55 protein-coding genes (2 of these 55 running past the window's edge) are annotated in these 56378 nt (G+C 71.2%); 16 read left to right on the plus strand and 39 right to left on the minus strand.

Annotation, left to right across the window (positions count from 1 at the left end):
- Both HFP48_RS19180 and HFP48_RS19185 read left to right on the plus strand, forming a co-directional pair.
- Positions 1-311, plus strand: partial view of a RidA family protein gene (locus HFP48_RS19180; protein WP_029545001.1) — the 3' portion only. The gene continues 97 nt to the left of window position 1, outside the view; the window shows 311 of its 408 coding nt (coding positions 98-408); the start codon falls outside the window, past its left edge; the stop codon is at positions 309-311.
- A 123-nt stretch (positions 312-434) separates the two neighbouring features.
- On the plus strand, positions 435-920 hold the full coding sequence (locus HFP48_RS19185; RefSeq protein WP_029545003.1) for a hypothetical protein: 486 nt from the start codon (positions 435-437) through the stop codon (positions 918-920).
- Between the two features lie 137 nt (positions 921-1057).
- On the opposite strand, the gene HFP48_RS19190 is transcribed toward HFP48_RS19185, so the two are convergent.
- The 3 genes from HFP48_RS19190 to HFP48_RS19200 are packed head-to-tail and all read right to left on the minus strand — an operon-like array spanning position 1058 to position 4357.
- Positions 1058-1726 (minus strand): response regulator transcription factor, encoded by a 669-nt coding sequence (locus tag HFP48_RS19190; RefSeq protein WP_006932871.1) that lies wholly within the window; start codon positions 1724-1726, stop codon positions 1058-1060.
- On the minus strand, positions 1723-3162 hold the full coding sequence (locus HFP48_RS19195; RefSeq protein WP_006932869.1) for a sensor histidine kinase: 1440 nt from the start codon (positions 3160-3162) through the stop codon (positions 1723-1725). The genes HFP48_RS19190 and HFP48_RS19195 overlap by 4 nt, the downstream gene beginning before the upstream one ends.
- Positions 3163-3181: 19 nt before the next feature.
- A complete protein-coding gene (locus HFP48_RS19200; protein WP_006932868.1) occupies positions 3182-4357 on the minus strand; it encodes an iron-containing alcohol dehydrogenase in 1176 nt (391 codons plus the stop codon).
- Positions 4358-4681: 324 nt separating this feature from the next.
- On the opposite strand from HFP48_RS19200, the gene HFP48_RS19205 reads away from it, so the two are divergent.
- A complete protein-coding gene (locus HFP48_RS19205) occupies positions 4682-5026 on the plus strand; it encodes a hypothetical protein (RefSeq protein ID WP_246872440.1) in 345 nt (114 codons plus the stop codon).
- A gap of 12 nt (positions 5027-5038) precedes the next feature.
- On the opposite strand, the gene HFP48_RS19210 is transcribed toward HFP48_RS19205, so the two are convergent.
- The 4 genes from HFP48_RS19210 to mdo form a co-directional block, all read right to left on the minus strand.
- Positions 5039-5632 carry a carboxymuconolactone decarboxylase family protein gene (locus tag HFP48_RS19210; protein WP_006932864.1) on the minus strand — a complete coding sequence of 198 codons (594 nt, stop codon included), beginning with the start codon at positions 5630-5632 and terminating at the stop codon, positions 5039-5041.
- A gap of 189 nt (positions 5633-5821) precedes the next feature.
- Positions 5822-7354 (minus strand): VWA domain-containing protein, encoded by a 1533-nt coding sequence (locus tag HFP48_RS19215; protein WP_029545007.1) that lies wholly within the window; start codon positions 7352-7354, stop codon positions 5822-5824.
- A 4-nt stretch (positions 7355-7358) separates the two neighbouring features.
- Positions 7359-8429 carry a MoxR family ATPase gene (locus tag HFP48_RS19220; RefSeq protein ID WP_006932860.1) on the minus strand — a complete coding sequence of 357 codons (1071 nt, stop codon included), beginning with the start codon at positions 8427-8429 and terminating at the stop codon, positions 7359-7361.
- A gap of 91 nt (positions 8430-8520) precedes the next feature.
- Entirely contained in the window at positions 8521-9792 is a 1272-nt protein-coding gene (gene mdo, locus HFP48_RS19225; protein WP_006932857.1) for an NDMA-dependent methanol dehydrogenase, read from the minus strand.
- 317 nt (positions 9793-10109) lie between these two features.
- Between mdo and HFP48_RS19230 the strand changes: the two genes are divergently transcribed.
- Positions 10110-11165 carry a ferredoxin--NADP reductase gene (locus tag HFP48_RS19230; RefSeq protein WP_006932856.1) on the plus strand — a complete coding sequence of 352 codons (1056 nt, stop codon included), beginning with the start codon at positions 10110-10112 and terminating at the stop codon, positions 11163-11165.
- A gap of 73 nt (positions 11166-11238) precedes the next feature.
- Here the strand turns inward: HFP48_RS19230 and HFP48_RS19235 are convergent, their stop codons facing one another.
- Positions 11239-12486, minus strand: a complete 1248-nt coding sequence (locus tag HFP48_RS19235) for an MFS transporter (protein WP_168579882.1) — start codon at positions 12484-12486, stop codon at positions 11239-11241.
- A 229-nt stretch (positions 12487-12715) separates the two neighbouring features.
- Between HFP48_RS19235 and HFP48_RS19240 the strand changes: the two genes are divergently transcribed.
- Together HFP48_RS19240 and HFP48_RS19245 are read left to right on the plus strand one after the other, a co-directional pair.
- Complete coding sequence (locus HFP48_RS19240) at positions 12716-13081, plus strand: SPW repeat protein (RefSeq protein WP_065922314.1); 366 nt, start codon at positions 12716-12718, stop codon at positions 13079-13081.
- 139 nt (positions 13082-13220) lie between these two features.
- Positions 13221-13832 (plus strand): TetR/AcrR family transcriptional regulator, encoded by a 612-nt coding sequence (locus HFP48_RS19245; RefSeq protein ID WP_065922313.1) that lies wholly within the window; start codon positions 13221-13223, stop codon positions 13830-13832.
- A gap of 13 nt (positions 13833-13845) precedes the next feature.
- On the opposite strand, the gene HFP48_RS19250 is transcribed toward HFP48_RS19245, so the two are convergent.
- On the minus strand, positions 13846-14661 hold the full coding sequence (locus tag HFP48_RS19250; protein WP_168579883.1) for an aspartate/glutamate racemase family protein: 816 nt from the start codon (positions 14659-14661) through the stop codon (positions 13846-13848).
- 31 nt (positions 14662-14692) lie between these two features.
- The gene (locus tag HFP48_RS19255) at positions 14693-15892 is read right to left on the minus strand and encodes an FAD-dependent oxidoreductase (RefSeq protein WP_210432766.1); all 1200 of its coding nucleotides are present in this window, start codon (positions 15890-15892) and stop codon (positions 14693-14695) included.
- A 176-nt stretch (positions 15893-16068) separates the two neighbouring features.
- Here HFP48_RS19255 and HFP48_RS19260 point away from each other — a divergent pair, with 176 nt between their 5' ends.
- The 5 genes from HFP48_RS19260 to HFP48_RS19280 are packed head-to-tail and all read left to right on the plus strand — an operon-like array spanning position 16069 to position 18637.
- Positions 16069-16530: an Asp23/Gls24 family envelope stress response protein gene (locus HFP48_RS19260; protein ID WP_006936221.1), complete on the plus strand. Its 462-nt coding sequence runs from the start codon at positions 16069-16071 to the stop codon at positions 16528-16530.
- Positions 16527-16844, plus strand: coding sequence for a hypothetical protein (locus HFP48_RS19265; RefSeq protein WP_029545019.1), 318 nt, complete (start codon positions 16527-16529; stop codon positions 16842-16844). The genes HFP48_RS19260 and HFP48_RS19265 overlap by 4 nt, the downstream gene beginning before the upstream one ends.
- Entirely contained in the window at positions 16841-17035 is a 195-nt protein-coding gene (locus HFP48_RS19270) for a hypothetical protein (protein WP_003937668.1), read from the plus strand. Before HFP48_RS19265 ends, HFP48_RS19270 begins: the two co-directional genes overlap by 4 nt.
- Positions 17028-18065, plus strand: coding sequence for a DUF6286 domain-containing Asp23/Gls24 family envelope stress response protein (locus tag HFP48_RS19275; RefSeq protein ID WP_168579885.1), 1038 nt, complete (start codon positions 17028-17030; stop codon positions 18063-18065). The genes HFP48_RS19270 and HFP48_RS19275 overlap by 8 nt, the downstream gene beginning before the upstream one ends.
- Positions 18062-18637, plus strand: coding sequence for a hypothetical protein (locus HFP48_RS19280; RefSeq protein WP_050035582.1), 576 nt, complete (start codon positions 18062-18064; stop codon positions 18635-18637). The genes HFP48_RS19275 and HFP48_RS19280 overlap by 4 nt, the downstream gene beginning before the upstream one ends.
- A gap of 132 nt (positions 18638-18769) precedes the next feature.
- Here HFP48_RS19280 and tuf read toward each other — a convergent pair whose 3' ends face one another.
- The 16 genes from tuf to HFP48_RS19360 all read right to left on the minus strand — a co-directional run bounded on the left by tuf (position 18770) and on the right by HFP48_RS19360 (position 36351).
- Positions 18770-19960, minus strand: coding sequence for an elongation factor Tu (gene tuf, locus HFP48_RS19285; protein WP_006936215.1), 1191 nt, complete (start codon positions 19958-19960; stop codon positions 18770-18772).
- A 92-nt stretch (positions 19961-20052) separates the two neighbouring features.
- Entirely contained in the window at positions 20053-22155 is a 2103-nt protein-coding gene (gene fusA / locus HFP48_RS19290) for an elongation factor G (RefSeq protein WP_043800567.1), read from the minus strand.
- A 147-nt stretch (positions 22156-22302) separates the two neighbouring features.
- On the minus strand, positions 22303-22773 hold the full coding sequence (rpsG, locus tag HFP48_RS19295; protein ID WP_003937663.1) for a 30S ribosomal protein S7: 471 nt from the start codon (positions 22771-22773) through the stop codon (positions 22303-22305).
- On the minus strand, positions 22773-23147 hold the full coding sequence (gene rpsL / locus HFP48_RS19300) for a 30S ribosomal protein S12 (RefSeq protein WP_003937662.1): 375 nt from the start codon (positions 23145-23147) through the stop codon (positions 22773-22775). The genes rpsG and rpsL overlap by 1 nt, the downstream gene beginning before the upstream one ends.
- A gap of 312 nt (positions 23148-23459) precedes the next feature.
- A complete protein-coding gene (locus HFP48_RS19305; protein ID WP_044475941.1) occupies positions 23460-23984 on the minus strand; it encodes a DUF3558 domain-containing protein in 525 nt (174 codons plus the stop codon).
- Positions 23985-24007: 23 nt separating this feature from the next.
- The gene (locus HFP48_RS19310) at positions 24008-24547 is read right to left on the minus strand and encodes a DUF3558 domain-containing protein (RefSeq protein ID WP_006936212.1); all 540 of its coding nucleotides are present in this window, start codon (positions 24545-24547) and stop codon (positions 24008-24010) included.
- A gap of 9 nt (positions 24548-24556) precedes the next feature.
- On the minus strand, positions 24557-25186 hold the full coding sequence (locus HFP48_RS19315; RefSeq protein ID WP_006936211.1) for a TetR/AcrR family transcriptional regulator: 630 nt from the start codon (positions 25184-25186) through the stop codon (positions 24557-24559).
- Positions 25183-25839, minus strand: coding sequence for a TetR/AcrR family transcriptional regulator (locus HFP48_RS19320; RefSeq protein WP_050035584.1), 657 nt, complete (start codon positions 25837-25839; stop codon positions 25183-25185). The genes HFP48_RS19315 and HFP48_RS19320 overlap by 4 nt, the downstream gene beginning before the upstream one ends.
- Before the next feature lie 10 nt (positions 25840-25849).
- The gene (locus HFP48_RS19325; RefSeq protein WP_168579886.1) at positions 25850-26899 is read right to left on the minus strand and encodes an LLM class F420-dependent oxidoreductase; all 1050 of its coding nucleotides are present in this window, start codon (positions 26897-26899) and stop codon (positions 25850-25852) included.
- Positions 26900-26959: 60 nt separating this feature from the next.
- Positions 26960-27739, minus strand: coding sequence for an enoyl-CoA hydratase family protein (locus HFP48_RS19330; RefSeq protein ID WP_029545024.1), 780 nt, complete (start codon positions 27737-27739; stop codon positions 26960-26962).
- Positions 27740-27750: 11 nt separating this feature from the next.
- A complete protein-coding gene (locus tag HFP48_RS19335; protein WP_006936207.1) occupies positions 27751-28911 on the minus strand; it encodes an acyl-CoA dehydrogenase family protein in 1161 nt (386 codons plus the stop codon).
- A 2-nt stretch (positions 28912-28913) separates the two neighbouring features.
- Entirely contained in the window at positions 28914-31046 is a 2133-nt protein-coding gene (locus HFP48_RS19340; protein ID WP_168579887.1) for a biotin carboxylase N-terminal domain-containing protein, read from the minus strand.
- Between the two features lie 7 nt (positions 31047-31053).
- Positions 31054-32652 (minus strand): carboxyl transferase domain-containing protein, encoded by a 1599-nt coding sequence (locus HFP48_RS19345; RefSeq protein ID WP_168579888.1) that lies wholly within the window; start codon positions 32650-32652, stop codon positions 31054-31056.
- On the minus strand, positions 32649-33806 hold the full coding sequence (locus HFP48_RS19350) for an acyl-CoA dehydrogenase family protein (protein WP_043800577.1): 1158 nt from the start codon (positions 33804-33806) through the stop codon (positions 32649-32651). Before HFP48_RS19350 ends, HFP48_RS19345 begins: the two co-directional genes overlap by 4 nt.
- Positions 33803-35563, minus strand: coding sequence for an acyclic terpene utilization AtuA family protein (locus HFP48_RS19355; RefSeq protein WP_168579889.1), 1761 nt, complete (start codon positions 35561-35563; stop codon positions 33803-33805). The genes HFP48_RS19350 and HFP48_RS19355 overlap by 4 nt, the downstream gene beginning before the upstream one ends.
- Positions 35560-36351, minus strand: coding sequence for a TIGR03084 family metal-binding protein (locus HFP48_RS19360; RefSeq protein WP_168579890.1), 792 nt, complete (start codon positions 36349-36351; stop codon positions 35560-35562). Before HFP48_RS19360 ends, HFP48_RS19355 begins: the two co-directional genes overlap by 4 nt.
- A gap of 145 nt (positions 36352-36496) precedes the next feature.
- On the opposite strand from HFP48_RS19360, the gene HFP48_RS19365 reads away from it, so the two are divergent.
- The gene (locus HFP48_RS19365; RefSeq protein ID WP_050035590.1) at positions 36497-37378 is read left to right on the plus strand and encodes an EamA family transporter; all 882 of its coding nucleotides are present in this window, start codon (positions 36497-36499) and stop codon (positions 37376-37378) included.
- Here HFP48_RS19365 and HFP48_RS19370 read toward each other — a convergent pair.
- Together HFP48_RS19370 and HFP48_RS19375 are read right to left on the minus strand one after the other, a co-directional pair.
- The gene (locus HFP48_RS19370) at positions 37375-38997 is read right to left on the minus strand and encodes an MFS transporter (protein ID WP_161995947.1); all 1623 of its coding nucleotides are present in this window, start codon (positions 38995-38997) and stop codon (positions 37375-37377) included. The genes HFP48_RS19365 and HFP48_RS19370 overlap by 4 nt on opposite strands.
- Positions 38998-39156: 159 nt before the next feature.
- The gene (locus tag HFP48_RS19375) at positions 39157-40074 is read right to left on the minus strand and encodes a LysR family transcriptional regulator (protein ID WP_006931266.1); all 918 of its coding nucleotides are present in this window, start codon (positions 40072-40074) and stop codon (positions 39157-39159) included.
- Between the two features lie 68 nt (positions 40075-40142).
- Here HFP48_RS19375 and HFP48_RS19380 point away from each other — a divergent pair, with 68 nt between their 5' ends.
- Positions 40143-40580 carry a PaaI family thioesterase gene (locus tag HFP48_RS19380; protein WP_043800645.1) on the plus strand — a complete coding sequence of 146 codons (438 nt, stop codon included), beginning with the start codon at positions 40143-40145 and terminating at the stop codon, positions 40578-40580.
- Positions 40581-40638: 58 nt separating this feature from the next.
- On the plus strand, positions 40639-41445 hold the full coding sequence (locus HFP48_RS19385; RefSeq protein WP_102799315.1) for a class I SAM-dependent methyltransferase: 807 nt from the start codon (positions 40639-40641) through the stop codon (positions 41443-41445).
- Positions 41446-41493: 48 nt separating this feature from the next.
- Here HFP48_RS19385 and HFP48_RS19390 read toward each other — a convergent pair whose 3' ends face one another.
- From HFP48_RS19390 to HFP48_RS19425, 8 genes are all read right to left on the minus strand, one after another.
- Positions 41494-41814, minus strand: coding sequence for a DUF202 domain-containing protein (locus HFP48_RS19390; RefSeq protein ID WP_006931270.1), 321 nt, complete (start codon positions 41812-41814; stop codon positions 41494-41496).
- A 25-nt stretch (positions 41815-41839) separates the two neighbouring features.
- On the minus strand, positions 41840-42208 hold the full coding sequence (locus tag HFP48_RS19395) for a DUF202 domain-containing protein (RefSeq protein WP_006931271.1): 369 nt from the start codon (positions 42206-42208) through the stop codon (positions 41840-41842).
- A 60-nt stretch (positions 42209-42268) separates the two neighbouring features.
- Positions 42269-42709 carry a Rieske (2Fe-2S) protein gene (locus HFP48_RS19400; RefSeq protein WP_050035592.1) on the minus strand — a complete coding sequence of 147 codons (441 nt, stop codon included), beginning with the start codon at positions 42707-42709 and terminating at the stop codon, positions 42269-42271.
- 59 nt (positions 42710-42768) lie between these two features.
- Complete coding sequence (locus HFP48_RS19405; RefSeq protein WP_006931273.1) at positions 42769-43332, minus strand: DUF6529 family protein; 564 nt, start codon at positions 43330-43332, stop codon at positions 42769-42771.
- 36 nt (positions 43333-43368) lie between these two features.
- Positions 43369-44010, minus strand: a complete 642-nt coding sequence (locus HFP48_RS19410) for a hypothetical protein (protein ID WP_050035593.1) — start codon at positions 44008-44010, stop codon at positions 43369-43371.
- A gap of 88 nt (positions 44011-44098) precedes the next feature.
- Complete coding sequence (locus tag HFP48_RS19415; protein ID WP_006931276.1) at positions 44099-44587, minus strand: Rieske (2Fe-2S) protein; 489 nt, start codon at positions 44585-44587, stop codon at positions 44099-44101.
- Positions 44588-44689: 102 nt separating this feature from the next.
- Positions 44690-46219 (minus strand): DHA2 family efflux MFS transporter permease subunit, encoded by a 1530-nt coding sequence (locus HFP48_RS19420; RefSeq protein ID WP_168579891.1) that lies wholly within the window; start codon positions 46217-46219, stop codon positions 44690-44692.
- 260 nt (positions 46220-46479) lie between these two features.
- Complete coding sequence (locus tag HFP48_RS19425) at positions 46480-48174, minus strand: FAD-dependent oxidoreductase (RefSeq protein WP_050035595.1); 1695 nt, start codon at positions 48172-48174, stop codon at positions 46480-46482.
- 155 nt (positions 48175-48329) lie between these two features.
- Between HFP48_RS19425 and HFP48_RS19430 the strand changes: the two genes are divergently transcribed.
- Entirely contained in the window at positions 48330-49130 is an 801-nt protein-coding gene (locus HFP48_RS19430; protein WP_006931283.1) for an acyl-ACP thioesterase domain-containing protein, read from the plus strand.
- 23 nt (positions 49131-49153) lie between these two features.
- Positions 49154-49645: a histidine phosphatase family protein gene (locus HFP48_RS19435; protein ID WP_006931286.1), complete on the plus strand. Its 492-nt coding sequence runs from the start codon at positions 49154-49156 to the stop codon at positions 49643-49645.
- Positions 49646-49669: 24 nt separating this feature from the next.
- Here HFP48_RS19435 and HFP48_RS19440 read toward each other — a convergent pair whose 3' ends face one another.
- The 3 genes from HFP48_RS19440 to HFP48_RS19450 all read right to left on the minus strand — a co-directional run.
- A complete protein-coding gene (locus tag HFP48_RS19440; RefSeq protein ID WP_235431083.1) occupies positions 49670-50683 on the minus strand; it encodes an iron-siderophore ABC transporter substrate-binding protein in 1014 nt (337 codons plus the stop codon).
- Positions 50684-50858: 175 nt separating this feature from the next.
- A complete protein-coding gene (locus tag HFP48_RS19445) occupies positions 50859-54830 on the minus strand; it encodes a DNA-directed RNA polymerase subunit beta' (RefSeq protein ID WP_006931290.1) in 3972 nt (1323 codons plus the stop codon).
- Between the two features lie 111 nt (positions 54831-54941).
- Positions 54942-56378 carry the end of a DNA-directed RNA polymerase subunit beta gene (locus HFP48_RS19450; RefSeq protein WP_210432767.1) on the minus strand. The gene runs 2070 nt beyond the window's last position, so only the last 1437 of its 3507 coding nucleotides appear in the window; its start codon lies beyond the right edge, outside the window; the stop codon is at positions 54942-54944.

Here is a 56378-nt window from a genome sequence, read left to right on the forward strand (position 1 = left end):
GGCAGGTCGCCTGGGACGCCGACGGCAACACGATCGGCGCAGGCGACCTCGCCACCCAGGTCGAGCAGAGCTACCTCAACGTCGGAGCCGCCCTGGCCGCGGTCGGTGCCACCTTCGCCGACGTGACGAAGCTGACCGTCTACGTCGTCGACTGGACTCCGGACAAGATGAGTGGGTTCGTCGACGGCGTCGCCCGGGCAGCCGCGAAGCTGGGCGTCACCCCCGTAGCGCCGGGCACGCTGATCGGTGTCGCAGCACTGTCCTCTCCCGAGCACCTGGTCGAGGTCGAAGCCACCGCAGTCCTCGACTGAACCGAGTCACCGCACCCGGCGTGTCTGCCGTCAACCACGACGGAACCCGCGAAAACCAAGCCGATCGGTCGCTTTTGCGGCAGGATCACCCCGGACACCGCACATCCGACAAAAAGGACACAGATGCGACCGATTGCCCGCGCCGCGCTCATAGCGGTGGCGTCCGTCCCCTCGGCCCTGGCAGCCCCCGCCCTCGCGTCGGCGGCCAGCGCCACCGACGTCAGCTTCGCCTTCACCGTCAGCGGCTCGACCGTGACCAACACGATCACCAACAACTCGGGCACTCCCCTGGACTGCATGACCGGGCTCGCCCCGGCTCCCGGCGGGGTACTGCCACCGGTCGCCGAGGTCATCCGGAACGGTCAGGCCCTGGGTACCTCGGGCCAGGTGCAGCCGGGCGTGACCACCCAGACCGTGACCGAGATTCCCGACGGCTCGTACGTCGTGCTCGCCTCGTGCTCGACGGACGACCTGGCAACCATGTGGGTCTCCGACTATCCCGGGATCGCAGAGCACCTGGCACCCCTGCCCGTCACTGCCTACATCGTCCAGGAGGCCTCGCCCGTCGTCACCGTTCCCAACACCCCGCCGATCTTCGGCAGCAGCTGACCACTCGCCCCACTCGCCCCGACCCGCGGCCTGCACCGATCACCGGTGCAGGCCGCGGACTCGTCCGGCCGGGCACCGCACGCTGCGTCCACGCCCGCCCGCGCTGCCCGTGCGCCGGCACGCCCGGAAGGGACCGGTCAGATGAGCCCGCGCTTGCTGGCGGCGTACACGGCCTCGGCGCGACGGCTCACCCCGAGCTTGCGCATGATGTTGCTCACGTGGAACTTCACGGTGGTGCCCGAAATGAAAAGGCGCTCACCGATCTTCGAGTTCGACAGGCCCGCGGCCAGCAGACGCAGCACCTCGAGCTCGCGATCGGTGAGCTGTTCCTGCGGCGTGGTCTGCCCGTTGAGGGACCGCACCACCGCCGCGGCACTGCGCGAGTCGAAGGCGCTCTCGCCGCGCGACACCGCGCGGATGGCGCGCACGAGTTCGGTGGTGTCGACGTCCTTGACGACGTAGCCGCGCGCCCCGGCGTGCACGGCCCGCACGACCAGCTGCTCATCGAGGAACGTGGTGAGCACCAGCAACCCGAGGCCGGGGCGGGCCGCCGACAGCTGCCCGCACAACGCCAGCCCCTCGTAGTCGGAGCCGGCCGAGAGCTTCAGGTCCATCAGCACGATGTCGGGCCGGACCCGGTCCACCAGCGCGACCGCCTCGGCCTCGTGCGACGCCTCGCCCACCACCGCCAGGTCCGGCTCCCGTTCGAGAATCGAGCGCAGCCCCTGGCGCAGGATCGCGTGGTCGTCGACGAGAACGATGCGGACCGTGCGGTTCACCGTCCCGGGAGGGGTTGCCACGTTCATCGCTGTGCTCCTGTCCGCGCCGCGTGTGCCGACGCCGCACTGTTCCCGTTGTTTCCGGTCGCCTCGTCGGCGCCCCGCTCCGCATCGACGGCCGGTTCGGGCACCGGGATGCGCACCGCCACCCGTACCCCGCCGAGGCGGGCGCGGCGCACCTCGAGAGTGCCGCCGAGCTCGTGTGCGCGGGCCTGCATGTTGGCCAGACCGCGATGCCGGCCGTCCCAGTCGTTGTCCGCGGCCAGGCGCAGCATCAGCCGCATCCGGGCCGGGTCCCCGTTGCCGTCGTCGGCGACCGCCAACAGCACCGAGTCGGGCCGGTAGGTCAGCCGCAGCACCACGCGCCGGGCGTTGGCGTGCACCGCGGCGTTGAACAGCGCCTCCCCCGCAATGCGCAGCAGCGAGTGTTCGGCCTCGCCCGGCAGTTCGACCGGCGTGCCGCCCACCCGGACCGTGATGTCGAGTTCGCCCGGCGTGTGCGCGACGCAGAGCTGCTCGAGCATCTCGGGCAGCGACGTGCGATCCGAGTCGGACGGGTGGTTGAGCGCGTAGATCGCCGACCGCAGCTGCTCGACCGCGCGGCGCGTGAGCTCCTTCGCCAGGTCGAGGCGCTCGCCGCGCTCGGTGTCGGGAATGTCGCTGCGGCACACCTCGATCTGCATGCCGGCGGACAGCACGGCCTGGGTGACGCTGTCGTGCAGCTCCCGCGCGATGCGGTGGCGTTCCTCGTCGAGCGCCTGGTGCCGGTGGGCGGCGCCCAGCTGCCGTTGGGTCAGCTCCAACTGCCGGAGCGTGGCCTCGAGTTCGGCGTTACGGGCCTGCAGGTCCGCCGCCGCCCGGTTCGCCTCCTGGTAGGCCTGCTCCGCGCGCTCGAGCAACAACTGGCCCCGCTGATAGAGCGCGGAATTCTGCAGCGCCACCGCGGTCTGGCTGGCGAGGATCGACAGCACGGCGTGATCGGTGCCGTCGAGCGTGCGGTGCTCCGGGGTCCACGCGGCGATCGCGCCGGCCACTCCGCCGCCGAGGACGATGGGCACGAACGCGTGATGGGTGTCGACGGCCGCGTCCCGGCCGATCGACCCCGACCGGATGTCCTCGAGGCAGCGCACGACGTCGTCCGGCAGGGGCGGACCTTCGACGTTGTCGACGAGGAACGGGGTGGCGTCGGGGCCGAGGACCAGGCGGCGCGGCCCCGCGTCGGGCAGGGTGCCGTCGGTGAGGGCGAAGACCACCCATCGGGCGCTCAGGTGGGCGCGTGCCGCCTCCGCCACGGCGCAGATCAGGGTCTCGGGGCCCTCGACGGTGCGCACCAGGGCACGCGAGATCAGCTCGAGCGCATGCACGACCCGCTCGAGGCGTTCGGCAGCCCCGCGGTACTGGGGATAGAACGTGGGCTTGCCGGAGCGCAGGCCGGTCAGCCGGGACAGGTCGGGCGCGGTCACCGGGCACCGCCCGCCCCGGTCACAGCGCCGCCCGGAACAGCGCCACCATCTGCTCGTGGGTGGCCTCGCGCGGGTTGGTGGACATGCACGCGTCGCGCAGCGCGCCGGCGGCCAGGCGTTCGAGGTCGGTCGCCTGCACCCCGAGTTCCCGCAGCCCCCGCGGCACCCCGACCTCCCGGGCGAGCCGTTCGACCCGGTCCGCGACGGCGAGTGCCGCTTCGACGGCCGGGCCGCGGTGCTCCTCGAGTCCGAGAGCGGCGGCGATCGCGACGAACGGCTCGGGATCGGACGCGGCGTTGAACCGGATGACGTGCGGGAGCAGCACCCCGTTGATGACGCCGTGCGGCAGGTCGAGCAGGCCCCCGACCTGGTGGCTCATCGCGTGCGCGGCGCCGAGGATCGCGTTGGTGAAGGCCAGGCCGGCCTCGAGGCTGGCCTGCGCCATGATCGACCGGGCCGCCATCTCCTGCGGGTCCTCGATCGTGCGTACCAGCGTGTCGGTGACGAGCCCGACGGCACGCAGGGCGTGGTGGTCGGTGAGCGGGTTGTGGGCGCGGGAGACGAAGGCCTCCACGCCGTGGGTCAGGGCGTCCAGCCCGGTGGCGGCGTTCAGGTCGTCCGGCATGGTCGTGAGCAGCCGTGGGTCGATCACGGTCAGGTCCGGGACCAGCGAACGACCGATGATGGTGATCTTGGTGCCGCGGACGGTGTCGGTGACGACGCAGAACTGGGAGACATCGGCGCCCGTGCCCGAGGTCGACGGCACCACCACCATCGGCGGGATCGGGGCCGCCGCCCGGTCCACGCCCTCGTAGTCGAGGATGCTGCCGCCGTTGGCGGCGAGCACCGCGATGCCCTTGGCGGCGTCGATCACCGAGCCGCCGCCGAGCGCGACGAGCACGTCGCAACCGTGGGCCCGGTAGGTCTCGTGCCCGGCCGTGACCTCGTGGTCCTTGGGATTGGGGGTGAGGTCACCCCACACGATCGGGGTGAGTCCCTGCTCGACGAGGTGGCCGCGAAGCTCGTCGGCCCAGCCGGCCTCGATCAGGCCCGGGTCGGTGACCAGCAGGGGCCGGACCGCGCCGAGCCGCACCGCCGCGTGCGCCGCCTCGACCAGTGAACCGATCCCGAACACGATTTCCGGGGCGTGGAACTTGGCCAGCGTCGTCGCGGTGTGCTCCGATGCGACGGCCACTACGCACTCCTGACGATCCCGATTGCTGTGATCCAGCTTACGTGGCTTCGAGCCTAGCCCCTCCACGACGGGGCGGCACCGGGCCGAACGGCAGGTGCGGTACCTGCCCGATCGGGTAGGTACGCCCGAGTGCCCGGGAGCCTCCGGGCGCCGGCCGCGGGGTGAATACGAAGTGAATGCCACCACCGCGTACCACGCCGGAACGGGACATATAGGATGCACGTCGCAGGGGTGGACCGGATACGCAGGAAACGGGCTGCGCACCGGCGGAAACAACCCTGGGAGAGCATCATCGACGGCCGATGGATCGTGTGGTGGCACGAGGTGGACGGCGTCACATGGCACGTCCACGACACCGAGAACGCGGCGCTCGACTCGGCGTACCGGGCGCTCCACTCCGATCGGCGGGTCGGGGATCCGGTCATCGAACGCCCCAACCGCACCCTGGTGCTGGGCAGTGAGTTCGCCGCGTACGTCAGGGCGCGGGAGGACGCGGAGGGCCGCCTGGCGATCCGCGGCACCCACCGGGTCGAGATCCGGTACCCGCTCGGCGTGGACCCGTGGATCTCGCAGGGATGGACGTCGGAGCGGCTCGCACGGGCGAACTACGACGAGGCCCTCGAGCACTTCCGCCCCGACCGGGTCCGGCTCACGAAGCGCGACCACTGATCCCCCGCCGGCCTACCTGGCGAACTCCACGATCGGCGCGCGGCGCACGCCGGAGATCGAGGCGTGCACGACGGACATCGGCAGGAACGCAAGGACGATCAGCAACATGACGACCTCGTACGCCACGCTGCTGCGCGGATCCGGATTGCCCTTCAACCGGCCGCGGAGCGCGGTCCATGCGATTCCATGGGCGTTGCCGACCATGATCGCCCGCACCGCCCCGAGTATCCCCTCGGCGGCGGACTTCCCGTAGACATCCACGAGACGGTGCCACGACTCGGGCGTGGGGTTGCCCCGGGTGTCGGCATAGTGCTGGGCGAACAGGACCGCGGCGACCTCGGAGTCGGGAACGTCGTCGAGGACCCCCGACAGGATGTTCCGGATCTCGGCGCTGCTCATTCCGGCCTCGAGGGCCATCTTCGTGTGGGCGTAGGAGCAGGCGCCGCAGCCGTTCACCTCGGTCACCGCCAGCATGATCCGTTCGACGAACTCGGGGCTCAGCTCGGCGCGCTTCCTGGCACCGATCAGGTGCTTCATCGATCGAACGCCCCGGTAGAAGATCCAGTAGGCCTCACGGATCGAATAGTGCTTCTTCGCGAACTGCATCGTCGTCTTCCTCAACTGTGCCCGGGATTCCGATGTGCCGGAGCACTCTCCCGTAAGCCGGCCGGTCCGCCGGCGGTGGCGTGGGCGGACGGCGCACACACACCCCGGGGGGTATTTACCGGTCCATGGTAACCATCGGCCGTTCCCCCGCCGGAGCGGGGCCGGAGGCGGCCGGCACGGGGCGCGCACTCAACGCAGTGCGTGCCCGAGCTCCGCCGCGCGGGAGAGCAACTGGGCGGCGTCCCGGGCGACGACGACGCGATCGCATTCCGGCGCGTACTCGGGCATCGCGCACGTTGCCTGGGCCCAGTAGCGCTGCGGTTCCGGGGTGACCCAGGCGAGCCGGTGAACGCGACGGCGCAGGTCCGCGAGACGGTCGGCGCGGGAGGGCAGGCCGTTGCAGCGGCCGTCGCCGACGACGAGCACGCTGGTGCGCGAGTCGACGATCCCGGCGTGCTCGGTGAGCAGCTCGTCGAGGACCCGGCCGTAGTCGCTGCTCGCCTCGAGGTCGAGGCCGGGGTGCGCCAGGACCGCGGCGAGGGCGCCGTCACCGGTGCTCGCCAGCAGCTCCCGCGTCACGTCGACGGGCCGGTCGACGAAGGCCAAAACCCGGCAGCGGTGGGCCCGGCCGTGCATGGCCTGGGCCAGGCGCAGCGTGAACGCGGTGATCGGGCGCACCGACAGGGACACGTCGGCCAGGATCAGCAGCCGGACCCGGTCCGGACGCGGGGCGCGGACGATCAGGTGGAACGGTACGCCGTCGGTGCGCATCCCGGCGCGGGCCGTGCGGCGCATGTCGAGGCGGCCGCGGCTGAACTCGCGCGGCACCGGCCGGGCCGGTCCGCGCATCCGCCGCAGCACCTCGTGGCACGCCAGCTCGATCTCGGCTCGGGACGCGACGTCACCGGCGGTGTCGGGGGCGTCGGGTTCGCCGTCCGGCAGCGGGCCGCCGAGTCCGGCCTGGGACAGTGCCGCGACGAACGCCTCGACGGCCTCGACGAGCCGGTTCAGCTGCGCCGCGGTGAGCGGTTCGTCGGCCTCGTCGTCGCCGTAGGCACGACGCGGATCGTAGGCGTCGAGCCACGCGAGGATGGATTCCGGATCGTCCCAGGACAGCGAGCCGACCACGGCGGCCCCGGGATTCGCGGCCAGCTCGCCGACGGCGGCGGCGCCGGCCCGATCCACGTCGACGGTGTAGGTGACCCCGCGCCGCCCCGAGTCGGCTCCGGTGTCCACGGACAGGGCGGCGTCCGACGACGTCATGGAGACATCGTCGTCGTCCTTGTGCGGATTGAAACCCTTGTCCGCCTCGGGGGTGTCGAAGTGGTCGCCGACCTCCGCGGCACGATCGTTGTATTCGGCGTAGCGGGCGATCTCCGGATCGTCGTCGAGTTCGAGCGCGGTGGGCAGGGCCTCGGCGAACTGCGCCCGGGGCGTGGACTTCTCGCCCGCGGCCCCGGCCGCATCCGTCGCCGCGAACAGCGCGTCGAAGGCCCGGTCGAAGCCGGGCTGCTCGTGCGGGTACTTCGCGCACACCGCACGCAGGCAGGCCCGCAGGACGTCGCGGTCGCGGGCCCCGACCAGGCCGAGCACGCGGCGCACCTCGATGGTCTCGGCGGGCGAGGCCGACACCCCGTGCCGGCGCAGCAGGCGCCCGAACACGGCGGCGACCACGTCGAGGGGATACGAGGTGCGCATCGTCGCCAGCGGCGTCACGGGCATCGCGTCACCGCCGCGCGCCGATGCCGACGCCGCCGCGGCCGCCGCCACCGCCGCGCCCCCGGAACACCGCGGTGGTCGTGTTGGCCGGCCGGGACGCGACGGTGGCCCGCTCGGGCCGCTCCCCCGCCGGTTCGGCCGGGGCCGGGGCGGCCTCGGCCGGACTCCCGTCGAGACGTGCGCGGACCAGGTCGGCGTCGCCGGTGTACTTGAGGAGCGTCGCGAGCAGGATGTCGCGGATCTGCCGGAGGGAGGTGTGGTCGCCGCCGCCTCGCCGCAGGACGGTCGCGGCGCGCGCGGCGTCGATCACCTCCGAGATGGACGGGCTCTTGCGCAACGGCAGGTCCCGGAGGGTGCGGGCCAGGTCCACCACCTCGGCGGCAGTCACCGTGTCGACCTCGGGGGCCCGGGCGGTGACGATCTCGCGCTCACGTTCGGGGGTGGGATAACCGACGTGGTAGTGCAGGCAGCGGCGCTTGAGGGCGGGCGAGAGTTCGCGGGTGTCGTTGGAGGTCAGGATCACCCACGGCGAGGACCGGGCTGTGAAGGTGCCCACCTCGGGAATGGTGACCTGCCCCTCGGCGAGGACCTCGAGCAACAGCGCCTCCATGGACTCCTCGGTGCGGTCCACCTCGTCGACGAGGAGCACCACCGGTTCCGGGGAGAGGATCGCCTCGAGCAGGGGGCGCACGGCGAGGAACTTCTCGGAGTACAGGCCGAAGTCCTGCGCGGCGAGGAACCGGGACGCCTCGGCGACGTCGGGGTACGCGGCGAGCTGCTCGCCGATGCGGTCGCGCAGCATCTGCACGTGCAGCAGCTGCTTGGCGTAGTCCCACTCGTACAGCGCGCGGCTGTCGTCGAGGCCCTCGTAGCACTGCAACCGCACCAGCCTGCGCCCGCCGGCGGCGGCGAGCGCCTTGGCCAGCTCGGTCTTGCCGACGCCGGCCGGGCCCTCGAGCAGCAGGGGCCGCTGGAGCGCGGTGGCGAGGTGGACGACGACCGCGAACTCGTCGTCGGCGATGTAGTCGTGGCGGCGCAGCGCGTCGGCGAGTTCCGGTCCGCTGGCGAAGCTGGTCATCGGTGCTCCTGTGTCGTCGGCACTCGAGGGAGGTGGGTGTGCCCGGGGCGGGTCGCCCCGCCCCGGGCACGGGATCGGTCGAGCAGGTGGGTCAGTAGGACCGGTTGATGCAGTGGTCGACGACCGGGATCATCGACTCGACCGTCACCTCACGCGGGTTGCCCGGGGTGCACCAGTCGCCCTGGATGTGCTCGGAGATGGCCCGCACGGTCTTCTCGTCGCCCTTGATGACGTCGCCGCGGCCGGCGTACTTGCCGGTGTTCATGCGGTTCTTCTCGTACGAGTCGACGCGCACCTGACCGAAGTTGTCGGGGATCCCGACGTCCTTGGCGAGCCGGATGGCGGCCTCGACCGCGGCGTCCGCGGCCTGGACGGTGGTCATGTTGCGGGTGTCGACGCCCATCGCGGTGGCGATGCGGGCGTAGTGCTCGTAGCGCGAGGGCAGGTTGTACTCCCACACGCGCGGCAGGGCGATGGCGTTGTTGAGGCCGTGGTGGCTGTCGAAGAAGGCGGACACGGCGTGCGAGATGGAGTGCACGATGCCCAGGCCGCCCGAGTTGAAGGCCTGCGCGGCGATGTACTGGGCGTTCATCATGCCCTCGCGCGCCTTGAGGTTGCGCGGCTCGAAGGTGGCCTCGCGCAGGTGCTTGGCGACGAGTTCGATCGAGTACAGGGCGTTGCCGAGCGACGGCGCGAAGTCCAGCCGCGAGACGAACGGCTCGGAGCCGTGGGCGAGGACGTCGAAGCCGCAGTAGGCAGTGAAGTGCTGCGGGCAGGTGTAGTACAGCAGCGGGTCGTCGATCGCGAGGGTGACGATCGTGGCCTCGTCGAAGCCGACCCACTTGTGCGGGTGCTCCATGTCCGAGGTGTCGGTGATGACGTACGCCCAGGAGGTCTCCGAGCCGGTGCCGGCCGTGGTGGAGACGGCGATGTGCGGCGGGTTCTCCTTGTTGGTGGACTTGGCGAAGCCCTCGAACTCGTTGATGTTGCGGCCGTCGTGGGCGATGACCACGCGGGCGCCCTTCGCGGCGTCGTGGCTCGAGCCGCCGCCGACGGAGATGATGGAGTCGCACTTCTCCTGCTGGTAGAGGGCGGCGGCCTCCATGACGTTGTAGTCCTTGGGGTTGGACTCGACCTTGTCGTACAGGACGACCTCGACACCCTGGTACTCGATCTTGCCGATGAGCTCCTCGATGATGCCCGAGCCGCGCAGGCCGGTCGTCATCAGCAGGGTGCGCTTGAAGCCCAGGTTCTTCGCCTCGACACCGATGATGTCGTGGGCGCCGACACCCATCAGCGCCCGGGGGAAGGGGTGGAACTCCTTGATGGGAAAGTCCCAGATCTGGTTGAGTTCGATGGCCATCGCGTTTCTCCTGGTGTGTCGGCCGGAAGTGGTGGTTCGAAGGGGGCGGCCGGTGTGACCGGCGTCTCTTCCCTTCCCCACTCTCGGGCCCGATCACGCTCCCGGAAAGGGGTTCGAGCCCGAACCGTCCGGTCGCGGGACCGAAGCCGTCCGGTCGAGCGTGCGCACCTACCCGATCGGGCAGGTGCGGTTCCCGCTGATCGGGAGCCGACCGGACCCCGGTGCACCCCGTCCCGGTAGCGTCGTCTTGCTGATACCCTGAAACTAGAACGCGTTCTAGATTGCTTCGCCCGCTCCACGGAAGGACCGACCTGGCCATGACGACAGTCGAGGTGCCGCACGGCTCGCGATCCGCGATCCTGACCGTCTCCGCAGTCATCGAGGAGACGCCGGACTCGCGCTCGATCGTCTTCGACGTGCCGGCCGAGTTCCAGGACAAGTTCGCGTACAAGCCCGGACAGTTCCTGACCCTGCGCATCCCGAGCGAGCAGACCGGCTCCGTGGCCCGCTGTTACTCGCTGGCCAGCTCCCCGTACACCGACGACGCCCCCAAGGTCACGGTCAAGCGGACCGTCGACGGTTACGGGTCCAACTGGCTGTGCGACCGGATCTCCGCCGGCGACCGACTCGAGGTACTGCCGCCGTCGGGAGTGTTCACCCCGAAGTCCCTCGACCACGACTTCCTGCTGTTCGGCGCCGGCAGCGGGATCACTCCCGTCATCTCGATCCTCAAGTCGGCACTGACCCAGGGCTCGGGCACGGTCGTGCTGGTCTACGCCAACCGCGACGAGGCGTCGATCATCTTCGCGGACGAGCTGCGGGCGCTGGCGGAGAAGTACCCCACCCGGCTCACCGTCGTGCACTGGCTCGAGTCCGTGCAGGGCCTGCCGTCCGCCGACCAGCTCGCCACCCTGGTGACCCCGTACACGAGCCACGAGGCGTTCATGTGCGGACCCGGTCCGTTCATGGACGCCGTGCACCGGGCGCTGCAGGCCGCAGGCATGCCGCGCTCCCAGGTGCACGCGGAGGTGTTCAACTCCCTCGCGGGAGACCCGTTCGCCGACCACACCCCCGTCGAGGTGAGCGACGAGGAGGCGGCCGACGCCGCGACCGTGGAGGTCGAGCTCGACGGCGAGACCCACACGATCCCGTGGCCGCGCTCCCAGACCCTGGTCGACATCATGCTCGCCAAGGGCATCGACGTGCCCTACTCCTGTCAGGAGGGCGAGTGCGGCTCGTGCGCCTGCACCGTCCTCGAGGGCAAGGTCGAGATGGACAACTGCGAGATCCTCGACCCCGAGGACATCGAGGCCGGCTACGTGCTCGGCTGCCAGGCCCACCCGGTGACGGACACGGTCAAGATCGTCTTCTGAGACGGCGCAGGGGCCCTCCGTCCGGCTCGTCCGGACGGAGGGCCCCTGCGTGTACGCGCCGGCAATCCCCGCCTCAGCGGACGAGAACCGGTGCCTCCGCGAGTTGTGCGAGCGGCTGCCGCGGGCCGCGCAGCGCCACGCCCGCCCCGGCCCCGAGGGCGAGCACGATCACGGCACAGCCGTAGCCCAGCGTCGTCGCGGCCAGCCCGAACGCGCCCGTCGCCAGGCCCGCGAGCACCGCGGGCACGGAGAACGCGAGGTAGCAGACGACGAACGTGGTGGCGAACAGGCGCCCGCGCTCGTGCGGCGCCGCCAGGGCGCCGATGACGTTCATCGCGCCCAGGAACGCCGCCCCCCAGCCGAAGCCCGCGACGGCGGTACCGGCGAAGTACGCCACGGCCCAGCCACCGAGCACGGCGGTCACGACGACGCCGACGCCGGTGGCGAGGATCGCGGTCCCCGCGACGACGACGCGCCGCGGGTCGGAGCCGCGCAGCACCGTCGCGGCAACCGAACCGGAGGCGAAGAGCGTGAAGATCGCCAGCCCCGCGACGAGGCGGTTGCCGATACCGAAGACCGTGCCCACGATCGACGGGCCGAGGGACATGTAGAGGCCGCCGAGCGACCACGCCGACAGCAGACCGGGCAGGATCACCAGGTACGGGCCCCGCACGTCCGCCGGCACCGACGCGCTCGGCAGCAGGCTGCGCAGCGCGGCCCGGCGGGACGCGAAGCCCGGCGCGGGTGCCCGATCGGGAACGAAGACGAGCACGACGGCCAGCGCCAGCGCGATCACGACGACGAGGGCATAGACGAGGACGGTGGGAAGGGGCGCGAACTGCACGAGCAGGCCGGCCCCCGCGGCGCCGAGGGCGAGCCCGAGCGACGGCGCCACGCTGTTGACGAAGGATCCGAGGCGCGGGTTCGGTTGCAGATCGATCACGGCGGCGCTGACGGCGCCGGTCGCCGCGCCGACCGCGAGACCCTGCAGCACGCGGGCCAGCACGAGCCAGCCCACGTCGTCGGCGAGGACGAACAGGCCCATGCTCACCACGAGCAGCAGCAGCGCCCCGATCAGGACCGGCCGGCGGCCGACGTGATCGGAGATCGAGCCGATCGTCAGCAGCGTGGCGAGCAGGGCGAGCGCGTAGACGGCGAAGACGGCGGTCAGCATTCCCGCGGAGAAACCCCACTGCTGCTGGTACAGCGGATAGAGCGGGGAGGGGGCGGACGAGGACGCGGTGAGCAGAAAGCTGGCCGTGCCCACCGCCGCGAAACCGTAACGGCGTGGCAGGGTGCGGCCCGGCGTCGGCTCCGGCATCGGACCTCCTGAGAACTCGTGCGGGAAGGCCGACAGTTCGTTGGCCAAGGCAACGATCTACTGGAACACCCGCGCCGCGGAGATCATTCCCGCCTCTGTCACCGATCCGTAAAAAACCCCTCCCAACTGCACCGGAGCGTTACCGCAGTGCAATCGCCCACACCATTGACCGACCGGTCGATCAGGTCTATACCGAAGTCAGGACACAATCCGCACTAGGAGGCTCGACATGTTCTCCGACAGCCGGCTACAGGACTACGTGGCCGTGATCCTGGGCGTCTTCACCGCCCTCTCCCCGCTGTGGGTCGCCAACGACAACACGACGATGTGGACCCTGATCGTCCTCGGCGTGCTGATCGCGCTGACCGGACTGGCGCAGATCGTCCGGCCCACCATGGCCGCGATCGACTACGCGATGGGCGTCTTCGGCGTGCTGCTGTTCCTCTCCCCCTGGGTCATGGGCTTCACCGAGTACAGCGGTGCATCCTGGACGGCCTGGGTGGTGGGCGTGCTCACCGTGGTCGTCGCGGTGGCGGCACTGCCCGCGATGAACGCCCGGATGCACGGACACGGCGGACTGGCCACGCACCACTGATCACGGTGCGGAAGGCCGCGACAGCGGCCTTCCGCACGAGGAGGGCGGGAGCCGAGGCCCTCGTCCTCCGTCCACACCGTCCTCCGTCCCGCAACCCGGCGCCTTCGCACCCTTGCCGGTGCACCCGGAAGTGAGCGCCATGAGCACCCCGGGCTCGACACCGCCGCGCCGTCGCGCGCGGCGGGACAACGCCGCGCGTGTCCACATCCTCGACGCCGCCGAGACCCTCTTCGCCGCCCACGGCTTCGACGCCACCTCGACGACCGCGATCGCCGTCGCCGCGGACGTGCCCAAGGGACTGATCTTCTACTACTTCCCCACCAAGGAGTCGATCCTCGAGACGCTCGTCGCCGAGCGGCTACCGGCCGAACCGATCCAGGACGTCACCGGCCTCGTCTCCCCCGGCGACCCGGCGGCCAGCCTCGTCAACCTCGACGCCGCCCTCGACCTGCGCACCCACCACTCCTCGCTGCTCCGGGTGATCTGGCGTGAGGCGGAGACGCATCCGGGCCTGCGCACCCCGCTGCGCCGGCTGCGGACGTCCCTGCAGGAGGCCACCATGCGGGTGCTGCAGGCCAGCGTGCCCGGCCCGATACAGCCGGGCACCCTGCGCACCTGCGCGACGACGTGGGTGTCGGCGATGTTCTCCGCCGCCACGGTCGACCGGCTGTTCGGCCTCGACGGGCCTTCCCCCGACGAACTCGGCGGCATCGCGCGGCTCGTCGCCGCGGGCATGACCGGGATGGGCTGAGCAGGGCGGCGGATCAGCGCGTCTCGGCGCGGGGAGCCTCGTCGCCGGGCAGACCGGCGGTCGGGTCGCCGATGCCGTCGACGAGCTGCCGGCCCGCCGGGAAGCTGAGGGCGCCGGGGGGCAGCTCGCCCGGCCTCCCGCTGAGGAACACCTCGACCCGCCCGCTGCCCGCCCACGGCCGGCCGAGGGCGTCGATGCGGCGCAGGGTCTGGGCCGCCACCGCCTCGGCGCTGTCGAACAGGCGCACACCGGGCGGCAGGTGCGCGGCGATGATGTCGGCCACCAGCGGGTAGTGGGTACAGCCGAGGACGACGCCACCCACGTCGGGCGGGGTCCGCTGCGCCGCGGCCGCGATCGCCGCGGCCGCGGCGGTCGTGTCGCCGCGGTCGATGGCATCGGCGAGCCCGTGGCAGGCCACCCCCACCACGTCGCGGTCCCCGGCGAACCGGGCGACCAGATCGGCCTGGTAGCGGCTGGCGGTGGTCGCGGCGGTGGCCCAGATCGCCACCGATTCGCACGCCGCGGCGGCCGGCTTAATCGCCGGCACCGTTCCGATCACCGGGATCTCGTCACCGAGCGTCTCGCGCACGTGCTCGAGCGCGGTCACGGACGCCGTGTTACACGGCAGCACGACCACCTCGGCGCCCCGGGTCACGGCCCGCTCCGCGGTGCTCACGACCCGCTCGATCACCCAGTCCCCGGGCTTCGGTCCCCACGGGGCGCCGTCCGGGTCCATCGAGAGCATCAGATCCAGTTCGGGACGCAATCGGCGCAGCCATGCAGACGTCGGCAGGAGGCCGAGACCCGAGTCGATGAGCGCAACGATCACCACACGAATCTAGCGCTCGCCGTCCCGGCGGCTAGGACGTGGGCGCGAGGATCTCCGTGATCGGCGCGCCCTCGGCGATCTTGCCTCGCATTTTCATCACCGGCCCGGCCAGTCCCGCGCCGACCACACCGGTGAGACGACCGTCGCGCTCGTAGTAGGCGAGGAACTTGCGGCCGTCGTCACGCACCACGTGCACGGTGTCGTCGGCGCGGACCGCACCGAGGGCCTGGATCTTCACGTCGTACTGGTCGCTCCAGAAGTACGGCACCCGCGCAGCGTCGGCGACGGTGGACCCGAGCAGCGCACCGGCGAGCACCTTCGCCTGCTCCCCCGCGTTCGTCCAGTGCTCGAGACGCGCGCACCGACCGTCCGAGACCTCCCAGGCCGCGACGTCCCCGACCGCCCACACGTGCGGGGCCGAGGTGCGGCCCACGCCGTCGCACACCACACCGTTGTCCACCCGCACCCCCGAACCGTCGAGCCAGTCGGTGACCGGCACCGAGCCGATCCCCACCACCACCAGGTCCACGTCGAGGTCGGTGCCGTCGCTCAGGACCGCGCCGGTGACCCGCCCGTCGCCGCGCAGGGCGCGCACCCCCACGCCGGCCCGCACGTCGACACCTTCGTCGGTGTGCAACCGGGCCACCAGCGCGCCGACCCGCTCGCCGAGCACCGACGCCAGCGGCGTCGGCTGCGGCTCGACCAGCACCACGTCCATGCCCCGCGCCCGCAGGCTCGCCGCGACCTCGCAGCCGATGAACCCGGCGCCGACGATCAGCGCCCGCCCGCCCGGGACGACCGCCGCGCGCAGGGCCCGGCTGTCGTCCACGGAGCGCAGCACGTGCACCCCCGCGAGCCCGGCCGTGCCGGGTAGCCGCCTCGGCCGCAACCCGGTCGCGACGATCAACTCGTCGAACCCGAGGACCGCACCGTCGGACAGCGCGACGGTGCGGGCCGCCGCGTCCAGCGCCTGCACCCGCACACCCAGGCGCAGCTCGATGCGCTGGTCGTCGAAGAACTCCTGCGGCCGCAGGGTGGTGTCGTCGGTCCCGCCACGGACGACGTCCTTCGACAGCGGAGGCCGGTCGTAGGGCAGATGCGGCTCGTCGCCGATCAGGACGAGCTCGCCGTCGAATCCACCGTGACGCAGTTCCTCGGCGGCACGCACCCCCGCCAGCCCCGCCCCGACCACGACGATCCGCTGTGTTCCCGTCTCACCCACCCGCTCCATCCTCTCCGCCAGCAGTGACCCACGCCACCGTAATCCGTGCAACTGTTTTACCAAATACAGGGACATCCGGACAGGGCGCCGTTCATGCGAGCCGCGTGCCCCGCACCCAGGGCGGCCTGGAGTTACTACAGTCGGAGGGGACAGACCTTCATCCGGCAGGCCGACGAGGAGCCCCCATGACCAGCGACAGCGGCGCAGGCGTCAGCCGCGTGCAGTTCGGCAACGGAATCGCGCCGGGACCGGTCGACACCCAGGGGCGCACCATCATCGCCGACGCGGTCGTGGCGAAGATCGCCGGAATCGCGACCCGCGAGATCAGCGGCGTCTACGACGTCGGCGCGGGCACCGCACGCGTGGTCGGGGCCCTGCGGGACCGCATTCCCGGCGCGCGGATCAACCACGGGCAGGGCGTCGCGGTGGAGGTCGGGGAGAAACAGGCCGCGATCGACATCGGCATCGTCGCCGAATACGGCGTGGCCCTGCACGAACTCGCCGTCGCGATCCGCCACAACGTGATCGCGGCCGTCGAACGGATGACCGGCCTCGAGGTCACCGAGGTCAACATCACCGTCTTCGACGTCGTGCTGTTCGACGAGACCACCGGTGTCGCCGACGACCTGAAACCCCGCGTCCAATGACCACCCCCGCCGAGCCCGCAGAACTCGCCGCGGCCGCCGCCCGGACCGTGCCCGGCGTCGCCGACCTCCACGGCGGAGCGTTCGGCGAGGTCGCGACCTATCTGCCGGGCCGGCGCGTCACCGGAATCCGCCTCGGCTCCGACACGTGCGCGGTGCACATCGTCGTCGAGTACCCGGCCGACCTGTACGCCGTGGCGGCCGCCGTCCGCGCCCGGCTCGAGCCGCTGCTGGGCGTCCCCGTGGACGTGACCATCGAAGACATACGGATCCCGTCACCCGACGGCGAGCACCCGACCAGTGAGGTGACCCAGTGAACCACACCCCTGTCAGCAACACCGCCGTCGGACTCCTCGCGGGACTGCTGCTGGCCCTCGCGGGCATCCTCGGGGGCTTCAGCGGCCTGCTGTTCGGCATCCTGCTCGGCGCCCTCGGCATGGCGATCGGCGCCCACCGGGACGGGCTTCTCGACCTGGGCGCTCTGCTGCGGAGCCGGGGCCGTGGCTGACCCCACGCCCACCGGCCCGAGGACCGTGCCGGCCCAGGCCGGCGCCGACGCGGTCGCCACCGAGACGGTCGACCCCGTCGGGCACCGCGGCCAACTGGTCATCAAGGACCGCGCCGTCGAACGGATCGCCGCGGCCGCCGCCCTCCAGGTGCCCGGTGTGGTTCGTCAACGCGGTGGCCTGAGCCTGTTCACCGGGCGGGACCTGCCCCGCGCCGACGTCACCACCGGCGGCGGCGCCGTCGCGATCAACCTGTACATCGCCGCGGAATGGCCCTACGACGCCGCCGCCCTGACCCGGCGTGTGCACGACGCGGTGGACCGGCAGCTCCACGAGCTGACCGGCCTGCCGGTGCACGAACTCAACGTGCTCGTCGCGGCCACGTCCGTCGCCGGGCCGGCCGAGCGCAGCGAGCCGGCGGTGCCGGTCGAGTACACCGAGGCCGACATCGTCGCCCGGACGGAGTACCGGGCCCCCGTACCGGTCGTTTCGCCGCTGCCGCCCCTGGCCCACCCGGCCGCGGCCCCGGCGGCCGCGCTCATCGCCGTGGGCGCTCTGGCGCTCGCGTTCGCCGCCGCCCGGGAACTGCTCATCGTCCGCGGCACCTACGCGGGCGCGCCGTGGCTGCGGAACTCCTTCGAGTGGTTCGGCCGGCTGCACTGGCAGAGCTGGATCGCACCCGTCGCTGCGGTCCTCGTGCTGCTGGGGGTCGTGCTCGTCGTGGTGGCGGTCAAGCCGCGGCGCCGCACCCACGTGCCCCTGCAGGTGTCCGGTCCGGTCCCGACGGTGTGGATGCGCCGGACCGACCTGGCCCGGATGTGCAGCGCTCACGCGTCCACGCTGCCCGGTGTGTACGCGGCCCGCACCGTCGTCGATCGCCGTCGCGCGCTCGTCAGCGTCGTGGGCTCGGGTGAGGAGTCGACCGCCGATCTGGTCGCCGCGGTCCGGGGTGCGGTGGCGCCGAATCTGGCTCTGCTCGCGGAGCCGATCGCTCTCGTGGTGCAGGTGCACCGGCCGAGGACGGCGCGATGAAGCTGCGCACCGTCCTGGTCAACCGGATGCTCACGTTCGCCGTGGGCGCCGCGCTCCTCGGCGCCGGGGCCTTCGCACTGGCCTGGGTGTGGCAGGTGCGCTTCGCCCGGGAATGGCTGGCCCGCCTGGACCGGCCGCGCATCATCGACATCCCGGACCAGTCCTGGTGGGAGGGCGCGTTGTGGACCGCCGTCGCGGTGGGGGTGACGATCGGGATCGTGCTCCTGGCGGTCAACTTCTCCCGGCGCCGGACGTCGCGGGTGCAGCTCTACGACGAGGTCACCGAGGCCACCCTGGCCGTGGAGCTCGGACCGGTGGCCGACGGCGTCGCCGGTGAGCTCGCGGCCCTGCCCGGTGTGCGGGCCACGCGCAGCCGGGCCGTGGTGGAACGCCATCTGCCGACCCTGTCGGTCACGGTGTACGCGGACCCGAACATCGACGTCGCCGACTTCACCGCCCGCGCCGAGGAGACCGCCGAGCGGGCCGCCCGGGCGCTGGGCGGGGCCCGCGTGGCGACGCAGGTACTGCTGCACCTGGATCCGGCCCACCCCGAATCCGGCGGACAGGGGTAGGCCGCCGAGCGAACGTGGCATTTCGTCGGCGTACGGAGATGAACGATACATTCGCTCGTTCCCCGGGGACGGAAACGCCGAACGGCGCCCACCCCGAAGGGTGGACGCCGTTCGACGTCAGCGAGAACTAGCTCACTTGATGATCTTCGTGACGCGACCGGCGCCGACGGTGCGGCCACCCTCGCGGATCGCGAAGCGCAGGCCCTCGTCCATGGCGACCGGCTGGATCAGCTTGACGGACATCTCGGTGTTGTCGCCCGGCATGACCATCTCGGTGCCCTCGGGGAGGGTCACAACGCCCGTCACGTCCGTGGTACGGAAGTAGAACTGCGGACGGTAGTTGTTGAAGAACGGGGTGTGGCGGCCACCCTCCTCCTTGTTGAGGATGTAGGCCTGGCCCTCGAACTCCGTGTGCGGGGTGGTGGTGCCCGGCTTCACGACGACCTGGCCACGCTCGACGTCCTCGCGCTTGATGCCGCGGACCAGCAGACCGACGTTGTCGCCGGCCTGGCCCTGGTCGAGCAGCTTGCGGAACATCTCGATGCCCGTGACCGTGGTCTTGGTCGAGGTCGGCTTGATACCGACGATCTCGACTTCCTCGTTCACGTTGATGACACCGCGCTCGATGCGGCCGGTGACGACCGTGCCACGACCGGTGATGGTGAAGACGTCCTCGACGGGCATGAGGAACGGCTTCTCGGTCTCACGGACCGGGTCCGGGATCGACTCGTCGACGGCGCTCATGAGCTCGAGGATGCTCTCGGTCCACTTCGGGTCACCCTCGAGTGCCTTCAGGGCCGAAACCTTGACGACAGGAGCCTCCTCGTCGAAGTCCTGCGCAGCGAGGAGCTCACGGACCTCCATCTCGACGAGCTCGAGGATTTCCTCGTCGTCGACCATGTCGGACTTGTTGAGCGCGACGAGGATGTAGGGCACGCCGACCTGACGGGCGAGCAGCACGTGCTCACGCGTCTGCGGCATCGGGCCGTCGGTGGCGGCCACGACCAGGATCGCACCGTCCATCTGAGCCGCACCGGTGATCATGTTCTTGATGTAGTCGGCGTGACCCGGAGCGTCGACGTGCGCGTAGTGGCGCTTCTCGGTCTGGTACTCGACGTGGGAGATGTTGATCGTGATACCACGAGCCTTCTCCTCCGGAGCCTTGTCGATCTGGTCGAACGCGAAGCTCTGGTTCAGCTCGGGGTACTTGTCGGCCAGCACCTTGGTGATCGCCGCCGTCAGAGTGGTCTTGCCGTGGTCGACGTGACCGATGGTGCCGATGTTCACGTGCGGCTTGGTCCGCTCGAACTTCGCCTTCGCCACTTGAGGGTCCTCCTGGACTGTTGTTGCTTGCAGTATGCAGCAGTGCGGTTGTTACTTACTTGGTCGTGCAGCCGACCGGGTCGGAACCGAGGTTACTCGCCGGTCGCCTTGGCGATGATTTCCTTCGAGACGTTCGCGGGAACCTCAGCGTAGGAATCGAACACCATGGAGAAGTTCGCGCGACCCTGGGTCTTCGACCGCAGGTCACCGATGTAACCGAACATCTCCGAGAGCGGAACCAGCGCCTTCACGACACGGGCACCACTGCGTTCCTCCATGGCCTGAATCTGGCCACGGCGGGAGTTGAGGTCGCCGATCACTTCACCCATGTAGTCCTCGGGGGTGGTGACCTCGACAGCCATGAGCGGCTCGAGGATGACCGGCGCAGCCTTGCGCGCGGCCTCCTTCAGGGCCTGCGAACCGGCGATCTTGAACGCCATTTCCGACGAGTCGACGTCGTGGTACGCGCCGTCGAGCAGGGTGACCTTGACGTTCACCAGCGGGTACCCGGCGAGCACGCCGTACTGCATCGCGTCCTGCGCACCGGCGTCGACCGAGGGGATGTACTCGCGGGGCACGCGGCCGCCGGTGACCTTGTTCTCGAACTCGTAGGTCGCGCCGTCCTCGCCCACGAAGGGCTCGAGGGCGATGATGACCTTCGCGAACTGGCCGGAACCACCGGTCTGCTTCTTGTGCGTGAACTCGAGCTTCTCGACCTTCTTGGTGATGGTCTCGCGGTACGCCACCTGCGGCTTGCCGACGTTGGCCTCGACCTTGAACTCACGACGCATCCGGTCGACGAGGATGTCGAGGTGGAGCTCGCCCATGCCGCCGATGACGGTCTGGCCGGTCTCCTCGTCCAGCTCGACGGAGAAGGTGGGATCCTCCTCGGCCAGCTTCTGGATCGCGGTGCCCAGCTTCTCCTGGTCGGACTTGGTCTTCGGCTCGATGGAGACCTGGATGACCGGATCCGGGAAGGTCATGGACTCGAGCACGATCGGGGCGTCCTGCGCGCACAGGGTGTCACCGGTCGTGGTGTCCTTCAGGCCGATCATCGCGTAGATGTGGCCGGCCACCGCCTCGTCGACCGGGTTCTCCTTGTTGGCGTGCATCTGGAACAGCTTGCCGATGCGCTCCTTCTTGCCCTTGGTGGCGTTGAGCACCTGGGCACCCGGCTCGATGCGGCCGGAGTAGACGCGCACGAAGGTCAGCTTGCCGAAGAACGGGTGCGCGGCGATCTTGAACGCCAGCGCGGAGAAGGGCTCTTCCTTGCTCGGCTTGCGGGTGAGGGTCTCTTCCTCGTCGCCGAGCTTGTGGCCCTCGACCTCGCCGATGTCGAGCGGGTTCGGCAGGTAGTCGATGACCGCGTCGAGCATGGGCTGGATGCCCTTGTTCTTGAACGCGGAACCGCACAGCACCGGGTACAGCTCGGAGGCGACGGTCAGCTTCCGGATGGCGCCCTTGATCTCGGCGACGGTGAGTTCCTCGCCACCGAAGTACTTCTCCATGAGCTCTTCGTCGCTCTCGGCGACCGTCTCGAGCAGCTTCTCGCGGTACTCGGCGACCTTGTCGGCCAGCTCCGCGGGGATCTCCTCGATCGTCGGCTCGGCGCCGATCTCGACGGTGCCACGCCAGGTGATGGCCTTCATCTCGACCAGGTCGACGACGCCGTCGAACGCGTCCTCCGCGCCGATCGGGAGCTGCAGGACCAGCGGCTTGGCGCCGAGGCGGTCGATGATGGTCTGGACCGTGAAGTAGAAGTCCGCGCCCATCTTGTCCATCTTGTTGACGAAGCAGATGCGCGGAACGTCGTACTTGGCGGCCTGCCGCCAGACCTGCTCGGACTGCGGCTCGACGCCCTCCTTGCCGTCGAACACGGCGACCGCGCCGTCGAGGACGCGCAGCGACCGCTCGACCTCGACCGTGAAGTCGACGTGGCCGGGGGTGTCGATGATGTTGATCTGGTTCTTGTTCCAGAAGCAGGTCACGGCGGCGGAGGTGATGGTGATACCCCGCTCCTTCTCCTGCTCCATCCAGTCGGTGGTCGAGGCACCGTCGTGGGTCTCACCGATCTTGTAGTTCACACCGGTGTAGAAGAGGATGCGCTCGGTCGTCGTGGTCTTGCCGGCATCGATGTGCGCCATGATGCCGATGTTGCGGACCTTGTTCAGGTCGGTCAGCACTTCCTGTGCCACAGGTAACCCCGCTCGTAGCTCGTGTCGGTCCTAGGGTGCGGACCAGTGTTCTCGGATGTTCAGCCGGCCTTCAGGGACCGACACAGTTGTGCGAACGGCCGGCCGGGAGGATTTCGGGAATACCGGTTCCTCCCGACCGGCATCGACTCACCAGCGGTAGTGCGCGAACGCCTTGTTGGCCTCGGCCATCTTGTGGGTGTCCTCGCGACGCTTCACGGACGCACCCAGACCGTTGCTGGCGTCGAGGAGCTCGTTCGCGAGGCGCTCGACCATGGTCTTCTCACGACGCTGACGCGAGAAGGTGACCAGCCACCGCAGGGCGAGGGTGGTCGAACGACCGGGACGAACCTCGACCGGCACCTGGTAGGTGGCGCCACCGACACGGCGGCTGCGCACCTCGAGGGCAGGCTTGACGTTGTCCAGAGCGCGCTTGAGGGTGACGACCGGATCGGTGCCGGTCTTCTCGCGCGCGCGCTCGAGTGCCTCGTAGACGATGCGCTCGGCGGTGGACTTCTTGCCGTCCAGCAGGATCTTGTTGACCAGCTGGGTGACGAGCGGCGACCCGTAGACCGGGTCGGCGATCAGGGGACGCTTCGGAGCGGGACCCTTACGTGGCATCAGCCCTTCTCCTTCTTCGCGCCGTAGCGGCTGCGCGCCTGCTTGCGGTTCTTGACACCCTGGGTGTCGAGCGAACCGCGGATGATCTTGTAGCGGACACCGGGGAGGTCCTTCACACGACCACCGCGCACGAGCACCATCGAGTGCTCCTGCAGGTTGTGACCCTCACCCGGGATGTAGGCGGTGACCTCGACGGAGCTGGTCAGACGCACGCGGGCGACCTTCCGGAGCGCCGAGTTCGGCTTCTTCGGGGTGGTGGTGTACACGCGAGTGCACACACCGCGGCGCTGCGGGCTGCCCTTGAGGGCCGCGGTCTTGACCTTGGCGGCCTTGTCGCGGCGGCCCTTACGGACCAGCTGATTGATGGTTGGCATCTACCGGCTTTCTCGTTGTCTGAAGACTGCTCGCACGAGCAACCTTGGCTGTTCTGAAATTAGGGATCCATCGGTTGGGGCAAGAGAGCCGCTGCCCCGCACCCACACCCTCGTGTGCACACGAGGTCGGGCGTGTCGCGTACCCCCACACAGGCAGCCGGGGGCTCGCTCCTGCGGTGATTCCACAGACCGCGCGCACGGCACTACCTCGCATAGGCACACAGATCGGCCCGGGCATGCCGGACACGACCCACAACGATACCCGGCGGCGCGGCGCAAGGTCAAAGCGAGCTGCGGGGGTCCGCTCGTGGCTCAACTGCTGAGGTCGAGGGTCAGTCGGGCCAGCGTGACGGCCGCCGCACACGGATCGGGAGGCGCCGAACCGGGCGCGTACTGCACCCACCAGCCGAAGATCCCCGTCGTGGACGCTCCGGCGGAGATCCCGCAGGACGCCGGGTCGTCGGGCGGGCGCATCAGCACGGCCCGCCGGCCCTCCACGGTCGTGTTCTCCACCGCGTATCCCAGCCGTTGCGCCGTCCCCCGCTCGGTGTCGAGGGACCCGGTCTCGAACCAGTTGAAGGTGACCTTCGCCGTCGCCCCCGCACCTGCGGTGTCCCACCGGCAGATCGCCCCGAAGAACCCGCGCTCGATCGCCTCGACGCCGACCGCCTCCGCGATCTGCTCGTCGGTGACGGCATCGCACTCGGTGAGCAGGCGCGTGAACTCGGCGGAGGCGCCGCCCGCTCCGGCCCCCTCCGGCACGGCCTGCCCCTCGATCGTGCTGCCGCACCCGGCGAGCACCGCGGCCAGGGCCAGCAGCGACGGCAGCGTCGCCACCCGCGTCGTCCGCGTCGTCCGCTTCACCGCTGTGCCCTTTCCGCGCTGAGCTCGGCCAGGTCGCGGGCCACCACGCACGCGTCCGCGGCCGGCGTGAAGAGCCCGTACGTGACGGACCAGTGCACGAAGTCGCCCCCGAACTGCACGCCGATCTCGCACAGCACGGTCTGCCCGAAGTCGTTCTGCGCCGAGCCCTGGAAGCCCGGGTTGCCGTCGATCTCCACGTCGATCGCGGGCCGGCCGATCAGGTCGGAACCGGCGCGTTCGCGGCCGATCGGGCTGCCGCGGTACCAGGAGAACGTCACGCTCGGGCCGCCCGCCCCGACGAGTTCCCACTCGCATCCCACCGAGTTGCGGGTGACCTGCACGAACGACCCCAGCCCGAAGGCCCGGGCCACCTCGTCGTCGGTGACCGACCCGCACGCGCCGAAGAACGGGCCCGGCTCGGTCACCTGCAGGGTGGGCGACGCGCCGGCCGGGCCCTCGGCCGGGTCCGAGCCGCACCCGGCGACGACGGCACCGACGAGTCCGAGGACCGCGACCGTGGCCAGCTTGGGAGGCATGCCACAAACCTAACCGGCCGGGTGCTGCGCCGCCGAACGCTGCCGGGCCGCGTCGAGCACCGTGTCGAGCTGCGCGGCCCAGTGCCGGACGATCTCGGCCCGGCGCCGCGAATCGTCGGTGAGGACGTCGGCGAGGCCGAGGCCGCGCGCGAGGTCGAGGGTGGCCTGCACCATGCGGTGCACCGTCGCGTCGGACTCGTCCACGCCGAGTTGCTCGACGGCGACGCGGTGGGCGACGCGGCCGAAGTGTTCCTCGAGGGGGACGATGCGGGCCCGCAGTTCCGGATCGGCCGCCGCGGCCGTCCACACCTGCAGCGCCGCCTTGAACAGGGTGCCGGTGTAGTAGTCGACGAGCCGGCGCACCACGGCCTCGGTACGGGCGGCCCCCAGGGGCAGGTCCACAGTGTCGCGGCGGGCGAGATCCATACGGCTGTCGAACATGAACTCGAGCGCCGCGGTGATGAGGTCCTCCCGGGTCGGGAAGTGGTGCTGGGCCGCGCCGCGGGACACGCCCGCCCGCTCGGCGACCACCCCCACCGTGGTCGCGCCCCACCCCAGCTCCGCGAGGCAGTCGATGCTCGCCTCGAGCAGCCGGCGGCGCGTGACCCGGCTCCGATCCTGCTTGGGCTGCCGGGTCATCGCAGCGCGCCCCCGGCGGCGGGATCCCCGGGTTCGTCGTCCACCAGGACCCGTTCCATCTGGCGACGCCACACCGCCAGCTGGGGTTCGGTCAGCGGGTCGCGGGGGTCGATGGCGTAACCGAGGGCCGCCCCGCGCATCGCCTGATAGATCAGGTCGCGCACCTCGGCGAACCGGGGGCGGTTCGCGATCTCCGGACCGAAGTTCGCGGTCGTCTGCTCCTTGATCATCCGGCCCAGGAGGCGTTCGAGCGGCAGCAGCTCGGCCCGAAGTTCCTCGTGGCCGCGCGCGGCGAGCCACAGCTCCATCGACGCCCAGAAGTACGGCTGCCGGAAGTTCCACCACATCCGGTCGACCGCGGCGGCGATACGTTCGACCGGGTCGGCGGGCCAGGGATGGTCGCCGTCGAGGCCCTGGACCCCCTGGGCGGCGAGGTGGTGCACGGCGGCGACGAGCAGGGCGTCCCGCGACGGGTAGTGGTGCAGCAGCCGCCCGCGGGACACGCCGGCCGCCTCCTGGATGCGCACGGTGGTGGCGTTGGAGTAACCGTGCTCGACGAGCACGGCCACCGCCGCGTCGAGGATCCGCTTGCGGGTGGCACGGCTGCGCTCCTGCTCGCCGCGACGGCGGACATCCGGGGACGGGCTGCTCATGGCGATCAGACTAGGCAGGCCGGCGCGTCAGCTCGCGGAGGGTGACCGTCGAGGCGAGGCGCCCGGCCCGGGTGTCCTCGAGGGCCATGATGTTGATCGTGGTGACTCCGGCGGCCTCGAACGCGGCGAGGCGCTCGGCGACGTGACTGCGCGGGCCGACGAGGCACACGCCGTCGATCAACTCGTCGGGGATCGCCGCCTCGGCCTCCTTCTTCCGCCCGGCCAGGTAGAGGTCCTGAACGGTCTCGGCCTCGCGCTCGAAGCCGTAGGTGCGGGCGAGCTGGTTGTAGAAGTTCTTGCCCTTGGCGCCCATTCCGCCCAGGTACAGCGCCAGGTGGGGCCGGGCGCGGTCGCGCAGCTCGGCGACGTTGTCCCCGATCCCGACCTGGACGTTGACCACCACCTCGAGCTCCCCGAGCGCCGGGTCCCGCTTCGCCTTGCCCTCGGCGAGCGCGTCGCCCCATACCCGGTGCGCGTGCTCGGGGAAGAAGAACACCGGCTCCCAGGCCTCGGCGATCTCGGCGGCGAGGGCGACGTTCTTCGGGCCGAGCGCGGCGATCATGATCGGAATGCGTTCGCGAACCGGCTGATTGATGAGCTTGAGGGGCTTGCCGAGCCCGGTGCCGCGGTCGGTCGGCAGCGGGATCGTGTACTTGCGGCCGGCGTATTCGAGCTTCTCGCGCCGCCACACGGCCCGGCAGATGTCGACGACCTCGCGGGTCCGCTGCAGGGGCGCGTCGTACGGCACGCCGTGGAAGCCCTCGATCACCTGCGGGCCGGACGCCCCGAGGCCGAGCACGAAGCGGCCGCCGGAGACGTAGTCCATGCCGGCGGCCGTCATCGCGAGCAGCGACGGCGTGCGGGTGTAGATCGGCACCACGCCCGTGCCGAGCTGCACCGTCGAGGTGCGCGCGGCCAGGTAGCCGAGCTGGCTGAAGGCGTCGAAGCTGTAGGCCTCGGCGACGAATGCGATGTCGAGCCCCACCGATTCGAGTTCGACGATCTCGTCGACGACCTGCCGGAAGTCACCCGCGTAGTCGGGCTGGATGCCGAGTTTCATGACAGCCACTGTCGTACACCCACCACTATCCAGTCAACCCTGACCGTTTTACGGACCGTGTCACGACCGGCTCCACGACGGCGGCCGCTTCTGCAGGAACGCGGTCATCCCCTCGACCGCCTCCGCGGAGCCGAACAGCCGCGCCGACTGCTCCGCCAGCTCGTCACCGTACCGGTCGAAGTCGGCGAGCATCCGCATCGTGGTGAGCCGCTTGGATTCGCCGAGCCCCTGCGGCGAGCATTCCCGCAGCTGGGCGAGGATCTCCCCCACCGACGCCTGCGGATCGTCGGTCTCGACGGTGACCAGGCCGATCGCCGCTGCCACCTCCGGCCCGAACCGCTCACCGGTGAGGAAGTAGCGGCTCGCGGCACGGGAGGTGAGCCGTGGCAGCACCGTCAGCGAGATGATCGACGCCGCCAGCCCCAGCCGGGCCTCGGTCAACGCGAACGTCGACCGGGGCCCGGCGACGGCGAGGTCGCATGCGCCGACCAACCCCATGCCGCCGGCGCGCACGTGCCCGTCGATCCGCCCGATCACCGGCTTGGGCAGCTCCAGGATCGACCGCAGCACCGCCGTCATCTCCCGCGTCCGGGCGGCAGCCGCCGCCGCGGCGCCGCCCTCCGCGGTGCTCGCCTCGCTCAGGTCGGCGCCGGCACAGAAGGTGCCGCCCTCATGGGTGAGCACGACCGCGCGGACCCCGTCGTCGGCGGCCGCGTCGGCGAGGCCCTGCCGGAGCTGCGCCACGAGCCTGGCGGAGATCGCGTTGCGGTTGTGCGGCGAGTCGAGAGTCAGGGTGGCGAATCCCTCGCTCACGTCGTACCGGACGAACGTCTCGGACACCGGCGCTCCCCTCAGTACGACCGGGGCAGGCCCAGCGAGTGCTGGGACACGAAGTTGAGGATCATCTCCCGGCTCACCGGCGCCACCCGCGCGATCCGCGCCGCGCCGAGCATCGCGGCAAGCCCGTACTCGCGGGTGAGCCCACCGCCGCCGTGCGTCTGGATCGCCTGGTCGAGCGACTTGATGCTGGCCTCGGCCGCGGCGTACTTGGCCATGTTCGCGGCCTCGGCGGCGCCGAAGTCGTCGCCGCTGTCGTACAGCACCGCGGCCTTCTGCATCATCAGCTTGGCCAGTTCGAGCTCGATCTTGCACTGCGCGAGCGGATGCGCGATGCCCTGGTGCGCCCCGATCGGCGACTTCCACACGGTCCGTTCGTTGGCGTACCGCACCGCCGCGTCCAGCGCGTAGCGGCCCATGCCCACGGCCATCGCCGCGCCGAGGATCCGCTCGGGGTTCAGGCCGGCGAACAGCTGCATCAGCGCGGCGTCCGGCTCCCCTACCAGCGCGTCCGCCGGCAGGCGCACGTCGTCGAGGAACAGGGTGAACTGGCGGTCCGGTTCGACGATGTCCATCTCCATCGGCGTCTTGACGAAGTTGTCCGCGTCGGTGGGGACGATGAACAGCGCCGGCCGCAGCTTGCCGCTCTTCGCGTCCTCGGTGCGGGCCACGATGAGCACCGCGTCGGCCTGGTCCACACCGGAGATGTAGATCTTGCTGCCGCGCAGGATCCAGTCCTCCCCGTCGCGCCGCGCGACGGTGGTGATCTCGTGCGAGTTCGAGCCGGCGTCGGGCTCGGTGATGCCGAACGCCATGATCTTCGAGCCGTCGGCGAGCGCGGGCAGCCAGCGTTGCTTCTGCTCGTCGGTGCCGAACTTGGCGATGATGGTGCCGCAGATGGCCGGCGAGACCACCACCAGCAGAAGCCCGCAGCCCTGCGCGGCGAGTTCCTCCTGGACCAGGGCGAGTTCGTAGATGCCGGCCCCGCCGCCGCCGTACTCCTCGGGCAGGTTCACGCCCAGGAAGCCGAGCTGGGCGGCCTCGCGCCACAGCTCGGTCAGCGGTTCGCCCTTGCGGGCCTTCGGCAGCACGTAGTCGACGTAGTTGTAGCGCTTGGCCAGGCCCGCGACCGCGGCGCGTAGCTGCTTCTGCTCGTCGGTTTCGATGACGCTCATGGTTACTCCTCGATGTCGGCCGGGGCGGACGGTTCGCCGGACTCGGCGGGGGTGACGACGGCCAGCACGGCGCCCAGTTCGACCTGGGTGCCGACGGCGACGGGCAGCTCGGTGAGCACGCCCGCGGTGGGGGCCTTGACGATGTGTTCCATCTTCATCGCCTCGAGCCAGAGGACCGGTTGCCCGGCGGTGACCGCATCGCCGACCGCGGCCCCGATCCGGATCACCGAGCCGGGCATCGGGGCGAGCAGCGAACCCGCGGCGACGTGGGCGGAGGGTTCGACGAACCGGGGGATCGCGCGCAGCCGTACCGGGCCGAGCGACGAGTCCACATGCACCGCGTCGCCGTAGCGCGCGACGTGGAACTGCCGTTGCACGCCGTCGATCGCGAGCACCACCCGGCGCTCGGTGTGCGCGACGAGGACGACGCCGGGATGGTCGTCGGCAATCAGCCCGGACCGGGTGAGCCGGTACCGCACCTCGTGTGCACCGCGGTCGCCCTCGTACCGTTTGACCTGCGGCTGCGACGGCAGGTTGCGCCAGCCGCTCGGCAGGCCGCGGGCGACCGTCGCGGCCGCGCGGTGGGCGGCGGCGTCCGCCAGGGCCGCGGCGAGCGCGGACAGCGATTCGGCCCCGGCGTCGGCGAGCGGCGCGGCGAGCGTGTCGAGCCCGTGGGTGTCGAAGAAGGCGGTGTCGGTGTTGCCGGCGAGGAATTCGGGATGCCGCAGCACGTTCACCAGCAGGTCCCGGTTGGTGCGCAGGCCGTGCACCTCGGCGCGGGCCAGCGACGTCGCGAGCATCCGCACCGCGCGGCCCCGGGTCGGGGCGTACGAGATCACCTTGGCGAGCATCGGGTCGTAGTGCACGCCCACCGCCGAACCGTCCTCGACGCCGGAGTCCAGGCGCAGCCCGGGCTCGCGCAGCACCTCGAACGCGGCGACGCGGCCGGGCAGCGCGAGACGGTGCACCGTGCCGGACTGCGGCCGCCAGTCCTGTGCCGGGTCCTCCGCGTAGAGCCGCACCTCGATCGAATGTCCGCTCGCCGGCGGGGGTTCGGGCTCGAGGCGGGCGCCGGCGGCGACCTGCAACTGCAGATCGACGAGGTCGAGGCCGGTGGTGCACTCGGTGACCGGGTGCTCGACCTGCAGGCGGGTGTTCATCTCGAGGAAGAAGAACTCGCCGTCCGCCGAGCTCCCCGTCGCTTCGCTCGCCCCGGTGACATTCCCCGTCGCTTCGCTCGCCCCGGTGACATTCCCCGTCGCTTCGCTCGCCCCGGTGACATTCCCCGTCGCTTCGCTCGCCCCGGTCGCGAGGAACTCGACGGTGCCCGCGCCCTCGTAGTCGATGGCCTGCGCGGCGCGCCGGGCCGCCGCGAACAGCCGCTCCCGCATCCCGGGCGTGGCCTCGACGAGCGGCGACGGCGCCTCCTCGACCACCTTCTGGTGGCGGCGCTGGATCGAGCACTCCCGCTCCCCCACCGCCCACACGGTCCCGTGCCGGTCCGCGAGGACCTGCACCTCGATGTGCCGGCCCGTTTCGAGGAAGCGCTCGCAGAACACCGTCGGATCGCCGAACGCGGACTGCGCCTCGCGCCGGGCCGCGGCGAGCTGGTCGGGCAGCTCGGCCAGGTCGCGGACCACCCGCATGCCGCGGCCGCCGCCCCCGGCGGACGCCTTGATCAGCACGGGCAGGTCGGCCTCGGTCACCGCGGCAGGGTCCAGCTCGGCCAGCACCGGCACACCGGCGTCGGCCATGATCTTCTTGGCCTCGACCTTCGAACCCATCCGGGCGATCGAGTCCGGGCCCGGCCCGATCCAGGTCAACCCCGCGTCGAGGACCGCCCGCGCGAATTCGGCGTTCTCCGAGAGGAACCCGTAACCCGGGTGGATCGCGTCGGCCCCCGCCGCGCGGGCGGCGGCGATGATCGCCTCGCCGCGCAGATAGGTGTCGGCGGGGGCGGTGCCGGGCAGGCGCACCGCGGCGTCGGCCTCGGCGATGTGGGGGCTGCCGGCGTCCGCGTCGGAGAACACCGCGACGGTGCCGAGGCCGGCGCGCCGGCAGGAGGCGAACACCCGGCGGGCGATCTCGCCGCGGTTGGCGACGAGCACGGTGGTGACGGTATCGGTGTGGTTCACTGCTGCCTCACATCCGGAAGACACCGAAGCTGTCGGTGCCCTCGATCGGCGCGTTGGCGATGGCCGACAGGCACATCCCCACCACGGTGCGGGTGTCGCGCGGGTCGATGACCCCGTCGTCGTAGAGCCGGCCGGACAGGAACATCGGCAGCGACTCCGCCTCGATCTGGTTCTCGATCGCCGCACGCATCGCCTCGTCGGCGGCCTCGTCGAAGGCCTGGCCGCGCGCCTGGGCGGCGGCGCGTCCGACGATGGAGATGACACCGGCGAGCTGGGCGCCGCCCATCACCGCGGATTTGGCGCTGGGCCAGGCGAACAGGAACCGCGGGTCGAAGGCCCGGCCGCACATGCCGTAGTGGCCGGCCCCGTAGGAGGCGCCGAGCAGGATCGAGATGTGGGGCACCGTCGAGTTGGAGACGGCATTGATCATCATCGAGCCGTGCTTGATCATGCCGCGTTCCTCGTACTCGCGGCCGACCATGTAGCCGGTGGTGTTGTGCAGGAACAGCAGTGGCGTGTTCGCGCGGTTGGCGAGCTGGATGAACTGGGTGGCCTTCTGGGATTCCTCGCTGAACAGCACGCCGCGGGCGTTGGCGAGGATGCCCACCGGGTACCCGTGCAGACGGGCCCAGCCGGTGACGAGCGACGACCCGTAGAGCGGCTTGAACTCGTCGAAGTCGGAATCGTCGACGATGCGGGCGATCACCTCGCGGGGGTCGAACGGCACCTTGAGGTCGGCGGGCACGATTCCGAGCAGTTCCTCGGGGTCGTAACGCGGTTCGCGCACGTCGGGGTGGGGTTCGGGGCCCTGCTTGCGCCAGTTCAGGCGACGGACGATGCCCCGGCCGATCCGGATCGCATCGGGCTCGTCGACCGCGTAGTAGTCGGCCAGCCCGGAGGTGCGGGCGTGCATCTCCGCGCCGCCGAGGGATTCGTCGTCGGATTCCTCGCCCGTGGCCATCTTCACCAGCGGCGGTCCGGCGAGGAACACCTTCGAGCGCTTCTCGATCATCACCACGTGATCCGACATGCCGGGAATGTAGGCGCCGCCCGCGGTGGAGTTGCCGAACACCAGCGCGATGGTGGGAATGCCGGCGGCGGACAGCTGCGTCAGGTCGCGGAACATGCGTCCGCCGGGGATGAACACCTCCTTCTGGGTGGGCAGGTCGGCGCCGCCCGACTCGACGAGGGAGATCACCGGCAGCCGGTTCTGCATCGCGATGTCGTTGGCGCGGAACCCCTTCCGCAGGGTCCACGGGTTGCTGGTGCCGCCGCGGACGGTGGGGTCGTTGGCGACGATCAGGCATTCGATGCCCTCGACGACGCCGATCCCGGTGACGGTGCTGCCGCCGACCGGGAACTCGGTGCCCCACGCCGCGAGCGGGGACAGCTCAAGGAACGGGGAATCCGGGTCGAGCAGCAGTTCGATGCGTTCGCGCGGGAGCAGCTTGCCGCGTTCGTGGTGGCGCCGGACGTACTTCTCCCCGCCGCCGGCGAGGGCCTTGGCGTGCTCGGTCTCGAGTGCGGCCAGTTCGGCGGTCATCGCCGAGGCCGCGGCGGCGTACTCTGCCGAGGCCGGGTCGAGGGTCGTCTGCAGGATGCTCACGAGGTGTACCCCAATCGTTTCGCCGCGAGCTCGGTGAGAATCTCGGTGGTGCCGCCGCCGATGCCGAGGATGCGCATGTCGCGGTACTGCCGTTCGATCTCGGACTCGGCCATGTAGCCGAGTCCGCCGAACAGCTGCACAGCCTGGTTCGCGACCCATTCGCCGGCCTCGACGGCGGTGTTCTTGGCGAAGCACACCTCGGCGACGAGGTCGCCGTCGCCGACGAGGGCTCGCTCGACGACCCGCCGGCCGTACACGCGCGCGACGTCGACGCGCCGGGCCATCTCGGCGAGGGTGCGCTGCACCGACTGCCGGGAGATCAGCGGCCGGCCGAACGTCTCGCGGTCGCGGCACCACGCCACGGTGAGGTCCAGACACCGCTGTGCGCTCGAATAGGCTTGGGCCGCAAGGGCAATCCGCTCCGAGACGAAGGCCTGGGCGATCTGCGCGAAGCCGCTGTTCTCGGTGCCGACGAGATTCTCGACGGGCACGCGCACGTCGACGAAGGACAGTTCGGCGGTGTCGGAGGCACGCCAGCCCATCTTGTCGAGCTTGCGCGAGACGGTGAATCCTTCGGCGCCCTTCTCGATCACCAGCAGCGAGATCCCGGCAGCGCCGGGACGTTCGCTGCCGCCGGTGCGCACGGCGGTCACCACGAAGTCCGCGCGGCAGCCGGAGGTGATGTAGGTCTTGGCGCCGTTGACGACGTAGTGGTCGCCGTCGCGGACGGCGGTGGTGGTCAGGTGCCCCACGTCGGAGCCGCCGCCGGGTTCGGTGATCGCGAGGGAGCCGATGAGCTCGCCCGCGAGGGTCGGCTCGACCCACTTCGCGATCTGCACCTCGTCGCCGGCGGCGACGAGGTGCGGCAGGGCGATGCCGCAGGTGAACAGGGAGGCGAAGGCACCACCGGAGGCGCCGGCCTCGTGGAATGCCTCGCACACGGTGAGAGTGTCCGCCGCGTCGCCGCCGGACCCCCCGACGGCCTCGGGGAATCCGGCGCCGAGAAGCCCGAGGGCGGCGGCCTTCTTGTGCAGTTCGCGGGGCAGTTCGCCGTCGCGCTCCCACGCGGCGAGGTGCGGCAGGACCTCGCGCTGGACGAAGGAGTGGACGGTCGAGCGCAGGTCGCGGCGTTCGGGGGTGTCCCAGATGCTCACTCGGGGTTCTCCATCTCGGGGTTCTCCATCTCGGGGTCCTCCAGGAGGGTCTCGGGGATGTAGAGGTATCTGCTGCGCAGCCACTCGCCGAGGCCCTTGGCCTGCGGGTCGAAGCGGGCCTGTGAGGCGACGCCGCGGCCGAGGATGCCCTCGATCACAAAGTTCACCGCCCGCAGGTTCGGCAGCACATGGCGGGTCACGATGAGGTTCTTCGACTCGGGCAGAAGGGTTTTCAGCGCGTCGACGGTGAGGGTGTGCACCAGCCAGCGCCACTGGTCGTCGGTGCGCACCCACACCCCCACATTCGCGTCGCCGCCCTTGTCGCCGCTGCGGGCGCCGGCGACGAGCCCGAGCGGCGCGTGCCGGGTGGGCCCCGCGGGTAGCGGCGCGGGCAGCTCGGGCTCGGCGACGGGTTCGAGTGGGCGCGTCGGGGTGACGGGCGGGATCGGGACGCGGCTGCCGTCGGGCAGGACCGCCGTGTGCGGCACCTCGGCGGCGTCGACGTAGCCGGGCGTGAACACGGCGTACGGCTGGCCGTTGCCGGGCGGAGCGGTCAGCGAGAAGCCGGGGTAGCTGGCAAGCGCGTACTCGACCGCGACCGCGGAGAAGGCGCGGCCGACGACCTGCGGGTCGCGGTCGCGGACGGTGCAGCGCAGCAGGGCGCTGGCCGCCTCCTCCGTGTCGGCGTCCGGATGGTCGGTGCGGGCGAGGGTCCACTCGAGCTCGGCCGGACGCGCGGGCAGGCTCGCCTCCATCTGCCGGCGCACCAGCGCCGCCTTGGCCTCGATGTCGAGTCCGGTGAGGACGAACACCGCTTCGTTCCGGAATCCGGCGAGAGCGTTGAGGGAGACCTTCAGCGTCGGCGGGGGCGCCTCACCGCGGACCCCGGTGATGCGGACCCGGTCCGGTCCGTCCTGGGTGAGCCGGACGGAGTCGAGGCGCGTCGTCACGTCGGGTCCGGCGTAGCGGCCACCGGTCACCTCGTACAGCAGCTGGGCGGTCACGGTGCCGACGGTGACCGCGCCGCCGGTGCCGGGGTGCTTGGTGATGGTGGAGCTGCCGTCGGCATCGATCTCGGCGATCGGGAAGCCGGGCCGGTCGAGGTCGGCGATCTCGGTGAAGAACGCGTAGTTGCCGCCGGTGGCCTGGGTGCCGCACTCGATCACGTGTCCCGCCGCGACCGCACCGGCCAGGGCATCGAAATCGTCCCGGGCCCAGCCGAAGTGGGCGGCGGCCGGGCCGGCGATCACGGAGGCGTCGGTGACACGGCCGGTGACGACGATGTCGGCGCCGGCGGTGAGACACTCGGCGATGCCCCACGCCCCGAGGTAGGCGTTCGCGGTCAGCGGCGGCGGATCGGCGGCCAGGCCGAGTTCGGCGGCGCGGGAGATGAGGTCGTCGCCCTCGACGTACGCGACGGTGACGTCGAGTCCGAGCCGGCCGGCAAGCTCGCGCACGGCCGTCGCCAGCCCGGCGGGATTGAGTCCGCCGGCGTTGGCGACGATCCGCACGCCCTTGTCGACAGCGAGCCCGAGGCAGTCCTCGAGCTGGCGCAGGAACGTCTTGGCGTAGCCGAGCGCCGGGTCCTTCATCCGGTCCCGGCCGAGGATCAGCATGGTCAGCTCGGCGAGATAGTCACCGGTCAGGTAGTCGAGTTCCCCGCCCTCGAGCATCTCGCGCATGGCCGCGAGCCGGTCGCCGTAGAAGCCGGAGCAGTTCCCGATGCGCACCGCCCGTCCGGCCGTGGGGGCGCTCACGCGGTGGCTCCTTCCGGGGCGCGGCCGCCGCCGGGCGGTCCGGCGAACGCCTGCGCGAGGCCGAGCCACGCCTCGGCGTCGGGTCCGGTGGCGACGAGGTCGGTGTCGGCCCGGTGGATCCGCTGGGTCACCAGCCGGCAGAAGTCGAGGGCGGATCCGGTGACGGTCTGGGTGGCGGCGTCGGGCCCCCAGGTCCACTCCTGCCCGTCGGGGGCGGTGAGACGGACGCGGAACGGCTCGGCCGGCGGGGTGCGGCCGTGCACGGCGAAGGCGAAGTCGCGGGTGCGGACGCCGAGATGGGCGATGTGGCGCAGCCGGTGCGTGGGCGGGCGGGTGACGCCGAGCGCGTCGGCCACGTCGCCGCCGTGGGCCCAGGTCTCCATCAGCCGTGCCGTCGCCATGGAGGCCGCACTCATCGGCGGGCCGTACCAGACGATCTTGGTTCCGGCGGGGACGGCCGCGAGGGCGTCGGCGAGGGCGCGGCGGGCGGCACGCCAGTCGGCGAGCAACTCGGCCGGGGGGCGGCGGGCCTGTGCCCGCGCCCCGTCGTCGACGAACCCGTCCGGATCGGTGATCGCGCCGAGCCCGGCGACGAACGCCTCCGGGTCTTCGACGGCGGTGAGGGCGGCGCGATCGGTCCACAGCAGGTGTCCGATCTGGTGGGCGATGGTCCAGTCTTCGGCGGGGGTCGGGGTCGCCCAGCGCTCGTCCGGGAGGTCCGCGACGAGGGCGTCGAGGGACTCGCCCTCGGCACGCAGGTCGTCGAGAAGCGGTTGTAGCTCCGTCATGCGACCAGAGTCACACCCGGGGCGCAAAAAATCAAGCACTCGTGATTGTTTTTCTGGTTGAGGTGGCGCGTGCTGCCGATCGTGCTCCCGTGCGGCAACATTCGTCGCACGCGGGACGGCGGATCCCCCAGGCCACGGAGGACGGATGAGCGGTACAGCACCGGCGCCACGGGGCGGTAGCCGGACCGTGCCCGTCGCGGCCGTGCTCGGCTCGGTGCTCTCCCTGCAGTTCGGCGCGGCCTTCGCCAGCACCCTGTTCGACGACGTCGGTGCCCTCGGCACGGTCACGCTGCGGCTGACGCTCGCCGCGGTGATCCTGTGGGCGGTGGTGCGGCCGTCGGTGCGGCACTGGCGCCCGGCGCAGTGGCGCGGCGTGGTCGCGCTCGGGGCGAGCCTGGCCGCGATGAACGGCTTCTTCTATGTGGCGATCGCCCGGCTGCCGCTCGCGGCGGCGGTCACGATCGAGTTCCTCGGACCGCTCGCCCTCGCCGCGGTCCTCTCCCGCCGCCCGCGGGACGCGCTGTGGGTGGCGCTCGCCCTGGCCGGGGTGGTGCTCCTCGGGGCACGCGGCCTCGGCGGGGACGGCGGCGCCCTCGACCCGGCCGGGGTCGGTTTCGCGCTGCTCGCCGCCGCCGGCTGGGCCTGGTACATCGTCGCGGGCTCGCACGTGGCCACCACCGTCTCCGGCGCGGCGGGCCTGACCGTCGCCACCACCGTCGCCGCGGCGCTCGTGCTGCCCCTCGGCCTCGGGACCGCCGGCGCCGGCCTGGCCGATCCCGCGATCCTGGCCGCCGGAGCGGCGGTGGCCCTGCTGTCCTCCGTGGTCCCCTACAGCCTGGAGATGCGGGCGCTGCGGGAGCTGCCGAAGAACGTGTTCGCGATCCTCATCGCTCTCGAACCGGCGGCGGCGGCCCTGGCGGGCGCGCTGGTGCTCGGCCAGTGGGTCCAGCCCGTCGCGGCGGTAGGCATCGCGCTGGTGATCGTCGCCGGCGTCGGCGCCCTGCGCGGCAGCGGCGACCAACGCTAGCCGTCCGCGTCCCCGGGCGCGGCCCCCTGCCGCTCGTCCCCCGCCGGCTCGGCGCGTTCGTCCTGCGCACGGTACGACGCGAGGAGCCGTCTTTCGGCGTCGCGCTTCGGGAAGGCGAAGAACACCAGGACCGCACCGGCGGCGACGACGAGAATGGCGGCGGCATACGCCTTCGTGTCCCCGTCCAGGAACGCCGTGCGCGCGGCGGACATGATGGCGTCGGCGTACTGCGGGTACCGCTCGGCGAGGTCGGCGGCGCTCGCGAACGACTTGGTCAGCGCGGCCTGCGTCTGGTCGCTGATCTCGTCCGCCTCCGGCGACGAGGCGATCGCCGCCGAGATCGACGAAACGTATCCGGCGGTGAGCAACGCCCCGAGGATGGACTGCATCACGGCCCCGCCCAGATCGCGTTGCAGGTCGGCCGTTGCCGACGCCATCCCGGCCCGGGTCACCGGGACCGAGCCGGTCAGCGAGCGGGAGGCGGGCGTGCCGGCGAAACCGACCCCGATCCCCACGAGGCCGTACGCGAGCGCGATCTGCCAGTAACTGGAGGTCTCGTCCCACATCGTCAGCGCGACCGCGAGCCCGAGGAGGATGAACGCGTAGCCGAGCAGCAGGGTGGTGCGCGCACCCCGGCTCTCCACCATCCGGGCCGAGTACGGAGCCACCACGAGCATGCACGCGGCGGCCGGAAGGATCGTCGACCCGGCGGCGAGCGTGGAGTAGCCCAGCACGTTCTGCAGGAACTGCTGACCGACGAACATCGTCCCCATCAGGGTGCCGAACACGATGATGCCCGCCACCGCTGCCACCCAGAACGTCGGCCGCGCGGCCACCTTCAGGTCGAACAGCGGCTCGGGCACCCGCCGCTGCCGCCACACGAATACCGCGCCCGCCACGGCGGTGACGGCGGCGCAGACGAGCGCCGCCGTGCCTCGGCCGCTCTCGGGTGCGAGGTTGACCGTCAGGACGAGCGCCGCCACGAACAGCACCGACACGACACCGCCGACATGATCGACCGGCCCGGAGGTCTCGTTGACGTGCGCGGGAATCAGCACGGCCGCCGCCACGAGGGCGACGGCGGCGAGCGGCACGGTGATCAGAAAGGCCGAGCCCCAGTAGAAGTACTCCAGGAGCAGGCCGGACAGCAGCGGTCCGAGCGCAGCGACCGCACCGCCGGTCGCCGACCACAACGCGATCGCGCGGGTCCGCGAGGCTCCCGACCACAGCGCGGTGATCAGCGCCAGCGTGGTGGGATACGCCAGCCCCGCGGCGAGACCACCGGCCAGCCGGGCCGCGAACAGCACCTCGACGCTCGGTGCGAAGGCCGCCACCAGACACGCGGGTATCGACAGCGCGACGCCGAGCACGAGCAGCTGCTTGCGCCCGTAGCGGTCGCCGATCGCCCCCAGGTACAGCACCGACGCGGCCAGGCCCAGCGAATACCCGACGGCGACCAGGTTCAGTTCCGTCTGGCTCGCGTCGAAGGCCCGGCCGATCGCCGGCAGCGCGATGTTGGCAACCGAGAGATTGAGGTTCGCGACGGCGGCGACCAGGATCAACGTCGCGAGGACGGCCCCGGATCGCCGGGGGCTGCGATCGACCTCGACGGCCGTCACGGCCGCGACCCGTCGTACCGCGATGCGTCCATGTCCCACTCCCGGTGCCGGCTCGGCGCCACGCCGCGTTCGCTCGTACCCCCGGCGAGCAGCGTCCTCGACGATCATGATGACGCACCGGGCGCCGGATTCGGGCCGATTGCGACGATCGGTACGCGATCAGGCGCCGCGGACGATCATCCGCACCAGGTCCCCGGCCGGGCCGGCGAGCTTGCGGGGTGGGCGCCACACCGCGCGCAACGTGCGGGCCAGATCCAGGCCCTCGACCTCGACGGTCCGCAATTCGCCGGACGCGAGGTGATCGGCCACGGCGAGGGTGCTGAGCACGGCCGGGCCGACGCCGCCGAGGGCCGCGGTGCGCACCGCGGCGCCGCTGCCGAGCTCGAGCAGCGGCGACGGCCGCGCGAACTCCCGGAGGGCCAGATCCAGCGTGTGCCGCGTCCCGGAGCCCTCCTCGCGCACGACGAGCGGCGTCGCCGCCAGTTCGGCGACGGTGAGTGGACGCCGGCGCCGCGCCCACGGGTGCGCCGGCGTGACGACCACCACCAGCCGGTCCCGCGCCACCGGGGTGCTGTGCAGTCCCGGTGGGACGGTGGGAGCCTCGACGAACCCGACGTGGCACCGGCCCTCCGCGACCGCGTCGCAGACCTGCCGCGAGTTGTGGACCTGCAGCTGGATCTGCACGTCGTCCCGGAGCCCGCGGAAGCGGCCCAGCCAGCGCGGGATGAGGTGTTCGGCGACCGTCATGCTGGCTGCCACGGTCAGCTCGGCCTGCCGGTCGGCACTCAACGCCGCGGCGGCGTCGAGCAGGCGACGGGCGTCGGCGAGGGTCTGCCGCGCCCAGTGCGCGACCACGGTGCCCTCCGGGGTGAGCGCGGAACCGGCCCGCCCCCGGCGCACGAGCACGGTCCCCAGCTGCTTCTCGAGGCGGCGCACCGCCCGGCTGGCATTGGGCTGCGCGACGCCGGCGGCCCGGGCGGCCGCGCCGAGGCCGCCGTGGTCGTCGATGCCGACGAGCAGCTCCAGAGCGGCGAGGTCCGGCCAGCGAACCGTCGGCGAATGAGGTGACCGCGTCATGCACGAATGATATGTCCGCCCACGACCCGGCGGTGTGGGGCAGACTGCAGGCCGTGGAACTTCGAGGGGTGGACGACGCGGCGGCGGTGCTCGCGGCCCAACCGTTCAGCGTGCTGGTCGGCGCCCGGGTCGCCGCGTACGAGCCGGGCCGCGCGGTGCTCGAGATCCCGCTGCGTCCGGAGTTGCTGCAGCAGTTCGGGTTCGTGCACGGCGGCGTGCTGGCCTACGCCGCGGACAACTCCCTGACCTTCGCGGCGGGAACCGTGCTCGGATCGTCGATCGTGACCACCGGGTTCACGATCGACTACCTGCGCCCGGGCCGCGGCACGCTGCTGCGGGCCGCGGCGACGGTCGTCGACTCGAGCCGGCGACAGGCGCTGTGCCGGTGCGAGATCGTCGCCGTGACCGAGGACGGCACCGAGACACGGGTGGCCGCGGCGCAGGGCGGGGCCCGGGTGATCGACCTCGACCGCCGTTCCGGCCGTGAGCCCGGATCCGGTTCGTAGGCAACGGCGCCGGCCCGGACAGGTCGACTGACCGGGGACCGGAGAGAGGAAGACCGCGATGACGGATCACACCGCCGACGCCTGGGAGATCGCCGCGGCGTACGAGCGCTATGTAGGTCGCTGGAGCCGCCCGGTCGCCTCGAAGTTCCTGCAATGGCTGCCCCCTGCCGGGGCGGGCGCCGCGTGGTGCGATGTGGGGTGCGGGACCGGCGCTCTCGCACACGCCGTCCTTGTCGCCGAGGAACCGTCCCGGGTCGTCGGGGTCGAACCGTCCGAGGGCTTCGCCGCGGCGGCCCGCACCACGGTCGACGATCCCCGCTTCGAGGTCCGGCCGGGTACCGCTGCGGCGATACCGGCCGTGGACGGCGAGTTCGACCGCGTCGTATCCGGATTGGTCCTCAACTTTCTTCCCGATCCGATCGAGGGTCTTGTCGAGATGCGCCGCGTCACCCGAGCGGGCGGGACGATCGGCGGCTACGTGTGGGACTACGCCGAGGGCATGGGAATGATTCGCGCCTTCTGGGATGCGGCCGTCGAACTGGACGAGGCGGCGCGGGACCGGGACGAGGGTGTCCGCTTCCCGCTCTGCCGGCCCGATCCCCTCCACGACCTGCTCGCGTCTGCAGGTCTCACCGGGGTGCGGATCCAGCCGCTCGAGGTTCCCACCGTGTTCGCCGACTTCGACGATTTCTGGGCGCCGTTCCTCGGCGGTCAGGGACCCGCCCCCGGATATTGCATGTCGCTGCCGGCACGGCGCCGAGCCGAACTGCGGACGGTACTCGATGCCCGACTGCGCCGCGACCGAGCCGGTCGGATCGCGCTGACCGCCCGGGCGTGGGCCTTCCACGGCTCCGTGCCCGATTGACACGGGAGTAGATCGTCCAGCCCGGCTGGAACGGCGACGGTGCGGCGGTCACGCCTGCGACGTGACGATGAGCGTGGCGGCGGCGAGGGCCAGAACGACGACCGTGACGGTCAGGACGATGTTGCGCCACCAGTGATGCCTCGCGCGGCCCTCGATGAAGCGCCTCACGCGCGCCCGGTGCTCGCGCCCGCTCGTCACGAGCAGCACGAGCGCCGGCACCAGGCACAGCAGGCCGATCACCACCACCACGGGCGCCGGGCCGGGCGCCAGGCGCAGGAACAGCAGGACCACCGCTCCCAGCCCGGTCGCCGTGCGCAGCCACGCGAGCGTGGTGCGCTCGGGCTGCAGGCCCGGGTCGTCGTGTCTCATCGTGGGCCCGAACGCGACGGCGCGGTCATATCAGGAGGGCCGCGGCGAGGGCCACGGCCCCGACCGCCAGCATCGCCGCGAGCAGGAAGGCGATCCGCGGCGGCGGCAGGGGACGTTCGGTGCGCATCGCGGCCTCGATCTGCAGCCAGCGCCGCAGGGCGGCGATCACCAGGAGCGCGGAGAACACCAGCAGCGTGCACGACAGCGTGGTCCGCACCACCGGCCCCACGACGTCGCCGGCGAAGGTCTCGAGCGCGACGGCCGCCGCGATGACGCCGAGCGCGGTGCGGATCCACGCGAGGAACGTGCGTTCGTTCGCGAGGGTGAAGCGGGCGTCGGGTTCGGCGCCTTCACGCAACGCCCGCGGCCGCCAGTCGCGCAGAGGTCTGGTCACGCCGTCGACCCTATCCCGGTGCCGCCCGATGAGACCGTCGAGGTGGGACGGCGAACCCGGTCAGGCGAGGGTGATCTCGCCGTTCTCGACGGTGACGGCCCTGCTCTCGAGGGGACGCGCGGCGGGCCCGTTCGCGACGGTGCCGTCGAGGTTGAACCGGCTGCCGTGGCAGGGACAGTTGATCGTGCCGTCCTGCACGGCCGCGACGGTGCAGCCCTGATGGGTGCAGATCGCGCTGAACGCGAGCACCTCGCCCGCGGCCGGCTGGGTCACCACGACCTTCTGATCGGGGAAGATCCGTCCCCCGCCCACGGGAATGTCGGCGACGGCCGCGAGGGGCTGTCCCGCGGCCGCGTCGGTGCCGGCGTCCTCCGCCGCGGAGGTCTGCCCGGAGGCCGGCTCGTCGCCGTAGGTGCTGCAGGCCGCCGTGGCGGCGACGGCGGCCATCCCGGCACCCAGGAGCACCGAACGGCGGCTGACGGGAGACTGCTCGAGATCCATTTTCCGGCTCCGATCGTGGGAGGGACAGTAGGGGTGGGAAAGACAGTAGGGGTGGGCCGTCAGAACGTGAGGCCCGTCGTGCGGAAGAAGTACAGCGCCGAGGTCGACCACACGACCACGATCGCCGTGAACAGGGCGCCGCCGGCCACCGGAACCGCCCATCCCGGCAGGCCTCGCCGGCTCAGCAGCAGCATCTTGGCCACGAACGCCCCGTAGAGGAGGCATCCGGCCAGCGAGTGCCACAGCACCCGCGGCTCGCCGGTGCGAAAACCGAGCGCGTACAGGCAGTGCACCGCGACGGGGACGGTGGCCAGCACCGCGAGGCGGCCCGACCACACGTGCAGGGTCCCGATCCAGCTCGGCGCCCGCAGTCCCGGCATCCGTCCGTACATCACGGCCGCCGAGGCGAGCTGAACCAGTGCGAGCACGCCGGCGAGGGTCGCCAGCCAGGCCTTGACGGCGGTCGGACTGGAGAACCCGGCGACGTTGATCGAGAAGAAGGTCGGCTCGTGCACACTGCCGTACACACCGAGCCCGACCGCGACGAGGGCACCCACCAGGAACGCGACCACGACGGGGGCCGTTCGCGGCGGTGCGACGGGATGGACCTGCGGTGTGCTCATCCGTCCTCCTCCCGGTGTCACCGCGCGGTGGCACCGTCAGAATGTGTCACTGCCGGACACCGGGTCGGCGGTCACGACCACCCCGTCGACGACCGCCGTCCCGTCCGGCGCCAGGGCCGGGGCGGGCGCGGTGCCGCCGTCGCCGGCGCGGCGCACACCGGTGACCGTCCCGTCCTGCGTGACGATCCAGCTGGCCCGGACGTCGCCCACGTTCGCGAGGTAGAGGCCGGCCGGGGGTTCGGCCGGCGCGGCGTCGAAGGTCCAGCTCCGGTCACCGAGCCACAGGGTGCCGCGCACCGTCGTGCCGTCGAACTCGCCGTCGAGGCGGGCACCGTCTCGGCCCTCGAGCTCGAGCCTGCCGTCCTCGGCATCGCCGGACAGCCAGGACTCGACTGCACTGCCGTCGCACGCGTACGCGACGGCGTCCTCGCCCTCGACGGCGATCGCGAGCGTGAGGGTTCCGGTGGCGACGGGGATCTGCGCGACGTAGGTGGCCTGCGCGGGGAAGGCCACGGCGGTCGAGGGCGCAGCCGTCGTGGTGGGGGCCGGCGCGGACGTGGCGGCCGGGCCGGGGGCGGGCGTGGGGCCGCCGTCCTCCTTGGAGACGTTGACCGCGAGCAGGACCGCGGCGAGCACCACCACCGCCGCCAACGTGATCAACGGCCCCCTGCGCACCATCGGGTCCCCTCGCCGGTCCGCACTTCAATGATGATGTCGCGGTCGAATCTACTCCGCCGCCGCCCGCCCGCTCAGCGAATCGCCCGCATCAGTCGACGACGACGTCCGCACCGCGGGCCGCGGCCGGACGCGCCTTGAGCGGCTTGCGGGCGGGCCCCTTGCTCACGGTCCCGTCCAGACGGAACCGGCTGCCGTGACAGTCGCAGACGATCTCGTCGGCCTCGACGCCGGTGATGTTGCAGCCCGAGTGGGTGCACAGCGCGACGAACGCCCGGTAGTCCCCGGCGACGGGTTGCGTCACCACGAGACGCTTGTCGGCGAACAGGACGCCGCTGCCCACCGGGATGTCGGCCGCGGCAGCCACGACCGCGGCGTCCGGACCGGGCTCCGGCGGCGTGGTCGGTGCGGCGGAGGTGCCGTCGGCGCCACCCTGATCGGCCTCGGCACCGCACGCGGACAGGACGGCGGCGGCCGCGACCGCACCGGCACCGCCGAAGAGGGCGCGCCGGCACAGACGCGGCTGTCCGGGTGCCTCGTCCGTCGCGGCGGGGCCTCGGTGGGTGGGTTCGATGCTCATTGGGTCGTCCGTTCGGGTCGCCGTCGTGCTGCCGGAACGAGGTTAGCCGCAGACACGGAGAGGGGGCCGCGACGTACGTCACGGCCCCCTCCGGACGGCCGGCTAGTGGACGGCCACCGGCTGCAGTCCCTCCCCGGCCGGATGCTTGACGCGCGTGCGCGGCAGGAACAGCGCCGGGATCACCGCGAGGGCCATGAGGACGGTCGCGACGAGGAACGTGGTCGCGAACGCGTCCGCGAGCGAGGTGAGGATCGACTCCTGCACCGGTGCGGGCAGCTGGTCCAGAGCTGCCGGGTCCATCTGCCCGCCGCCCTCGGGCGCCCCCGCCGGGGTCGCCAGGCGGCTGCTCAGGATCACCGACATGGTCGCGGTGCCCACGGAGCCGGCGGCCTGCTGGACGATGTTCATCAGCGTCGACCCGCGGGCCACGCTCTGATGGGTCAGCGTCTGCAGCGCGGCCGTCATCGTCGGCATCATCGTGGCACCCATGCCCATGCCCATGACGAACAGCGCACCGAGCAGCAGCACGTACGACGTGTCCGTGCCCACCTGCGTGAAGACGGCCATGCCGAGCGTGACGAGGGTCAGGCCGACGAGCACGATCTTCCCGGGTCCGATCCGGTCGACGAGCCGGCCGGCGACCGGCATGGTGAGCATGGCGCCGAGGCCCTGCGGCGCGAGCAGGATGCCCGCCGCCAGGGTCGACTCGCCCCGCACCTGGAGGAAGTAGCTGGGGAACAGCAGTCCTGCGCCGAAGAACGCGATCGCGAACACCGACATGGTGAGCACCGCGAACGTCAGTTGGCGGTTGCGGAACAGGTACAGGTCGATGAGCGGGTTCCGGGCACGCAGGGCGTGGAACACGAACGCGACGATCAGCGCGGCGCCGATCGCGCCCGGCACGAGGACCCGCGTCGCGGCGACGGTGCCGACCTCCGGGATGGACGAGACGCCGAACAGGAACAGCGCCAGGCCCGGCGACAGGAGCGCCATGCCGACGAAGTCGAAGGACTCGGACCGGCTGGGGCGGTCCTTCGGCAGGATCAGCACGGAGGCGACGAGGGCCACGACGCCGATGGGCAGGTTGATCAGGAAGATCCAGTGCCAGCTGGCGGTGTCGATCAGCCAGCCGCCGAGGATCGGGCCCCCGATCGGGCCCAGCAGCATCGGGATGCCGAGCACCGCCATCACGCGGCCGACCCGGTGCGGTCCCGCGGCGTGGGTCATGATCGTCATGCCCAGCGGCATGAGCATGCCGCCGCCCAGGCCCTGCACCACGCGGAACCCGATGAGCGACGTGATGTCCCACGCCATGCTGCACAGCACGGACCCGGCGACGAACAGGACGAGGGCGGCGAGGTACAGCCGTTTGGTGCCGAACCGGTCCGCGGCCCAGCCCGTGAGCGGAATCACGCTGGCCAGCGCCAGCGTGTAGGCGGTCATCGTCCACGCGACGGTCGCGTAGCTGGAGTCGAAGTCCTCCATGAACGTCGGCACGGCGACGGAGACGACCGTCACGTCGAGGATCGACATGATGGCGCCGAGCACCACCACCGACGCGATCTTCAGAACTGCCGCGTCGAGCTTGTCGCTCGCCGGCGCGGCGGCCGGGCCCGCATGGGGGGCTGTCATGGGTCGGTCCTCTCGAGGCGCGATGGCAGGCAGACCTGCCAGGATGGGATCGAGGGGGCCGGGCACCACGTCGTACCGTGCGGCGACGACGATCTCGGCGCGAGCCGCGTGTCACCCTCGACGTGCCCGGCGACCAGCGCGCGCCCCGACAGCGCGGCGGATCGACATCCCGGCCTGCGCTCCCCCGGCGGACGTCGCCGCGGGCGGTGCCGGGCACCGCCGAAAGATACTAGTCCCGACGCAGGCGGAGCCCCAACCGATTATCGGCGCACCAGACGCAGCAGGCTTCGCCCCGGCCGCGGGCGCCCGGCCGCGGTGTCCGTGAGGCGGGCGCGGTCGGTCAGCTTGACGCGCGGCCGGCCGGCGGCGCGGCCGGCCGCCCGCTCGGCCCCGTCGATCTCGTGCCATCCGCTCAGGCCCACCCGGGTGGGCCGCCGCTGCCCGAGCAGGCGATCGAGTTCCCGCCGGCCACCGGCCGGACGCGCGAGCCGGCCGGCGTCGAAGTCGGCGAGCAGGGCCGCGACCGTCTCCTTGGCGCACGCCTTGTTGGTTCCGATCACGCCGCTCGGACCGCGCTTGATCCACCCGGTGACGTACACGCCGGGTCCGGCGGCGGTGACCCGCCCGCCCTCGTTGGGGACGATCCCCCGTCGCTCGTCGAACGGCACTCCCGGGAGGGGGACCCCGCGGTAGCCGATCGAGCGCAGCACCAGCTGCGCGTCGAGGTGCAGGGCCTGCCCGGCGGGCCGGGCGACGAGCGCACCGTCGTCGCCGGCGATCAGGTCGTTGCGTACCGCGCGCAGTCCGGTGACCCGTTCGGTGCCCTCGATCTCGGTGGGCGACACGAGATAGCGGAACACGATGCGCTTGTTCCCCGGCCGGGGCTCGCGGCGCGCGTACTCGCGCGCGAGCCGCATGCGCATCGCGACCGCCGGGTCGGCGGCGGCGAGCGCCGCGCTGGCGGGATCGAGCTCGAGCTCGGTCTCGTCGACGACGACGTCGACGCCGTTCAGATCGCCGAGGGCGAGGAACTCGGGGTTGCTGTAGGCCGCCTGGGCCGGACCCCGGCGGCCCAGCAGGACGACCTCGCGGATGTTGCTCCGGCGCAGCGCCTCGAGGGCGTGATCGGCGATGTCGGTGCGGGCCAGCTCGTCGACGTCCATGGTGAGGATGCGGGCGACGTCGAGGGCGACGTTGCCGTTGCCGACCACGACCGCGCGTTCGCCGGAGAGGTCGAAGACCCGGTCGGCGTAATCGGGGTGACCGTTGTACCAGGCGACGAACTCGGTGGCGGCGTGGCTGCCGGGAAGGTCCTCGCCGGCGATGCCGAGGTTGCGGTCGGCGGACGCCCCGGTCGCGTAGACGACGGCGTGGTGATGGGCGAGCAGCTCGGCGTGGTCGATGTCGCGGCCGACCTCGACGTCGAGGTGCAGGGCGAACGCGTCGCGGCGGAACGACCATTCGAACGACTCGGTGACGGCCTTGGTACCGGGGTGGTCGGGTGCGACACCGCTGCGGACGAGTCCCCAGGGGGTGGGGAGCCGGTCGAACATGTCCACCTCGACGTTCGAGCGCTCGAGCAGTTCCTGCGCGGCGTAACAGGCCGCCGGACCGGCACCGACGACCGCCACGCGCAGGGTGCCCTGCCCCCGCGGCGGGGCCGGGACGGGTGTCAGCGGGATCCAGTTCTCGGGCATCGGGTGCGCCGTGTAGTAGTCGGCGTTGATGTCCTTGAACCGGGCCTGAGCCTCGGTGAGCCGGTCCTCCGGGAAGATCGCCTCGACCGGGCAGGCGTCCGCGCACGCGCCGCAGTCGATGCAGGCCTGCGGGTCGATGTGCAGCATCTCGGTCTGCGCGAACTCCCGCTCCTCGGGCGTGGGATGGATGCAGTTCACCGGGCACACGGCGACGCAGCTCGCGTCGTTGCAGCACGTCTGGGTGATCACATAGGCCATGTCGTGTCCTCGAAGAGCCGGGACCGGATTTCATGTGACATCCGGTAACAGTTAACTCCACTGTAGCCTCGATGTCTCGCCCCTCGCAAGATTCGCTGCAGCCCTGCCCCGCAGCTGTCAGAATCGGCAGGGGCCGACGACGAGCAGGGGGACGAATGGGTTCGGACACGGCCGCGAAACCGGCACCGGAGAAGTCCGCGGCGGAGGACGCGCTGGCGCAGCCCCTCGGGGCCGCGCCCCCGCCCGACGACGCGTTCCGGTCCACGCGCACGGTGCGCACCGGCGACGTCGACAACCGGGAACGGCTCCGTCTCGACGGCGTGGCCCGCTACCTGCAGGACATCGGCACCGACAACCTCGACGCCGTCGACGCCACCGCCACCGACCCGCTGTGGATCGTGCGCCGCACCGTCGTCGACGTGCACCGGCCGGCCCGCTTCCGCGAACAACTCGAACTGCGCCGGTGGTGCGACGCCTTGTCCACGCGATGGGCCAACGTCCGCGTGCGGCTCGACGGCACCGGCGACGCCCTGATCGACACCTCGGCGTTCTGGATCAACATCGGGCCCACCAACGGGATGCCGGCCCGGATCAGCGACCGGCTCTGGGAGCACATGGCCCGCCATGCGGAGGACACCCGGCTGCGATGGCGCGCATGGCTGCCGCCCACGCCGTCCGACGACGCCGACGCCGGCACGGCCTTCCCGCTACGGGCCACCGACATCGACCCGTTCGACCACGTCAACAACGCCGCCTACTGGCACGGCATCGAGGAGCACCTGGCCGGCCGGCCGGAGCTGCAGACCGCGCCGTACCGTGCGGTGATCGAGCACCTTCGACCGGTCGTCGCCGGCGACGCGCTGGTCCTGCGCGCCCGTCACGAGACCGACGCGCTGACCCTGTGGTTCACGGTCGGCGACGAGGTGCGCGCGGTGGCACGCGTCGGCCGCCGGTGACCCTGACCACCTAGGGTGAACCCATGACCCGCACCCTGATCCTGTTGCGGCACGGGAAGTCCGCGTACCCGGACGGCGTCGCCGATCACGAGCGCCCCCTTGCCCCACGGGGACGACGCGAGGCCGGCCTCGCCGGACGCTGGCTGCGGGCCCACCAGCCCCCGATCGACGCCGTGCTGTGCTCGAGCGCGACGCGCGCCCGCAAGACCCTGGCGGAGGCCGCCGTCGAGGTCCCCACGGAGATCCTCGACGACCTCTACGAGGCCACGCCGGGGAAGATCGTCGACGCGATCCGCCAGGTCCCGGACGACGTGTCGACCCTGCTCGTGGTGGGCCACGAGCCCGTCCTGTCCGCGACGACGCTGCTGCTCTCGGACGACCACGACTCGGACGCCGCCCGTCAGATCATCGAGAAGTTCCCGACCTCCGCGGTGGCGGTGCTGGCGGTGCGGGGGCCGTGGCACGACCTGGGCCCGCGTGGTGCGGCCCTGGTCGACTTCCACATCCCGCGCTGACCGGGACGCCGACCGGGAATCGCCCTACTCGGCCGCGGCGGCGAGCGCCTCGAGATAGGCGTCGATGCCCCACGTCAGCGACAGCACGGTCGGCGGCGACACAGCGGCGATGAGCTCGGTGCCGTTGACCTTCGCGACCCGACCGTCGGTCACCTGCCCCATGGTCCGCGCCCACGGCTGGGCGAGCGTGCGCTCCTGGGCCGCGGCGTCGTCGGCGTAGGAGAGCAGGATGTCGCTGGTGAGCTTGCCGGCCTCCTCGAAGCTGAGGGTGAAGTAGAAGCTGGACTCGTCGGTGCTCAGCTCGGCCACGCTGGGTGCGCTCACCAGACCGAGGTCGGTGAGGAACTCCACGCGCGAGTCGGCCGGCTTGTAGACGTAGAAGGTGTCGCCGGTGCCCCAGACCGCGGCGACGGTCCTGCCCCGCAGCTGCGGATAGGCTGCCGCCTTCTCCGCGATGGTGGCCTCGGTGTCGGCGATCAGCCGGGCCGCCTCGCCGGATCTGCCGAGCGCCTGCCCGACGGTGGCGACGACGTCGCGCCACGGGGTGGCCCACGGCTCGTCCGGGTACGCGACGGTCGGCGCGATCCGGCTCAGCGTCTCGTACTGCTCCCGGGTGAGCCCGGAGTAGTTGGCGAGAATGACGTCCGGCCGCGCCGCCGCGATCTGCTCCACCGGCACGTCCGTGCCGTCGTTCGGCAGGACGGCCGGTGTCTCGGCGCCCAGCTCGGCGAGCCGGTCCCCGATCCACGGCAGCACCCCCTGCGCGTCGCCGCCGTAGGACTGGGCCGGGATGGCAACGGGCACGACGCCGAGCGCGAGCGCGGCATCGGTGCTGCCGAAGCCCCACGTGACCACCCGCTCGGGTTCGCCGTCGAGCGTCGTGCTGCCGAGGGCGTGTTCGATCGTGACCGGGAACGCGCCTCCGGCCGCGGACGACGACTCGCCGGCCTCGTCGCTCCCCGACGAGCACGCGGTCAGGACGAACGTGAGAGCGAGTCCGGCTGCGGCGAGCAGCCTCGGGATTCGGGTCGACGGCACAGGCGTTCCCTTCGGGTTGTTAGGAGTGCCTACCCAAACTAGCCGACGACCGGCGCGGCCGTGACGCCCACCCCGGAAACCAGGAAGGCCCCGCCCCCGAAGAGAAGAGGGCGGGACCTTCGTGGCCACGGCAGAGAGCCGGGCCGCAGCCGGTTTCCCGGCCGCGGCGACGGATCTACCGGTAGTCGCTGGAGTAACCGTAATCGTCGAGCGGAACCGCAGCGCCGGTGTTCTGGCCGAAGCCCTCCGGCGAGTAGTACTGATCCTCGTACGACGGGATCGCGTACGCGGCCGCGCGGGCCTCCTCGGTCGGCTGCACCTGGATGTTCCGGTACCGGTTGATGCCGGTGCCGGCCGGGATCAGCTTGCCGATGATCACGTTCTCCTTCAGACCGATCAGCTTGTCCGAGCGGCAGTTGATCGCCGCGTCGGTCAGCACGCGAGTGGTCTCCTGGAACGACGCCGCCGACAGCCACGAATCGGTGGCCAGCGACGCCTTGGTGATACCCATGAGCACGGGACGACCGGCAGCCGGCTCGCCGCCCTCGGCGACGACCCGCCGGTTGGAGGCCTCGAACTCGCTGCGCTCGACCAGCGAACCGGGCAGGAACTCCGTCGAACCCGAGTCGATGATCGTGACGCGACGCAGCATCTGGCGCACGATGACCTCGATGTGCTTGTCGTGGATCGACACACCCTGGCTGCGGTACACCTCCTGAACCTCGTTCACGAGGTGGACCTGCACCTGACGCGGACCCATGACACGCAGCACCTCGTGCGGATCGGCAGCACCCTCGAGGAGCTGCTGACCGACCTCCACGTGGTCGCCGTCGGCAAGGATGCCCTCGGTGCCGTTCGCCTTGCGGATCACGTGCAGACGCTGACGCTTCGACAGCTTGTCGTACACGACCTCCTCGCCGCCGTCGTCCGGGACGATGGTGATCTTGTAGAAGCGGTCGTCGTCCTCGAGGCGCACGCGGCCGGAGACGTCGGCGATGGGCGCCTTGCCCTTCGGGACGCGGGCCTCGAACAGCTCCTGCACTCGCGGCAGACCGCCGGTGATGTCCTCACCGACGCCACCCTGGTGGAACGTACGCATCGTCAGCTGCGTACCGGGCTCACCGATCGACTGCGCGGCGACGATACCGACGGCCTCGCCGATGTCGACGAGCTTGCCGGTCGCCATCGAGCGGCCGTAGCAGGTGGCGCACACGCCGGTGCCGGTGTCGCAGGTCAGCACGGAGCGGACCTTGACCTTCCGGATGCCGGCGGCCAGCAGGGCCTCGATCGCCGGGTCGCCGAGGTCGCTGCCCCGGGTGACGACGACGTTGCCGTCCGCGTCGACCGCATCGGTGGCCAGCGTACGGGCGTACGTGCTGGTCTCGATGTGGGCGTCGCGCACCAGGCGGCCGGTCTCGTTGCCCGCGCCGTCGCGCTCGGGCTCGGCGATGACCATCTCGATACCGCGCGGGGTGCCGCAGTCGGTCTCGCGGACGATGACGTCCTGCGACACGTCGACCAGACGACGGGTCAGGTAACCCGAGTCGGCGGTACGGAGCGCGGTGTCGGCCAGACCCTTACGGGCACCGTGGGTGTTGATGAAGTACTCGAGCACGGTCAGGCCCTCACGGAACGAGGACTTGATCGGGCGCGGGATGAACTCACCCTTCGGGTTCGTCACCAGACCCTTCATGCCCGCGAGCGAGCGGATCTGGGTCATGTTGCCCGCGGCGCCGGACTTCACGATCGTCGGGATCGGGTTGTCGTCCGGGTAGTGCGCCTCCATGGCCTGACCGACCTCTTCGGTCGCCTCCTGCCACAGCTTGACGAGCGAGTCGCGCCGCTCCTCCTTCGAGAGGGCACCACGAGCGAACTTGCGCTCGAGCTGATCCGCGGACGCCTCGTAGCGCTCGAGGATCTCCTTCTTCTCCGGCGGCACCAGCACGTCGGCCATCGACACGGTGACACCCGAGCGGGTGGCCCAGTAGAAGCCGGCGTCCTTGAGCTTGTCGACGGTCTGCGCGACGACGATCATCGGGTAGCGCTCGGCCAGATCGTTGATGATCGCGGCCTGACGCTTCTTCGGCATGACGTCGTTGACGAAGCCGTAGTTCACCGGCAGCAGCTCGTTGAACAGCACGCGACCGAGCGTGGTCTGCACGGTCCAGCCGTCACCGTAGTTCCAGCCGTCGGGGAACAGCTCGGCCTCGACGTCCTTCGGCGGGCGCTGCCGCGTCAGGCGCACCTTGATCGGGGCCTGCACCGAGAGCACGCCGCGGTCGACGGCCATGATGGCCTCGGCCGGGGACGAGTACACGCCCTGCTCCGGCTCGTCGTCGGTAGCCGGCCGGTACGCGCCCGGCGCGTCCTCGACCAGGCGGGTCAGGTGGAACAGACCGGTCACCATGTCCAGACGCGGCATGGCGAGCGGACGACCCGACGCCGGCGACAGGATGTTGTTCGACGACAGCATCAGGACGCGGGCCTCGGCCTGCGCCTCCGCGGACAGCGGCAGGTGCACGGCCATCTGGTCACCGTCGAAGTCGGCGTTGAACGCCTCACACACGAGCGGGTGCAGCTGGATGGCCTTGCCCTCGACGAGCTGCGGCTCGAACGCCTGGATACCGAGGCGGTGCAGCGTAGGAGCACGGTTGAGCAGCACGGGGTGCTCGTTGATGACCTCTTCGAGGACGTCCCACACCTGCGGGCGCTGCCGCTCGACCATGCGCTTCGCGGACTTGATGTTCTGCGCGTGGTTCAGGTCGACCAGGCGCTTCATCACGAACGGCTTGAACAGCTCGAGCGCCATCAGCTTCGGCAGACCGCACTGGTGCAGCTTGAGCTGCGGGCCGACAACGATGACCGAACGGCCGGAGTAGTCGACGCGCTTGCCGAGCAGGTTCTGACGGAACCGGCCCTGCTTGCCCTTGAGGAGGTCGGACAGCGACTTCAGCGGACGGTTGCCCGGGCCGGTGACCGGCCGGCCACGACGGCCGTTGTCGAACAACGCGTCCACGGACTCCTGCAGCATCCGCTTCTCGTTGTTGACGATGATCTCGGGGGCGCCGAGGTCGATCAGTCGCTTGAGGCGGTTGTTGCGGTTGATGACGCGGCGGTACAGGTCGTTCAGGTCGGAGGTCGCGAAGCGCCCACCGTCGAGCTGCACCATCGGACGCAGCTCCGGCGGGATCACCGGCACCGCATCGAGAACCATGCCCATGGGCGAGTTGCCGGACTGCTGGAACGCCGCGACGACCTTCAGTCGCTTCAGGGCGCGCAGCTTCTTCTGGCCCTTGCCGCTGCGGATGGTCTCGCGCAGCGACTCGGCCTCGGCGTCGATATCGAAGTTCTCGATGAGCTTCTGGATCGACTCGGCACCCATCGCGCCGGTGAAGTACTCGCCGTAGCGGTCCTGCAGCTCGCGGTAGAGCAGCTCGTCGACGATCAGGTCCTTCGGCTTGAGCTTGGTGAAGGTGTTCCAGATCTCCTCGAGCCGGTCCAGCTCACGCTGGGCGCGGTCGCGCAGCTGACGCATCTCGCGCTCGCCGCCGTCCTTGACCTTGCGGCGGACGTCGGACTTGGCACCCTCCGCCTCGAGCTCGGCCAGGTCGGCCTCGAGCTTCTGCGCGCGGGCCTCGAGGTCGGCGTCGCGCTGATCGGCGACGGACTTCTTCTCGACCTCCATCTCGGCCTCGAGGGTCGAGAGCTCGTTGTGGCGCAGCTCGTCGTCCACCGCCGTGATGACGTACGCGGCGAAGTAGATGATCTTCTCGAGATCCTTCGGCGCCAGGTCGAGCAGGTAGCCGAGGCGGCTCGGCACACCCTTGAAGTACCAGATGTGCGTGACCGGCGCGGCGAGCTCGATGTGGCCCATGCGCTCACGACGCACCTTGGCGCGAGTGACCTCGACGCCGCAGCGCTCACAGATGATGCCCTTGAAGCGGACACGCTTGTACTTGCCGCAGTAGCACTCCCAGTCCCGGGTGGGGCCGAAGATCTTCTCGCAGAAGAGGCCGTCCTTCTCGGGCTTGAGCGTGCGGTAGTTGATGGTCTCCGGCTTCTTGACCTCGCCGTACGACCAGTTGCGGATGTCCTCCGCAGTGGCCAGGCCGATGCGGAGTTCATCGAAGAAGTTGACGTCGAGCACGTAACTTCCTTTCCCCTTTACGGGTTTTGTTGCTGCTAGTTGTCGCTATCGCTGCCGGGGCCCGATGAGATACGCGCCGGCTGAGCGGGGCGTATCTCATCGGGTCGGCTCCTAGTTCGCGAGGTCGTCGACCGTGGCCGACTCGTTGCGGGAAAGGTTGATGCCCAGGTTGGCCGCCGCCCGCTCGAGGTCCTCGTCGTCGCCGTCGGCCATCGCGATGGCCGCGCCGTCGCTGGACAGCACCTCCACGTTCAGGCACAGCGACTGGAGCTCCTTGAGGAGCACCTTGAAGGACTCGGGGATGCCCGGCTCCGGGATGTTCTCGCCCTTCACGATGGCCTCGTAGACCTTCACGCGGCCCACCACGTCGTCCGACTTGATGGTGAGCAGCTCCTGCAGCGTGTACGCCGCACCGTAGGCCTGCATGGCCCAGCACTCCATCTCACCGAAGCGCTGGCCACCGAACTGCGCCTTACCACCGAGCGGCTGCTGGGTGATCATCGAGTACGGGCCGGTCGAACGCGCGTGGATCTTGTCGTCGACCAGGTGGTGCAGCTTGATGATGTACATGTAGCCGACCGACACCGGGTACGGGAACGGCTCGCCGGAGCGACCGTCGAACAGCGTCGCCTTGCCGTCGGGGCCGACCATGACCTCGCCGTCGCGGTTCGGCAGCGTGGAGCCCAGCAGGCCCGTCAGCTCGTCCTCGCGGGCACCGTCGAACACCGGGGTGGCGATGTTGGTGTTCGGCTCGGCGGCGAGCATGTCGTCGGACAGGTTCTTCGCCCACTCCGGACGCTCGCCGTCCCCGGCCACCTGGACGTTCCAGCCGGCCTTGCCGATCCAGCCGAGATGCGTCTCGAGGATCTGGCCGATGTTCATACGACGCGGAACACCGTGGGTGTTGAGGATGATGTCGACCGGGGTGCCGTCGGGCAGGAACGGCATGTCCTCCTGCGGGAGGATCTTGCCGATGACGCCCTTGTTGCCGTGCCGGCCGGCGAGCTTGTCGCCGTCCTGGATCTTGCGCTTCTGCGCCACGTACACGCGGACCAGCTCGTTGACACCCGGGGGCAGATCGTCGTCGTCCTCGCGCGAGAACACGCGGACGCCGATGACCTTGCCGGTCTCGCCGTGCGGCACCTTCAGCGACGTGTCGCGCACCTCGCGGGCCTTCTCGCCGAAGATCGCGCGCAGCAGCCGCTCCTCGGGGGTCAGCTCGGTCTCGCCCTTCGGGGTGACCTTGCCGACGAGGATGTCGCCGTCGCGCACCTCGGCACCGATGCGCACGATGCCGCGCTCGTCGAGGTCCGCGAGGACCTCGTCGGAGACGTTGGGGATGTCGCGGGTGATCTCCTCGGCACCGAGCTTGGTGTCGCGGGCGTCGATCTCGTGCTCCTCGATGTGGATCGAGGTGAGCACGTCCTCCTCCACGAGGCGCTGCGACAGGATGATCGCGTCCTCGTAGTTGTGGCCTTCCCACGGCATGATCGCCACGAGCAGGTTCTTGCCGAGCGCCATCTCACCGTTCTCGGTGCAGGGGCCGTC

It is taken from the genome of Rhodococcus sp. DMU1 (assembly GCF_012272955.1).
Taxonomy (GTDB): Bacteria; Actinomycetota; Actinomycetes; order Mycobacteriales; family Mycobacteriaceae; genus Rhodococcus; species Rhodococcus aetherivorans.

What these genes read in the sequence shown, in the direction of transcription:
- HFP48_RS19315 (WP_006936211.1), bottom strand. Translation starts at nt 25,186, where the DNA reads ATGACCCGGCAGCCCAAGCAGGATCGGAGCCGGGTCACGCGCCGCCGG.
- HFP48_RS19420 (WP_168579891.1), bottom strand. Translation starts at nt 46,219, where the DNA reads ATGACAGCCCCCCATGCGGGCCCGGCCGCCGCGCCGGCGAGCGACAAG.
- rpsL (WP_003937662.1), bottom strand. Translation starts at nt 23,147, where the DNA reads ATGCCAACCATCAATCAGCTGGTCCGTAAGGGCCGCCGCGACAAGGCC.
- HFP48_RS19405 (WP_006931273.1), bottom strand. Translation starts at nt 43,332, where the DNA reads ATGAGCACACCGCAGGTCCATCCCGTCGCACCGCCGCGAACGGCCCCC.
- HFP48_RS19185 (WP_029545003.1), top strand. Translation starts at nt 435, where the DNA reads ATGCGACCGATTGCCCGCGCCGCGCTCATAGCGGTGGCGTCCGTCCCC.
- HFP48_RS19390 (WP_006931270.1), bottom strand. Translation starts at nt 41,814, where the DNA reads ATGAGACACGACGACCCGGGCCTGCAGCCCGAGCGCACCACGCTCGCG.
- HFP48_RS19325 (WP_168579886.1), bottom strand. Translation starts at nt 26,899, where the DNA reads ATGAAACTCGGCATCCAGCCCGACTACGCGGGTGACTTCCGGCAGGTC.
- HFP48_RS19230 (WP_006932856.1), top strand. Translation starts at nt 10,110, where the DNA reads ATGACGACAGTCGAGGTGCCGCACGGCTCGCGATCCGCGATCCTGACC.
- HFP48_RS19255 (WP_210432766.1), bottom strand. Translation starts at nt 15,892, where the DNA reads ATGGAGCGGGTGGGTGAGACGGGAACACAGCGGATCGTCGTGGTCGGG.
- HFP48_RS19400 (WP_050035592.1), bottom strand. Translation starts at nt 42,709, where the DNA reads ATGGATCTCGAGCAGTCTCCCGTCAGCCGCCGTTCGGTGCTCCTGGGT.
- HFP48_RS19385 (WP_102799315.1), top strand. Translation starts at nt 40,639, where the DNA reads ATGACGGATCACACCGCCGACGCCTGGGAGATCGCCGCGGCGTACGAG.
- HFP48_RS19245 (WP_065922313.1), top strand. Translation starts at nt 13,221, where the DNA reads ATGAGCACCCCGGGCTCGACACCGCCGCGCCGTCGCGCGCGGCGGGAC.
- HFP48_RS19215 (WP_029545007.1), bottom strand. Translation starts at nt 7,354, where the DNA reads ATGCCCGTGACGCCGCTGGCGACGATGCGCACCTCGTATCCCCTCGAC.
- HFP48_RS19235 (WP_168579882.1), bottom strand. Translation starts at nt 12,486, where the DNA reads ATGCCGGAGCCGACGCCGGGCCGCACCCTGCCACGCCGTTACGGTTTC.
- HFP48_RS19260 (WP_006936221.1), top strand. Translation starts at nt 16,069, where the DNA reads ATGACCAGCGACAGCGGCGCAGGCGTCAGCCGCGTGCAGTTCGGCAAC.
- HFP48_RS19360 (WP_168579890.1), bottom strand. Translation starts at nt 36,351, where the DNA reads ATGACGGAGCTACAACCGCTTCTCGACGACCTGCGTGCCGAGGGCGAG.
- mdo (WP_006932857.1), bottom strand. Translation starts at nt 9,792, where the DNA reads ATGGCCATCGAACTCAACCAGATCTGGGACTTTCCCATCAAGGAGTTC.
- HFP48_RS19190 (WP_006932871.1), bottom strand. Translation starts at nt 1,726, where the DNA reads ATGAACGTGGCAACCCCTCCCGGGACGGTGAACCGCACGGTCCGCATC.
- HFP48_RS19265 (WP_029545019.1), top strand. Translation starts at nt 16,527, where the DNA reads ATGACCACCCCCGCCGAGCCCGCAGAACTCGCCGCGGCCGCCGCCCGG.
- HFP48_RS19220 (WP_006932860.1), bottom strand. Translation starts at nt 8,429, where the DNA reads ATGACCAGCTTCGCCAGCGGACCGGAACTCGCCGACGCGCTGCGCCGC.
- HFP48_RS19310 (WP_006936212.1), bottom strand. Translation starts at nt 24,547, where the DNA reads ATGCCTCCCAAGCTGGCCACGGTCGCGGTCCTCGGACTCGTCGGTGCC.
- HFP48_RS19410 (WP_050035593.1), bottom strand. Translation starts at nt 44,010, where the DNA reads ATGGTGCGCAGGGGGCCGTTGATCACGTTGGCGGCGGTGGTGGTGCTC.
- rpsG (WP_003937663.1), bottom strand. Translation starts at nt 22,773, where the DNA reads ATGCCACGTAAGGGTCCCGCTCCGAAGCGTCCCCTGATCGCCGACCCG.
- HFP48_RS19210 (WP_006932864.1), bottom strand. Translation starts at nt 5,632, where the DNA reads ATGCAGTTCGCGAAGAAGCACTATTCGATCCGTGAGGCCTACTGGATC.
- HFP48_RS19425 (WP_050035595.1), bottom strand. Translation starts at nt 48,174, where the DNA reads ATGGCCTATGTGATCACCCAGACGTGCTGCAACGACGCGAGCTGCGTC.
- HFP48_RS19335 (WP_006936207.1), bottom strand. Translation starts at nt 28,911, where the DNA reads ATGAGCGTCATCGAAACCGACGAGCAGAAGCAGCTACGCGCCGCGGTC.
- HFP48_RS19280 (WP_050035582.1), top strand. Translation starts at nt 18,062, where the DNA reads ATGAAGCTGCGCACCGTCCTGGTCAACCGGATGCTCACGTTCGCCGTG.
- HFP48_RS19320 (WP_050035584.1), bottom strand. Translation starts at nt 25,839, where the DNA reads ATGAGCAGCCCGTCCCCGGATGTCCGCCGTCGCGGCGAGCAGGAGCGC.
- HFP48_RS19375 (WP_006931266.1), bottom strand. Translation starts at nt 40,074, where the DNA reads ATGACGCGGTCACCTCATTCGCCGACGGTTCGCTGGCCGGACCTCGCC.
- HFP48_RS19430 (WP_006931283.1), top strand. Translation starts at nt 48,330, where the DNA reads ATGGGTTCGGACACGGCCGCGAAACCGGCACCGGAGAAGTCCGCGGCG.
- HFP48_RS19415 (WP_006931276.1), bottom strand. Translation starts at nt 44,587, where the DNA reads ATGAGCATCGAACCCACCCACCGAGGCCCCGCCGCGACGGACGAGGCA.
- HFP48_RS19365 (WP_050035590.1), top strand. Translation starts at nt 36,497, where the DNA reads ATGAGCGGTACAGCACCGGCGCCACGGGGCGGTAGCCGGACCGTGCCC.
- HFP48_RS19435 (WP_006931286.1), top strand. Translation starts at nt 49,154, where the DNA reads ATGACCCGCACCCTGATCCTGTTGCGGCACGGGAAGTCCGCGTACCCG.
- HFP48_RS19240 (WP_065922314.1), top strand. Translation starts at nt 12,716, where the DNA reads ATGTTCTCCGACAGCCGGCTACAGGACTACGTGGCCGTGATCCTGGGC.